We start from the raw sequence: 57,671 nt of genomic DNA, 5'->3' as shown, positions 1-57,671 counted from the left end.
TCTCTTCGAGATTTAGGGCGTGAATAGGTTCGTCAAGTGTGCCGAATACGTGGAAGTTTTGAATGTTCATTTGTTCTAGTTTAGATCCGACTAATGGGCCAAGTGCGTCACCGGTTGAGCGATCTGTTCCAATGCAAATTATGCTGAGGGGTATATTTTCATGAGTAGGTATGTGTGAGAGAAGAAAATCACTGATTATTGTACAAGCTTCTAAATCATGATGCATGACATTTTGCGATTTTTTTTCAAAAAAAGGTAAGCGAAAACTTCCGATATTCATGAAGCATCCATCCTTTTGATAAATTTTATAATTCGTTGTAAAAGTTTTTGGCTTTAGAATTTATTTTATAAAGCTTTAGTAATTGGGAGGTTAATTCTCAGGAATTCAAGAAAAATTAATATGGAAAATTATAAGTTCTTTATTTTTGTAAGCCGTTTATAAAATCGGAAATAATAGTACTAGTATATATATATCACTACCATTTTATACCTGGATAGAAGTAAACAAGCACAAATAAGATAATAAATTTTTTTCAGAAATAGGGAAAACTTCTGATACAATAAAGGGGATAGAAACAGAAATTTTTGTTGGAGAGGTAGAGGTATATGGATTTATTAGAGAAATGGTTTCATGCTATAAATTGGGCTCATATAGGAATGGGCGCACTAAAAATAATAATTATTTTAGTACTTGGTGCAATAGTTGTTCGTCTTGCTAGAGCGATTGTTCGAAAGGCATTTCATATGGGAAGCCGCTCACCGATTCAAATTTCGGAGCGTCGTACAGTTACTGTAGCTAAATTACTTGAAAATATTGTAGCATACGTTGTTATATTTATTATGTTAATTGCGATTTTAGGGGTATTTGGGATTAATGCAGCAGGTTTATTGGCCGGTGCTGGGGTCATTGGTTTAGCAATCGGTTTTGGTGCTCAAAGTTTAGTGAAAGATGTTATTACAGGATTATTTATTTTGTTAGAAGATCAATTTTCAGTTGGTGATTATGTTCGCATCGGCCAATTTGAAGGTGTCGTTTTAGAAATTGGATTACGTACAACGAAGATGAAAAGTTGGACAGGGGAAATCCATATTCTTCCTAATGGGAGCATTATACAGGTAACAAACTTTTCCATTAGTAATAGTGTAGCATTTGTTGATGTATCGATTTCCTATGATAGTGATATCGTGCGTGCAGAGCAGATAATTGAAGAGTTACTAGAAGAATTACCAGAAAAATATGAGCAAATGGTAGCAACACCTCAATTATTAGGTATTCAAACACTTGGTGCATCTGACGTTGTGCTCCGTGTAATTGCTGAAGTGGAACCGATGCAGCATGCACCTACTGCTAGAGCGCTTCGTAAAGAAATTAAAAATCGTCTTGATTTACACGGCATTGAGATTCCATATCCACATATGGTTTTATATAATCGTAAAGAGATGGTTAATCAAAAAGCAAATTAATGACGAGGGGAGTTTAGAGGGTGGAACAAAAGCAATATAACTTGTACGATGTTGTGGAAATGAAGAAGGCCCATCCGTGTGGTGCAAATCGTTGGAAAATTATTCGTATGGGAATGGATATCCGCATTAAGTGCGAGGGGTGTGGCCATTCGGTAATGATTCCTCGAAGAGAGTTTGATCGTAAGGTGAAAAAAATTCTTGTAAAGCACGAAGAATAGAGAAAAAGTAACAGTTGCTTTAAGCGGCTGTTACTTTTTTTGGCTTTTAGGGAACTTGTCATTTTATTCGTTACTATCTATAATGATGGAAGATTGAGACATAGGAGTGAAAAATATGGGATTAACGGCTGGGATTGTTGGTTTACCTAACGTAGGGAAATCAACATTATTTAATGCAATTACACAAGCGGGAGCAGAATCTGCAAACTATCCGTTTTGTACAATTGATCCGAACGTAGGGATTGTAGAGGTACCGGATGATCGCTTAAATAAACTAACGGAACTAGTAGAACCTAAGAAAACTGTTCCAACTGTATTTGAATTTACTGATATCGCAGGTATCGTAAAAGGCGCAAGTAAAGGTGAAGGACTAGGAAATAAATTTTTATCTCATATCCGTCAAGTAGATGCGATTTGCCAAGTTGTTCGTTGTTTTGAGGATGAAAATATTACACACGTTTCAGGAAAAGTAGATCCAATTGATGATATTGAAACGATTAACTTAGAGTTAATCTTAGCTGATTTAGAATCTGTTGATAAGCGTATTGAACGTGTAGCAAAATTAGCAAGACAAAAGGATAAAGAAGCCGTATATGAACATGAAATTTTAGTTCGTTTAAAAGAGGCGTTTGAAGAGGGAAAACCAGCTCGTACTGTTGAATTTACAGAAGAACAAATGAAAATTGTTAAAGGTCTTCATTTGCTTACAACGAAAGAAATGTTATATGTAGCGAACGTGAGTGAAGATGATATTATGGATCCATCTGAGAATAAATATGTGCAGATGGTAAAAGAATTTGCAGCGAATGAAAATTCACAAGTAATCGTTGTTTGTGCAAAAATTGAATCGGAAATTGCTGAGCTAGACGAGGAAGAGAAAAAGGTATTCCTCGAGGAGTTAGGTATTGAAGAATCAGGCCTAGACCAGTTAATTCGTGCCGCATACGATTTATTAGGATTAGCTACTTATTTCACAGCTGGTGTACAAGAAGTGCGTGCGTGGACATTCAAAAAAGGTATGAAGGCACCTCAATGTGCTGGTGTTATTCATACAGACTTTGAACGTGGATTTATTCGTGCTGAAACAGTTTCTTATGCTGATTTAATGGAGAACGGCTCTATGACAGCGGCTAAGGAAGCTGGAAAAGTACGTTTAGAAGGAAAAGAGTATATCGTAAAAGATGGAGATGTTATGCACTTCCGCTTTAACGTGTAATTCTATATTTCCTAGGAAAAATAGGGATATAAACTTGGTGAACATATCATATGTTTGCCAAGTTTTTTATTTATTGGTGAGTTGATTCATCTAACTTACTATGATATAATCTAAACTCGTGAGTAATTACTATATAATTAATTGCTCCTTGCCCATTATGGGCCGTTTAGACCAAAAGGAGGTGAAAGTGTAATGAAAAAGTACGAAATCATGTACATCATCCGTCCAAACATGGAGGAAGAAGCTCAAAAAGCTTTAGTTGAGCGCTTTGCAGGCGTTTTAACTAACAATGGTGCAGAAATCATTAACACGAAAGAGTGGGGTAAGCGTCGTTTAGCTTACGAAATCAACGACTTACGTGACGGTTTCTACATGATCTTAAACGTAAATTCTAACGCAGAAGCTGTTAAAGAATTCGATCGTTTAGCTAAGATCAACGAAGATATCCTTCGTCACATCGTTGTTAAAGAAGAAGAAAAATAATTAAGATATATAGGGAGAGTGGTTCGATTGATGAATCGTGTTATCCTCGTTGGTCGTTTAACTAAGGACCCTGACTTACGTTACACGCCCAATGGTGTTGCGGTAGCTACTTTCACGTTAGCTGTAAATCGCGCATTTGCGAATCAACAAGGTGAGCGTGAAGCTGACTTTATTAATTGTGTAATATGGCGTAAACAAGCAGAAAACGTGGCGAATTATTTGAAAAAAGGTAGCTTAGCAGGCGTAGATGGACGTCTTCAAACTCGTAATTATGAGGGACAAGATGGTAAACGTGTATATGTAACAGAGGTTCTTGCGGAGAGCGTACAATTTTTAGAGCCGCGTAATAGCGGCGGGGAGCAACGTGGTTCATTCAATCAGCAACCATCAGGAGCTGGTTACGGTAACCAAGGCTCTAACCCATTTGGTCAATCTAGTAATTCAGGTAACTCTGGATTTACGAAGAATGACGATCCATTTTCAAATGTAGGTCAACCGATTGATATTTCGGACGACGATTTACCATTTTAATGGTATGAATCGGTTATTTTTAACAAAGAATGGAGGGAAATAGACATGGCAGGACGCAAAGGTGGACGTGCGAAACGTCGTAAGGTGTGTTTCTTCACATCTAACGGTATTACTCGCATTGACTATAAAGATGTTGATTTATTAAAACGTTTCGTTTCTGAGCGTGGTAAAATTTTACCTCGTCGTGTAACAGGAACAAGCGCAAAATACCAACGCAAACTTACAGTTGCAATTAAACGTGCTCGTCAAATGGCACTTTTACCATATGTTGGTGAATAATAGCGTATGAAATGCACAGTAGAGTCGGACTCTACTGTGCATTTTGCTATGCTTTTCTTTTTAGAAAGAGGAGGTAAAAGATGAAACGTACAAGGCTTATTACAGAAGGGGCAGTTTTGTTAGCTGTATATGCAGTTTTACTTTTAACGTTCTTGTATGTACCCGTTATAAGTATGGTTGCAATATTTGCACTGCCATTACCTTTTTTATTGTTTATGGTAAGATACCCGTTTTCTAATACATGCATGCTTCTTGGGGCGGCAATTCTTATTACTATTATTGTTAGTTCACCACTTAGTCTTGTGAATACATTTATGTCAGGCATAATAGGCATCTCTTTAGGATATATGTATAAGAAGAAAAAAGAGCCAGCGGAGATATTATTGGTAGGGACGCTTGTATATTTGCTTAATTTTGTACTAGTCTATGTAGCGAGTATACAATTTTTTAACATAGATTTTCTTAAGGAAATGCAAGATATGTTCAAACAAGGAATGGAACAAAGTGAAGAAATAATGAAGGCAGCGGGTGTGCCAATTAGCCAAGAGCAAAAAGATTTGTTAGGGCAATTCAGTGATATGCTACGAATTCTTTTGCCAAGTTTGTTTGTAATGGTTTCTTTAATATATTCTTGGATTACAGTATTAATAGCAGGTAATGTTTTAAAGAGATTGAAGTATACTGTAGCACCGTGGCCTAAGTTTAAGGATATGCAATTGCCAAAAAGCATTGTTTGGTATTATGTTGTATTCATTTTACTTTCAACATTTATGAAGGTTGAATCAGATTCATATGTATATATGGCATTTTCTAATCTATATGCCATCTTTTCATTGCTACTTTTATTCCAAGGTTTTTCATTTATAGCCTTCTTCGCGCATGCAAAAGGTTATGCAAAAGCTATTCCTATTCTCAGCTTTATCGTATGTATGATTATTCCAATGTTGTTTCCTCTAGTCACAATCTTAGGTATAATTGATTTAGGCTTTTCGTTACGTTTTAAAATACAATCAAAATAAGCGAGAACGAGAAATGAAACCAGCTCGGTGAAACTCTCATTACCAATCGTGCTTTTCGTTTTTTTGCATATAAATCACTGCAATGAAATGAAAGGAGACCCGCACTGATTTTCTCACTCTGTTTTCACTTGGCATGGGTGGGAAGAGAATCTGACCGTTTCTATGCATAGTTGGAGGCTTTCTCATACCTAAAAAGTAAGGTTTTATATCGGTTTTTCAATTTGTATTTATATAAAGTTTATTATGTGACGTAAGCTTTTAGTGGAAGTTTAACTTAGGGCGTTTAATTTGTTCAACTAGCTACTGATGGAAATTGAATAATTTCCTATTTGTGTTAGTTTTACTTTATAGGAGTTGGGTACATGCCTGAATTTTATAAGAGCCAGCGGTTTTTATATCCTGTTTATGTATTGGCATTTTTTATGTTTGTGCTTATTACCATTCTAGGTTATTTTCACTGGATAATGGGAATGGCCGCTTTTTTTATTTTTTGTATTGTTCTCTTTTTGGTAATTCGATTTGAGTTGGCCTTTCAGAGGAGTTTCGAAAAGTACACAACAGAAATGATTACAAGAGTAAAGAAAGTGAGCAATGAAGCGTTTAATCAAATGCCAATTGGTATTTTGTTATACAATAAGGATTATGGAATTGATTGGGCAAATCCTTATTTGTCTTCTTGTTTGGGGCAACACTCTTTAGCAGGATGGCATTTGTATGATGTGTCAGAAACGTTACTTCTCTTTATTAAAGGAGAAACAGCTGATGATATTGTATCTTTAAATAAACGTAAGTTTCGTGTGTTTGTAAGAAAAGAAGAAAAGTTAATTTACTTCTTTGATGTAACAGAGCAAACGGAAATTGAAAAAATGTACGAGGATCAACGTACAGTTCTCGCGATTATTTATTTAGACAACTATGATGAAGTTACACAAGGATTGGATGATCAATTACGTACGAACATCACGAGCTTGGTGACATCACGCCTAAATGAGTGGGCTCTCAAATACGGCGCATATTTAAAACGAGCTTCTTCGGAGCGCTTCTTCGTTGTGTTAAATGAAAGTATTTTGGCACAAATGGAGAAAGGAAAGTTTGATATTTTAGATCAAGTACGTGAGGAAACATCAAAACGAAATATTTCACTTACACTAAGTGTTGGTGTAGGATCGGGCGACTTATCTTTATCAGAGCTTGGGGCTATGGCTCAATCTGGCTTAGATCTTGCTTTAGGACGAGGTGGAGATCAAGTTGTGATTAAACAGGCAACAGGAAAAGTGAAATTTTACGGTGGTAAAACAAATCCGGTTGAAAAACGCACACGTGTACGTGCGAGAGTTATCTCGCATGCGTTAAAAGATTTAGTGTTAGAGAGCAGTAATGTTATTATAATGGGTCATCGGGCTCCTGATATGGATGCAATTGGAGCAGCCATCGGAATTTTAAAAGTAGCACAGTTAAATGAGCGTGAAGGATACATTGTATTAGACGAGAATGATTCTGATAAAGGTATTAAACGCTTAATGGATAAAGTGAAGCAAAATGAGGAATTATGGTCTCATTTTATTACGCCACAGCAGGCTATGGAATTTGCAACGGATGATTCATTACTTGTTGTTGTTGACACTCACAAACCTTCAATGGTGATGGAGGAAAAACTTTTGCATAAGATTGAAAACGTAGTTGTAATCGACCATCATCGCCGTGGTGAAGAATTTATTGAGGGTCCTCTTCTTGTGTACATGGAGCCATATGCGTCTTCGACAGCTGAACTTGTAACTGAGCTTCTTGAATATCAGCCAAAACGTTTGAAAATGACGATGTTAGAAGCAACAGCATTACTTGCAGGGATTATAGTGGATACGAAAAGCTTTACATTCCGGACAGGTGCCCGTACATTTGATGCAGCTTCTTATCTACGTTCGCACGGAGCGGATACAGTTCTTGTACAAGAATTATTAAAAGAAGACATGCAGCAGTATTTACGAGTTGCAAAAACGATTCAAAATGCTTACATTTATAAAAATGGAATTGCAATTGCAAAAGCAGAAGGCGATGAATATTATGATCAAATATTAATCGCACAATCAGCCGATACTTTGCTAACAATGACAGGAGTAATTGCTTCTTTTGTCATTGCGAAACGTGGGGAAACCTTCATTGGAATTAGTGGGCGTTCTTTAGGTGAAGTGAATGTGCAACTAATTATGGAAAACCTAGGTGGTGGCGGACATTTAACAAATGCTGCTACACAAATGCAAAATATAAAGGTCGATGAAGCTGAAGAAAAACTTCAAAGTGTTATTGATGATTATTTACAGGGAGGCACACAATCATGAAAGTAATTTTTCTAAAAGACGTAAAAGGTAAAGGTAAAAAAGGAGAAGTAAAAAACGTACCAGACGGTTATGCAAATAACTTCTTATTAAAACAAGGATTAGCTGCAGAAGCAACAAATAGTAGCATGAAAACATTAGAGGCGCAAAAGCGTAAAGAAGAAAAAGATGCAGCAGCTGAGCTTGAAAACGCGAAAAAACAAAAAGAAACTTTAGAAAAATTAACAGTAGAATTAAAAGCAAAATCAGGCGAAGGTGGCCGTTTGTTTGGTTCTATTACAAGTAAACAAATTGTAGATGCGTTGCAAAAGGCACACAATATTAAACTTGATAAACGCAAGTTCGAAATGGATGATGCAATTCGTGCATTAGGATATACAAATGTAACTGTGAAATTACATCCACAAGTAACAGCAACAGTAAAAGTTCATGTTCGTGAACAATAAAAATAAGTTAGGCAAGGAGGATTGCGTATGAGTGACGTGCTTGCTGATCGTACCCCTCCGCATAATATAGAGGCCGAGCAAGCGGTTTTAGGGGCGATTTTCCTCGATCAAGATGCGTTAACGTCGGCTTCAGAACTGCTGCTATCTGAATCTTTTTATCGGACAGCACACCAAAAGATTTTTGGAGTTATGCTTGAACTATCTGATAAAGGAGAACCAATTGATTTAGTTACTGCAACAGCAGCACTTGCTGACCAAGGTTTGCTAGAAGAGGTTGGTGGTGTTTCCTATTTAGCTGAATTAGCAGAGGCTGTTCCGACAGCTGCTAACGTAGAGTATTATGCACGTATTATTGCAGAAAAAGCACTTTTGCGTCGTTTGATTCGAACAGCAACTCACATTGTATCAGATGGTTATGAACGTGAAGATGATGTAGAGGGCTTGCTAAATGAAGCGGAGAAAAAAATATTAGAAGTATCACATCAAACAAATGCAAAAGCATTCCAAAATATTAAGGATGTTCTTGTAGATGCTTATGATAAAATTGAACTTTTGCATAATCAAAAAGGTGAAGTTACAGGGATACCAACTGGGTTTACTGAATTAGATAAGATGACAGCAGGATTTCAGCGTAACGATTTAATCATTGTGGCAGCCCGCCCTTCGGTGGGAAAAACGGCATTTTCACTGAATATCGCACAGAATGTGGCAACTAAAACAGATGAAAATGTAGCAATTTTTAGTTTAGAGATGGGTGCTGATCAACTTGTTATGCGTATGCTTTGTGCAGAAGGAAATATTGATGCGCAAAGACTTCGTACTGGCTCGTTAACTTCGGATGATTGGGCAAAGTTGACAATGGCAATGGGAAGTCTTTCGAATGCTGGGATATATATTGATGATACGCCAGGAATTCGAGTTAGTGAAATTCGTGCGAAATGCCGCAGATTAAAGCAAGAACAGGGACTTGGAATGATTTTAATCGATTACTTACAGCTTATTCAAGGTAGTGGGAAATCTGGTGAAAACCGTCAGCAGGAAGTGTCTGAAATTTCCCGTACATTAAAAGGAATTGCGCGTGAGCTACAAGTTCCTGTTATTGCCTTATCTCAGCTTTCTCGTGGTGTTGAATCTCGTCAAGATAAACGTCCGATGATGTCTGATATTCGTGAATCAGGAAGTATTGAGCAGGATGCCGATATTGTGGCCTTCTTGTATCGTGAGGATTACTATGATCGTGAAACGGAAAATAAAAACACGATTGAAATTATTATTGCCAAGCAACGTAATGGTCCGGTAGGATCTGTAGAGCTTGCATTCGTGAAGGAATTTAACAAATTCGTAAACTTAGAGCGACGTTTCGATGATGGACATGCGCCACCGGCATAGTAGAAGTATAAAAAAGAAACGCATTTCTTATAATAAGATGTGTTTCTTTTTTTTTTTATATAAGATAGGGCTTTTATCGTGCGAATAAAGAATTCTTACGAACGAAACCGATAAAAGGTAAAAAAATGTTCGTTTTTAAATTGACTTCTTTTTTCATTTTGGTACAATTATATTGTTTGAAAAGTTCGTTTGAAAATTGCGGAGGTGCTTTAATAATGTCTTCAGTAGTAGTTGTAGGAACACAGTGGGGCGATGAAGGAAAAGGTAAAATTACTGATTTTCTTTCTGAGCATGCGGAAGTAGTTGCAAGATATCAAGGTGGAAATAACGCTGGGCATACAATTGTTTTTGGCGGAGTTAAATATAAATTACACTTAATTCCATCTGGTATTTTCTATAAAGAAAAAATTTGTGTAATCGGAAACGGTATGGTAGTAGATCCGAAAGCATTACTTGTAGAGTTAAAATACTTACACGATCGTGGTGTAAGCACTGATAACTTACGTATTAGTAACCGTGCACACGTTATCTTACCTTATCACTTAAAACAAGATGAGTTAGAAGAAGAGAGTAAAGGCGATAACAAAATCGGTACTACGAAAAAAGGTATCGGTCCTGCATATATGGATAAAGCTGCTCGTATTGGTATCCGTATGGCTGATTTATTAGATCGTGAAGCATTTAAAGAAAAGCTTGAACGCAGTTTAGCAGAGAAAAATCGTTTATTTGAAAAAATGTACGATACAGAAGGTTTCAGTGTAGAAGAAATCTTTGAGGAGTACTTCGAATATGGACAACAAATCGCACAATATGTATGCGATACATCTGTCGTATTAAATGATGCATTAGATGACAACCGTCGCGTATTATTTGAAGGTGCACAAGGTGTTATGCTTGATATTGACCATGGTACGTACCCATTCGTTACATCTTCTAACCCAGTTGCTGGTGGTGTGACAATCGGATCTGGTGTTGGTCCTTCAAAAGTTAATCGTGTAGTAGGTGTGTGTAAAGCATATACAAGCCGTGTTGGTGACGGTCCATTCCCTACTGAACTTCATGATGAAATTGGTCATCAAATTCGTGAAGTTGGTCGTGAATATGGTACAACAACAGGTCGTCCACGCCGCGTAGGTTGGTTTGATAGTGTTGTTGTAAGACATGCACGTCGTGTTAGTGGTTTAACGGATTTATCATTAAACTCTATCGATGTATTAACGGGTATTCCAACTGTTAAAATCTGTGTTGCTTACAAATACAACGGAGAAGTTTTAGATGAAGTTCCAGCAAACTTAAACATTTTAGCAAAATGTGAGCCTGTTTACGAAGAGCTTCCAGGTTGGACGGAAGATATTACTGGTGTAAGATCATTAGATGAGCTTCCTGAAAATGCAAGAAAATATGTAGAGCGTGTTTCTGAATTAACAGGAATTCAATTATCTATGTTCTCAGTTGGTCCAGATCGTAATCAAACAAACATCGTTCGTAACGTATACGGTGGTTAATTAAGATAAAATGGATTTATTTAAGAAAAAACTCATGCTTACATGAGTTTTTTCTTATCTTTTGTAAAAAAAATATAAAAAAGTATTGCAAACATAAAAGTTCTTATGGTAAGATAACTCTTGTCGTCACGAAAATATGACGTTGGTGAGTACGAGCCATTAGCTCAGTTGGTAGAGCATCTGACTTTTAATCAGAGGGTCGAAGGTTCGAGTCCTTCATGGCTCACCATTTTATTTTTCGTGGCCCGTTGGTCAAGTGGTTAAGACACCGCCCTTTCACGGCGGTAACACGGGTTCGAATCCCGTACGGGTCATGTTATATATATATGTTTTGTGGTCCCGTGGTGTAGTGGTTAACATGCCTGCCTGTCACGCAGGAGATCGCCGGTTCGACCCCGGTCGGGACCGCCACTTTTGTTTATACCACCATTAGTGGTTTTATATATATGTTTTGGCTCGGTAGCTCAGTCGGTAGAGCAGAGGACTGAAAATCCTCGTGTCGGCGGTTCGATTCCGTCCCGAGCCACTCTCAGGATATTAAGTGGGCCCACTTAATATCCTTTTTATATTGTTCAATTTTACAAATGAGAGTAGTTATTTTACAATAGAATGAGAAGCCTCTAGCAGTTGAAGCTAGAGGTTTTTCTATAGATTATACAGCGTTCCATATGTAAGGGAACCATACATGATTCTATGAGAATAGAGGATAAAATACTCAAACAAGGGATAAAGTTGTATAGATATATACTATGTAAAGAATTGTGCATGTTTGAGGATGAATGACCATATTTTTATTAGGAGGAACTACACAATGATGGGAAAGAAAATCTTAGTCGTTGATGATGAGAAACCGATTGCGGATATTTTAAAATTCAATTTAGAAAAAGAAGGTTTTGAAATTGTCATGGCACATGATGGTGACGAAGCTATTGAAAAGGCAAACGAAGAACAACCAGATATGGTTTTACTGGATATTATGTTACCGGGGAAAGATGGATTAGAAGTTTGTCGTGAAATACGAAAAAGTTCTGAAATGCCAATTATTATGTTAACTGCAAAAGACTCTGAAATCGATAAAGTGTTGGGATTAGAGCTTGGTGCAGATGATTATGTAACAAAACCATTTAGTACACGTGAATTATTGGCACGTGTAAAAGCAAACTTGCGTCGTCATCAACAAGGTGGCTCAGCCGAAAAAGAAGAAAATACAGAAATGGTTATTGGACCAATTATAATTAATCCAAATGCGTACAGCGTAACAAAAAGAGATGAAAGCATCGAACTTACGCATCGTGAATTTGAATTACTTCACTATTTGGCGAAGCATTTAGGACAAGTTATGACACGTGAACATTTATTACAAACAGTTTGGGGATACGATTATTTTGGAGATGTACGTACAGTAGATGTAACAGTACGTCGTTTACGTGAAAAAATCGAAGATAACCCAAGTCATCCAACTTTAATTGTAACAAGACGTGGAGTAGGGTATTACTTGCGTGATCCAGAGCAGGAATAGTATATGAAGAAAGTTGGTTTTTTTCAATCGATTCATTTAAAGTTTGTGCTCATATATATGCTATTAATTTTGATAGCAATGCAGGTTATTGGTGTATATTTTGTTCGTGAACTGGAGAAAAGTCTCGTACAAAGTTTTAAGGATTCATTAACGCAGCAAACCAACTTACTGTCTTATAATTTGAAGCAAGAGTTTGCAAAAGAGCGTGAAAAAACAGATCCAACTTTAGAAGAGGCGCTTAAAACATCAATCACTGAATTTACTGCAGACCGTAAAAAAGATATCCAAGAAGTACGTGTTATTGATCCAAATAGGCGTCTATTAGCAATATCTAATCAATCTAAGCAAGGTATGGTAGGTAAAACAATAACAGACATAACAGTGCAAAGGGCTATTGTACAAAAAAAGGCTGAAGGTAAGATTGAGAAAGATGGAAATACGGGCCATCGTGTTCAAGTTATGGCTACCCCAATTGAAAACGATAAGGGGAAAATAATTGGTGTCATTCATATCGTTGCTTCGATGGAAGATGTCTATAAACAGATGAAGGATATCAATCAAATTTTTGCGACTGGGACAGTGATTGCTTTATTAGTAACGGCGGTTCTAGGTATTTTATTAGCCCAAACAATTACACGACCAATTTCAGATATGCGAAGACAAGCAATTGAAATGGCGAAGGGAAATTATTCCCGTAAAGTAAAGGTAAATAGTCATGATGAAATTGGTCAATTAGCATTAGCATTTAATAATTTATCTAAAAAATTACAACAAGCACGTTCTTCAACTGAAAGTGAGAGACGTAAACTTTCGTCCGTTTTATCTCATATGACAGATGGTGTAATTGCTACTGATCGAAAAGGGGATATTATCTTACTAAATGACCCTGCAGAGAAGATGCTAAATGTTTCGCGTGAGACGGCGTTAGATCAGTCAGTTTTAGACGTATTAGGTATTCAAGAGGAATTTACGCTCGATCATCTATATGAAGAGCCAGATTCTGTTTTATTAGATTTTAGTACACGAAATGAACCATACATCTTGCGAGCTAGTTTTTCCGTTATTCAAAAGGAGACGGGTAAACCAAATGGTTTAATCGCTGTATTATATGATGTGACCGAACAAGAGCGTATTGACCGTGAGCGCCGTGAGTTTGTGGCGAATGTATCACATGAACTGCGGACACCATTAACAACGATGCGGAGCTATTTAGAGGCACTTAGTGATGGTGCATGGCAAGATCCGAATATTGCACCGCAATTTTTAACAGTTACACAAGAAGAAACAGAAAGAATGATTCGACTTGTGAATGCCTTGTTGCAATTATCAAAGTTAGATAGTACAGAACATCGTTTAATGAAAGAGTGGGTAGACTTTACGGATTTCTTTAATAATGTTATTGATCGTTTTGAAATGTCAAAAGAACAAAATGTAATCTTTAAACGTTCATTCTCTAAGAAATCTAGATTTATTGATATGGATGCTGATAAAATTACACAAGTTTTATATAACATTATTTCGAATGCTTTAAAATATTCTCCTGAAGGTGGAACAGTAACGTATCGCCTGCGTGATCGAGAGGATATGTTAGAAATTAGTGTAAGTGACCAAGGAATGGGTATTCCAAAAGAAAATGTAGAGAAGATTTTCGAACGTTTTTATCGTGTAGATAAGGCTCGTTCAAGACAGATGGGTGGAACAGGCTTAGGTTTAGCTATTGCTAAGGAAATGATTGAGGCGCATGGTGGATCTATTTGGGCAAAAAGTGAGGAAGGAAAAGGGACAACGATTTACTTCACACTTCCAATGGCGAAGGAAGAAGAGGACGATTGGGAATGAATATGGAAAACTTTAAAACTATTGTCCTTATTAACTTAGTTGTCATTAGTCTGTTTCTTACTTTTAATTTATGGACGTATGTACCTGATTCTAATTCGATGCAAAGCACAAAGTTTGTCCAAGGAAATGCAGATGCATTAAAACAAGATGTTTCAAATGTAATTGTGCCATCTTCTATAATTGTTCATAAGGATAAGAAGCATTTTGTAAGTGAAAAGAAAGATAATATCGACTTGTTATATACAATTATCGAGAGAGGGGAATTGCACGATTTTAAGGATATTACGAACTCTATCCCTAAAGGTGATTTCCTCTCTTATGTGCACGAGGAAGGCAAGATTGAAATTGTCTTTCCAACAGAAGTTCCGTTTGATGCGATTAGGGGCGTATTAACAATTAAAGATAAGAAATTAGATATGTTTAATTTTGATCGTATTATTGTTGATCCTTCTAAAAGTCGTGATCAAAATATTGATGTGAATTTTGTTTCTTATAACAATCATAAAGTGTATAAAATGACATTAACAGGTGTGAATCTAAGAGACGTTATAAATGCACAAAATCAATTTTTAGCTTTGGCAAGACCATATTTTGCGTATGACATAAGTGATACGAAAAGAATATTCTTACCAGATGGTTCAACAGAAATGCAAGATTTAATGTATTTTGCGACAGACATGGGAGTAGAATCATTCAAAAATGCACTATTTAGTGATCCGCGTTATGTAACCCCTATGTCTAATGAATTAGAGGAAACTTATACGGATGGTATTCGCCTTATGCAAGTGAATAAGCAGAACCGAATGCTAACGTATACGAATCCATCTGTGGCTAGCGGTGCGCGCATGTATGGAAATCTCCTTATGCAAAAAAGTTTCGAATTTGTTAATAGTCATAGCGGCTTAACAGATGCATATAGATTTGATTATCTAAATTCCAAGGGGAAAACAAAGTTCCGTTTATATGAAGAAGATTTACCCGTATTTAATAGCGAAGGAATGACTACATTAACACAAGTATGGGGATCGGAAGAATTAATTAGCTATAAGCGACCATTATTTAATTTGTTAATCGATAAGGGTGAGGATAAAAAGACGGTACTTCCATCTGGATGGACTGTTATAGAATCATTACAAAAAAAATCGAATCTAGATAAAAAGTTAATTCAAGATATAGGAATTGGTTATAAATTAGTAACAGAAAATGGACCAAATGGGCCAAATGGACAAGTTGCCAGTGGAAACTTAAAGCCGATTTGGTATGTCGTTTATGGTGAAAATCATCAAGTGTTTGAGTGGAGTGAAGAAAAGGAGGGAGAGCTAAATGGACTGGAATCGGATTAAAACAATATTTATTGTTACCTTTTTTATTTTAGACCTCTTCCTCGTTTTTCAATTCATTTCAAAGCAGGATAGTAATCAATTAGACTTAATGGCAGAAACAAGGGTAGATCAACAATTAAAAGATGATAACATTACAGTTGGTGATTTGCCAAAAGAACCAAAGAAAGATTCTTTTATTACAGCGAAAAATAAGGAATTTAAAGAAGAGGATATACGTTCCTTAAAAAATCAAACAGTTACTTTACAAGATGCCAACACAATTGTAAGTAAATTAAAGGAACCATTGTTAAATGCAAAAACACTGTCTAAAGATAAATATAGTGAGTTTTTGAAAAGCTATGTATTAGATGGTCAGAAATATGAGTTTGGTAAAGCAGAAGCAACGAAAATCTATTTCTTTCAAAAGTATAAAGATAAGCCTATTTTCTATAATGATCATGGGATGATTGTTGTGGATATAAATGAGAAAGGTGAATTTGTTTCATATACACAAACAATGCTAACTGATTTGAAAGAGATGGGTGAGAATGAGAAAGCAAAAGAGCAAGAGATTATTACAGCTCAAACAGCTTTAGAAAATTTATTCTTTAAGAATGAAATAAAACAAAATACGCATTTTAAAGAAGCGCAGATTGGATATGCGACTCTCGTTACATCTTCTGCTTCTAATATGCAAGTGCTTGCTCCGACATGGAATTTAAAAACAGATCGAAAAGTAGATTATTTTGTGAATGCTATTGAAGGACAAGTTATTAAGTTAGGGAAAGAAAAGGAAAATGAAAAAATAATGGAGTGAGCAGAAATGAGTTTGCATTTTAGTGTGCTTGCAAGCGGCAGTACAGGAAATGCGCTATATGTAGGGACCGAGAAACAAAAATTGCTCATTGACGCAGGCTTGAGTGGAAAAGCGACAGAAGCTTTATTTAGGCAAGCTGAACTAGACATACAAGATATATCGGGTATTCTTGTCACGCATGAGCATAGTGACCATATTAAAGGTCTCGGCGTTTTAGCACGTAAATATCAGTTACCTGTGTATGCAAATGAAAAAACGTGGAGTGCTATGGAGCATTTAATTGGTAACATTCCAACCGATCAAAAATTTGTTTTCTCAATTGGTGATGTAAAAACATTTGGAGATATTGAAGTGGAATCATTTGGCGTTTCTCATGACGCTGCAGAGCCAATGTTTTATGCATTTCATCATAATGGTAGAAAACTGGCTCTTATTACAGATACGGGTTATGTGAGTGATCGTATGAAAGGTATCATTAAAGGAGCAAATGCATTTGTGTTTGAAAGTAATCATGATGTGGAAATGCTTCGTATGGGACGTTATCCATGGAGTATAAAACGACGCATTTTAAGCGATGTGGGTCACGTTTCTAATGAAGATGCCGCGCTTGCAATGACGGATGTTATCACAGATGAAACGAAACACATTTATTTAGCCCATTTGAGTTTAGATAATAATATGAAAGAATTAGCACGTATGTCTGTTGCGCAGGTGTTAGAGGAAAAAGGTTTCGCAGTTGGAGAAGCATTTGAGATACATGATACAGATCCAAAGGCACCAACGAAAATTCAATACGTATAATTCTTGGTTTTAGTAAACAATAAAGGAGAATATAGTTGTTTTCGGAAGGATTGGTGAACAAGTATGTCCTTTATTGATGAAGAAGAATTCCGTATGAAACGAACAGGGAAAAAGAAGCGCAAAAGTATCGTTATTTCTAGTATAGCGGGAACAATTGTAGGGGCTTCATTGTTTGCATTTGGAGCCCCTTTATTTTCTGAATCTGAAACCGGTCCCTTAGAGCAAGCTGAGGCCAGTGAAGGGAACATGGTAGGAAAGCAATCACAAACAGTGAGCCACTCTGGTTTTGTAGATGCTGTTGATCGTGCATCGGAAGCTGTTGTTGGTGTTATTAATATACAACGTGATAATTTTTCAGAAGCAGATGCGGAAGCTGGGACAGGATCAGGTGTAATTTATAAGAAAACAAATGGTCATGCTTACATTGTGACAAATCATCATGTTGTCGCAGGGGCGAATCGTATTGAAGTGAGCTTAAGCGATGGTAGAAAGGTTCCTGGTAAAGTATTAGGTAGTGATGTAGTTACAGATTTAGCGGTTTTAGAGATAGATGCAAAACCTGTAAAGAAAGTTATTGAAATAGGGGATTCTAATACGGTTCGTCGTGGAGAAGCAGTAATTGCAATTGGAAACCCACTTGGATTACAGTTTTCTGGAACAGTAACGCAAGGGATTATTTCTGCAAATGAGCGAATTGTTCCTGTAGACTTAGATCAAGATGGGCATTATGATTGGCAAGTAGAAGTATTGCAAACAGATGCAGCTATCAACCCAGGGAATAGTGGTGGTGCACTTGTAAATGCGGCAGGGCAACTAATTGGAATCAACTCGATGAAAATTGCAGCAAAAGAAGTAGAAGGGATCGGACTTGCCATCCCAGTTACAAGAGCAGTTCCTGTTATGAATGAGCTTGAAAAGCATGGGAAAGTAAGGAGACCTTATGTTGGGGTTGAACTTAGATCTTTAAATGAAATTCCGAATTATTACTGGTCTGAAACATTGCATTTACCAAGTAGTGTAACGGAGGGTGTTTGTATTTTGGATGTGAAAAGCCCATCGCCTGGTGCAAATGCAGGACTCAGGGAACATGATGTAATTGTGGCTGTTGATGGAAAGACAATACATGATATTATCGGTTTCCGAACGGTATTATATAATAAAAAGATTGACGATAAGATGACTCTGACGTTTTATCGTGGTACAAAACGAGCAACAACAACGGTTAAATTAGGCAGTCAAAACTATTAAGAAAACAGGAGGGCGTCCTCCTGTTTTCTATTGTGAAATAGTGAGGTGAAAAATATGAAGCTACCTTGTTGTTTAGAACATGTAGAATTAGCGTTAGATATCATTGTGGATGAATGTGAAGTAGCGCCAATTATCAACAGTGTGGATAACTCAGAAAAAGATCAAAAAACATGTGAATTTTGTCAAAACAAGGCGACATATGTTGTATCGAACACAGATTCTCACACAATATGTGGGTAACGGGTGTGGATATGTGGATAAGTTTTGTGGATAACGTGTTTGTAAGGTGGGGAATACGTGTGAATATCTCGATTATTTCAATCGGAAAATTAAAAGAAAAATATTTAAAACAAGGTATTGCAGAATACCTAAAACGACTCTCTGCGTACGCAAAAGTAGAAGTTATTGAATTGCCGGATGAAAAAGCGCCAGAAAACTTAAGTGAAGCAGAAATGTTAATTGTAAAAGAAAAAGAAGGGATACGTATACTAGATAAAATTTCAGATGATACACATGTTATTGCATTAGCAATTGAAGGAAAACAAAAGTCATCAGAAGAATTTGCAGCGAATCTAGATCGTCTTGCTACATATGGAAAAAGTAAAGTAGCATTTGTCATTGGGGGATCACTTGGACTTAGTTCAGAAGTGATGAAGCGTTCTAATGAATCACTTTCATTTTCGAAAATGACATTGCCGCATCAGCTGATGAGATTGGTGCTTTTAGAGCAAGTGTATCGGGCATTTCGGATTAATCGTGGAGAACCGTATCATAAATAAGCACATAGTTATTTGAGGAAGAAGTATCAAAGAATAAAACAATATCTTCGGTGCTTCTTTTTTCTATTTTGTCAGAATGATATACGAATGTATGTGTGAAATATTTGTGTTTTTCTACAGGCAGTGTAGGTGGAAATTTTGAAAAAGCAGAAAGAGTATCAAAAACTTTATTAAACAAAACTTCTTTAATAGCAGGTTCTTGTAATTTTTGTTCTATATATTGTTTTCTATCGTTTATTTAAAGTATTTGGGTTGCTTTATAAATCCTTAAAAATTCCAATGTTTTATCTACGTGTGATACCAGCGAAGAATGTTCGTAAGTGAACAGTACATTCTCAATCTCGTTGAATGACCTTTCATTGTGACTATACTTTTTATATTTTTGTTGGATTATATTGTGCGGCTTATGAAGACTCTGTCACGCCCCCCGCATAAACCTCCTTGCTTACAAATTTGTAAGCTTTTTGTCATGTTTTTAAATAGTACTAACTGTATGTGAAGATTATAATTCTAACCATAAAGTACTTATTTTATATCAAACAATTCTTACCCAAGGAGGTTTCACAATGAAAAAATATATTGTAACTTTAATACCACTGATCTTAGGAATGGGATGTTTAATTAGTTATAACATTCTTAGTGCTGAATCTACAGTTGCAGCAAATGGTGTTCTTGTAGAACCGTTTTATTTACTACCAATGGGTTATGCATTTTTAACTATCAGTATCATTAGTTTTGTTATATCTAAATTTAAAAAAGTTAAACAATAGTTTAAAAAAGAGCCTGAATCCAGACTCTTTTTTTGTGCCCATTATATTTCGTGCTCACATCGTAAATGTTCAACAAATAAAAGCTAGATTCCCCAAAGGAACCTTCCTAATTAAAAATCCCAGATGGCCTTTTTAATATTTTATAATAATTAGAAGAATTATTTGTTTAAATTATAGTAAGATAAGTAAAATCATATGCTTTCAAACAGAGAAAATGGTAAAATTAGTTTCCTTGAATAAGTATGTTTCTATTTATAAAAAATTGTGCTGTAATATTGATAGAACAATATTTTATTTTGTTCTAAGTAGTTAAAGAAGTGGGGAATTGAGGTTGAAAAAGTTTAAGAAGTTTTACTTAGAGATTACAAGTGTATGTAATCTTGCATGTAGCTTTTGTCCGCCAACAGAACGGCAGAAGCAATTTCTTTCTGTGGAGGATTTTTCTAAGAGATTAGACCAAATTAAACCTCACACAGACTACATTTATTTACATGTAAAGGGAGAGCCATTGCTCCATCCTAAAATAGACCAATTGCTGGACTTAAGTCATGAAAAAGGGTTTAAAGTTAATATTACAACAAATGGAACGTTAATTCATAAAAAGAGACATAAATTATTAAATAAACCTGCATTAAGACAAATGAATTTTTCACTTCATAGTTTTGATGGGCATCCAGGATCTGAAGATAAAGAAGGATATGTAAGAAGCATCCTTTCCTTTATTAAAGAAGCAACGAGTCAATCAGAATTAATTGTTTCGCTGAGACTATGGAACCTGACACAAGACAATAAGACGAATCTTGAAATACAAAGAAACAGACAATTGTTGGAAATTATTGAGAAAGAATTTGATTTACCATACAAAATTGAAGAGAAGATCACACCAGGAAGTGGCGTGAAAATTGCAGATCGCATTTTTATTAATCAAGATTACGAATTTCAATGGCCGGCCTTGCATGAAGAAGAGGATGATGGAAAGGGCTTCTGTCATGGTCTTCGAAATCAAGCTGGTATTTTAGCAAACGGAACTGTCATTCCTTGTTGCTTAGATGGTGAGGGAATCATTAATCTTGGAAATATTAATGAGGCCTCATTCTCTGAGATTATCGAAGGGGATAGAGCAAAAAATATTGTAGATGGATTTTCGCGTAGAGTGGCTGTAGAGGAATTATGTAGAAAATGTGGATATCGTAAAAGGTTTGGAAAATAAGAAATGAGATCGCATAAGAAAAATGAGCAAGTACGAAATAAGGTACTTGCTCATTTTTTTCTATAATAATCAATATTTATTCCCCTTAAAGGGCAAATAGAGCTTAATATACTTTATCACCATTAAAGATTGAGTTTTTTACGACAACATAATCTACAGTACGGATTGCATCTAATTTCGTTCCACCAGCATAAGAAATAGACGACTGAAGATCTTGTTCCATTTCAATCAATGTAGCTTCTAAAGATCCTTTATGCTCGACAAACATTTTTTTACCTTCTACGTTTTTCTTTTCACCTTTTTGGAATTCTGAAGCTGAACCAAAGTATTCTTTGTAGAGCTTCCCATCCTTTTCAATTGTTTCCCCTGGAGATTCTTCATGTCCAGCAAATAATGAACCAATCATAACCATAGTTGCACCAAATTTAATTGATTTAGCTATATCACCATGGGTACGAATACCGCCGTCAGCAATAATTGGTTTGCTAGCTGCTTTTGCACACCAGCGAAGTGCAGCCAATTGCCAGCCACCAGTTCCAAAGCCTGTTTTAATTTTTGTAATACATACTTTACCAGGTCCGATTCCTACTTTTGTTGCATCAGCACCAGCGTTTTCTAGTGCTCTTACTGCTTCTGGAGTCCCCACATTTCCTGCGATAACAAAGCTCTCAGGTAAATGTGTTTTAATGTGTTGAATCATTTTTATTACCGCATTGGAATGCCCATGTGCGATATCGATTGTAATATATTCAGGAGAAAGCTGTTCAGTTGCTAATTGTTGTACAAATTCGTACTCTTCTTCCTTAACGCCAACACTAATAGATGCGATTAATCCACGAGAGTGCATATCTTTAATGAAAGAGATACGCTTCTCTGGCTCAAAACGATGCATGATATAGAAATATCTATTTTTCGCTAAATATACAGCGATTTTTTCATCTATAATTGTTTGCATATTTGCAGGTACGACAGGTAATTTAAATGTATGTTTTCCTAAAGTCACACTTGTATCACACTCAGAACGGCTATTTACTATGCATTTTGCAGGAATTAATTGAATATCTTCATAGTCGAATACTTTTTCCATAGATTACACCCCTAAATACGAATATTTTATTCCTTAGTAAAAGAAAATGTTCGTCCAAAAAATAATGTACATTATTTTTTTTATTAAGTCAAAGATTTTAGTGTTTATTTATCAAATATAGGGGTGGAATTTTAAAATATCATAAATAATACCGAATTAATCTGTTGTTTTATCTTTATATTGTTCGTTTTTGAAAGATATATGACTAAAGTTTAATTGATAATGTCAAATAATATTTTGAAATATAATAATGGAATAACAAAAAAAGAAAGGTGCTTAAAATCTCCTTCTTTTTTTGTTATTTATTATCTTCAAGGACTTGATATTTCTCTTTTAATTCTTTTAAATCATTTACCAATTGCTCTCCAATTGTAGGAGTAAGATCTTCGTATATAGGAGATAATGCTTCTTCCCATTCTTTTCTTTCTACATCAGTTAGTGTATGAATTTGGATGGATGAGTTTTGTTTAATAAGTTCAAGTTGTTTTTCATTCATTCGGATGGATTGATGGTTGTTCCATTCGGTTGTTTCTCTCATTGCTTCAAGTAATATTTGCTTCGTTTTTTCCGTTTGTTGATTCCACGTTTTTTGATCCATCATTACAACATAGCCTAAATAACCATGATTACTAATTGTCAAATAGTTTTGAACGTTATAAAATTTTTTAGAGTAGATATTTGAAATTGTATTTTCTTCACCATCAACTTTACCAGTTTCAATTAATTTATATGTAGAATTAAATGAATCTTGATGTGCATCAACTTTTAATAAATCAAATTGAGATTGGATAACATCACTTTGCATAATGCGAAAGGATTGTCCTTGTATATCTTTAGGGGTATAAATAGGTCCTTTATTTGAAGTAATTTGTTTAAAGCCATTCGACCAATGGGCAAGCCCCTTAATCTTATCTTTTTGTAAGGATTGAAGTAATTGCTCTCCAATTTTTCCGTTTAAGCCTTCTTGAATGGCCTCATAACTTGGAAAGGCAAATGGCAAGTCTAGCACGCCCCATTCGTGAGATAACATTCCAAGTTTTGAGGTAGAAGGGGCAATAAAATGAACTTGTCCAGCTTTTAAAGCGCGAATTTCTTCTATATCAGAATAGAGACTCCCGTTTGGAAAAATTTCTATTTTTATATTACCATTTGATTTTTCGTTAACAAGCTCAGCAAATTTACTAGCTGCAAGTCCTTTAGGTGTATTTTCTGCTACAACATGACTAAATTTGAAAACAATTTGTTTGTTTAGTCCTTCTTGGTCATCATCATATGCAAGTTTCCCTTGGGAAAAAGGACTTTGAAACTTTACAAATAACGCGCTAGTAATTAAAACAATAAAAAGGAGTATAAAAGTAGCTATTTTTTTCATTTTAAACCTCCTCGTGGGTCGTTATTGTAAGCATACCGAGAAGATTTTTATTCGTAAAGGTGCTTTTAGGGGAAAGGGGAACGAACAGTGAAACAATTGCCTATCCGCTGGAAAATTACAATTTTATCCTATGCAGTAGTTATTTTTTCATTACTCATTGGTGGAATTGTTATCATCGCAAATATTCAACAAAAGGAAGAGAAAGAATTAAGAATTAGATCAATGAATACGGCGCGGACAGTGGCGGAATTATCAGATGTAAAGAAATCACTTCAGGAAGCAACGGGGTGGTTTACACTGAACCCGGCTATTGAAAATATACGAGTAATTAATGAAACAGACTATATAGTAGTAATGAATATGGAGCGAATTCGATATTCGCATCCTGTAAAAGAAATGATTGGAAGGCCATCAAAAGGGACGGATGAAGAAGCGGCATTTGCGGAGCATATTTACTTTTCAAAAGCAAAAGGAGAGATAGGTACTGTAATTCGTGCTTTTATGCCTATTAAGGATCAAAATTTAAATCAAATTGGTGTTGTTGTTGTTGGAAATAAAATACCGAATTTCTGGGAGATTATGCTGGGATTAGCAGAAGAAATTACTTTTATTGTCATATTAACTTTAATATTTGGATTGATGGGTTCATTGATGCTTGCTAATCATATTAAAAAACAGATGTTTCAGTTAGAGCCTTATGAAATTAAACGGATGTTAGAAGAACGAACAGCAACCTTTCATTCGATTAATGAGGGTGTGATTGCAATTGATAATCAAGAGATTATTACTATTTTTAATGAAAAAGCAAAGCAGGTTTTTCATGTAGATGGAAATGTTGTAGGGAAGCCCATTCGTACAGTCTTAAAGGATACAAGACTTCCAGAAATCGTTGAGAGGAATCAGGCAGTATACAATGAAGAGATAAAAGTAAGTGGAAAGGTAATTCTAAGTAATCGCATACCAATCAAGAAAGATAATGAACTGATTGGAGCTGTGGCAATCTTTCAAGATCGCACTGAAGTTACGAAGCTTGCAGAGGAATTAACAGGAGTGAAAACCTTTGTTGAGGCACTTCGAGTACAAAGTCATGAGCATATGAATAAGCTTCATACAATAGCAGGTTTAATTCAACTTGGCAAAGCCGATAAGGCATTGCAACTTGCTTTCCACACTTCAGAAGAACAAGGAAGTGTAACAAACTTTTTAAATGAAACGATTAAAAATGATGCTATTGCTGGTCTCCTCTTGAGCAAAGTAAGTCGGGGAAAGGAATTAGGGATACAGGTCGTAATTGACCAAAATAGTTATTTAGAAGTATTTCCTTATCAACTGGATCAACATGATTTCGTTGTATTACTAGGTAACTTAATTGAAAATGCCTTTGGATCATTTGAGCAAACTGAGGTAGAGAATAAAAGAATTGATATTAGTATTGAGCAGTCTGAAGATGTATGTGCAATATTAATTGAGGACAATGGATGTGGAATAAAAGAGGAGCATTTACCAAAAGTGTATGAGAAAGGATTTACTGTGAATAAGATTGGTGGAACAGGCTATGGACTTTTTCTAGTAAAGCAAATTGTTGAAAAGGGAAGAGGAGAGATTAACATTTCATCTTTTCAAGGTGAAGGAACTTCTTTTATCATTACTTTTCCAATGGAGATGGGGGCGGAATTGTATGAAATATAAAGAGGAAATCAAAGTACTATTGGTTGAAGACGATCCGATGGTTCAGGAAGTAAATAAAGAATTTATTAGAAGTGTAAAGGGGTTTCAAGTGGTGGCTGTTGCTAATAATGGCGAGGAGGGGATTAACATCGTTCAAAAAGTGAATCCAGATCTCGTTATTTTAGATATTTTTATGCCGAAAAAGGATGGTATTAAGGTATTACAGGAATTTAGAAAACTTGAGTTAGAAACAGATGTAATCGTTGTTTCTGCTGCAAAAGATAGGGAAACGATTAAACTTATGCTTCAAAATGGGGCAATGGATTATATTATTAAGCCTTTTAAGCTATACCGAATTCAACAAGCATTAGAAAAATATCGACGATATAGAATGAGTTTGAAGGAAACTGGGGCGATTTCGCAGGAACAGCTGGATTTATTATTATATTCTGGACGTTCTAAGAAAACAGCAAGTAATTTGCCAAAGGGATTAAACGAGTTTACATTGAATGAAATCGAAGAATATGTAAAAAAACAAGATGAACCTCGTTCTGCAGAGGAGGTAGCAAGTGCAATTGGAATAGCTAGAGTTACTGCTCGGCGCTACTTGGATTATTTAGAAAAAAGAGGTTTGATTCATTTAGCAGTTCAATATGGAGGGATTGGGAGACCAGTCAATCGTTATGTGTATCGTGATGTAGAAAAGTGAGACCAAAATGACCAAAATATTCGTTATGACCATAAACTTCTCACCTTTTATTGGAAACGCTATCATTATGTAAAACATAAGGATGGGAAAGTTTTTAAACGTGAAGAAGGGGAGGAGAGTTAAAGGTGAAACGACTATTTAAAAATTTAACATTTCAAGTATTAACAGCGATTGCACTCGGTGTATTAGTTGGGCTTATATGGCCAAGTGTTGGGAAAGAAATGAAGCCGATAGGCGATACGTTTATTAATGCTGTAAAAATGGTAATTGCGCCAATTATTTTCTTAACAATTGTACTTGGTATTGCCAAAATGGGAGATATGAAGAAGGTTGGTAAGGTTGGGGGAAAAGCTTTTATTTATTTTGAGGTTGTGACAACATTTGCACTTATTGTTGGATTAATCGTTGTAAATGTTATGAAGCCAGGTTCAGGTCTTAACTTTAATGAACTTGCAAAAGGAGACGTATCTAAATATACACAAGGCGGGGGACAGGGTATTAATTGGATTGATTTTATTACTCATATTGTTCCTTCGAATATGGTTGATGCGTTTGCTAAGGGTGATATTTTACAGGTATTATTCTTTTCGATTTTATTTGGTGTTGGGCTAGCTGCACTTGGAGAAAAGGGAAAATCGGTGATTGATTTCCTAGACAAGCTTTCACACGTATTTTTTAACATTATTGGCTATGTAATGAAGGCAGCACCAATTGGGGCATTTGGTGCTATGGCATATACAATCGGTCACTTTGGGCTAGCTTCGCTTGTGCCACTGGGGAAATTAATGATGTCAGTATATATAACGATGTTTCTATTCGTGTTTGTTGTCTTAAATATTATTTGTAAGATATATGGTTTTAGCTTATGGAATTATTTGAAATTTATTCGAGATGAAATATTAATTGTATTAGGAACAAGTTCTTCGGAATCTGTACTTCCTAGAATGATGAATAAGATGGAGCGATATGGCTGTTCAAAATCTGTTGTTGGCCTTGTTATTCCGACTGGTTATTCTTTTAACTTGGATGGTACGTCTATTTATTTATCCATGGCAGTTGTCTTTTTAGCACAAGTATTTGGTGTCGATTTAACAATTGGGCAGCAAATCACTATTATTTTAGTACTTATGTTAACGTCTAAAGGCGCTGCTGGTGTAACAGGAAGTGGATTTATTGTGTTAGCATCTACTTTAGCGGCACTAAAGGTTATTCCTTTAGAAGGATTGGCATTACTTCTTGGTGTCGATCGTTTTATGAGTGAGGGAAGAGCGATTGTAAACCTAATTGGGAATGGAATTGCTACAATCGTTGTTGCAAAAAGTGAAAATGAATTCGATGAAACAAGGCATGCAGAGGCAATTTCTGATATGAAAGTATTGAAGGAGACGAAGGAAGCTGTATAGGATAGGAAGGCAGACTTAATGATAAGTCTGCTTTTTATTTTGAAATATATTAATCCCGATTTGAGGGCGGATTCAAGTATAATGAAATAATGCATATGATATTTACACAATGGTGAAAAATACATAAAAGAATATACTATATAACAAAATGAGGTTAGTACATGAGTAAAAGAAGTTTTAAAGATTACCCATTAAGTAAGGAAATTGTAAGAGCACTTACTAGCTTGAAATATGAGCAACCAACAGAAGTTCAAGGGAAAGTCATCCCAGTTGCACTAGAAAAGAAAGATCTTGTTGTGAAATCACAAACGGGAAGCGGAAAGACAGCTTCTTTTGGTATCCCACTTTGTGAAATGGTCAAATGGGAAGAAAATAAGCCGCAAGCATTAATACTTACACCAACGAGGGAACTTGCTGTGCAAGTAAAAGAGGATATAACGAATATAGGAAGGTTTAAAAGGATTAAGGCAACAGCTGTTTATGGAAAATCACCTTTTGCACGTCAAAAATTAGAATTAAAGCAGAAAACACATATTGTTGTTGGAACTCCTGGACGTGTGTTAGATCATATTGAAAAGGGAACTTTTTCTTTAGAGCGTCTGAAATATTTAGTGATTGATGAGGCAGATGAGATGCTAAATATGGGATTTATCGATCAAGTAGAAGCAATCATTGATGAATTACCTATAAATCGAATGACAATGCTATTTTCTGCTACATTACCAGAAGACGTTGAAAATTTATCTCGTACATATATGAAGTCGCCAATTAACATTGAGATTAAAGCATCTGGTATTACGACAGATAAAATTGAACATAGTCTTTTGAATGTGAGAGAGGAAGAAAAGTTTTCACTTTTAAAAGATATAACTACAGTTGAAAATCCAGATAGCTGTATTATTTTCTGTCGTACACAAGAAAATGTAGACCATGTATTTAGACAGTTAAAACGCTCTGGATACCCTTGTGATAAGATTCATGGCGGCATGGTACAAGAAGATCGCTTTGCAGTAATGGATGATTTTAAAAGAGGGAAATTCCGTTATTTAGTTGCGACAGATGTAGCGGCGCGAGGAATTGATATTGAGAATATTACTCATGTTATTAATTATGATATTCCATTAGAAAAAGAAAGTTATGTACACCGGACAGGGAGAACAGGACGTGCTGGTAATAGTGGAAAAGCAATTACATTCGTAACGCCTTATGAAGATAGATTCTTGACTGAAATTGAAGAATATATTGGTTTTGAGATTCTACAAATAGATGCTCCATCAAAAGAGGATGTTACAAAAGGAAAGATAGCTTTTGAAGAAAAAATAAACGCTAAACCAATTATGAAAAAAGAGAAAAATGTAGGGTTAAATAAAGATATTATGAAGCTGTACTTTAACGGTGGGAAGAAAAAGAAGATTCGAGCGGTAGATTTTGTCGGTACAATTGCTAAAATCCCAGGTGTCACAGCAGATGATATAGGAATTATTACAATACAAGATAATGTTTCTTATGTTGATATATTAAATGGTAAAGGTCCTCTTGTCTTAAAAGTGATGAAGAATACGACGATAAAAGGTAAGCAGTTAAAAGTTCACGAGGCGATTAAGTAAATGGAACTACCCATCTAACAGGTGGGTAGTTTTTTTATGAAAAATAAGGAAATCATGTAAGAATATATTTATTACATTCGTATATATAAGTGAAGGGGGAGCGAATATGGATGATAGGGAATTAGTAGATGAAATAAAAAAACAAAATACAGAAGCATTGGATCAATTGATTCTTCAATATAGTAAGTTGATTTATGGAGTAATTGGAAGTGTATTAGGGGAGCGCCATGAAAGAGTAGAAATTGAAGAGTGTTATAACGATGTTCTCCTCATACTTTGGTATAAAATAGACAGCTTTCAAATTAAAAAAGGACAGCTTAAGAACTGGATTATTTCTATTGCAAAGTTTAAGGCGCTAGATTATAAAAGGAAACTTAAGCAAAAGCATATTGAACAAACAATAGAGCAACTGATTCTACAAGATGATGGAGATGTAGAAAAAGTATTACTCAAAGAAGAGGAAAAAGAGTTTGTTTTACAAGCAATTCATCAGCTAGATGATGTAGACCATAATATTTTTTATCGAAGGTATATTGCTGATGAGAGTATAGAGGATATTTCAAAAGGACTACATATGAGTACAAGTGCAGTGTATACAAGATTATCAAGGGGAAAGCAAAAATTAAAAAGAGTAATGGAGGGGTATTATGAATTGTGAAAACTATAGTATCGATCAAATTGTTTTCGAGCAGTGGGATGAACAAGAAATATCCCAATTTGAAGCAATAGGGGAGCGCCTTATTGGGAATTTGGAGAATAAGAAAAAAGATATTAGAAAACGAATTGCTAGAGAAAATTTTAAAGAGATAGAAGAAAAGGCAAATAATGAATTAGAAGAAAACGAATTTATCGAATTACAATTTCAAGCACAAGCTACAGGCGGCCATCATTTGGGCGCAATTATGTGTTCAGCAGACTATGCTGTAATGCCATTAGCGCTTATAGATGTAGGAAGTCGATTCGTCGTTTTTGGAACAAGACATAAAATTATGATTTATGAAGTAAAGGAGCTTTATCAAATTCAAAGGGCATATATTATTGATTATGATGATATCTTTAAATACTATTACAAAATAAGAAAAGACTATACGGTATTATGTTTTAAAGCTAAAAAGGACAAGTATAATCAATTAAGAGAGTGTTCGAGCTGGATGTTGTATGGGTATTTACAAGGAAGAATTAATATGGTTATTAATAACTCAGATAGAGATGTTATAGCTAAGTATTTTGATAGGGAGATCCATTCGAAAAGAGACCATTAAAAAGGATTTACAAAGAAAGAAAATGAAATGTATGTGCATCGTCGTATATCTGAATTTTTAGATCGCTATCAGTAAAAACTCTATGAAGAAGAGCCATCGAAATAGATGGCTCTTTTTTATGTTTAAGAGTTCTTTAAATCATCAACTAATTTCTCTGCTAAGCGTCTATACATATTGCTCATTGTTACAAATGAGGTTAGCAGTAAGAATTTTTCCAACTCTTTATCTTCAAATGGAGTAGTAGCTTTTAACTCAGCCAATCGGTTATCTACGTCTTTTTTAAAGTTTTCAACATTTATTTTTGTGAGTTCAAGATAATCTTTATAGAGGGTGTCTAGTTCAAAAGTATCTTCGTTTATTATTTTCTCGTTGAGATTTGCCAAAGCACTTTTAATATCATTAATTGAGAGGGCGCCTTTTAATTGATAAATTAAACTAATTAAAATCATATGTTCTTTTGAGTATTTTTTATTTTTTATGGGGATAAACAATTTTCCTTTTGCGTAGTTATTAATCATCGTTTTTGTAAGCACTTTTTCATCTTCTGTTCGTGTTGTATTACCGTAGCTGTTTTCAAATAGTTGAACCACTTGATCTACATATAAATCCACATTAGGGATATCTTCAAGCGTAATGTTTTTTTCTAAATGTAATGTTTCGAGTAAGTTCTTTATGTTTTCCATATAAACCCTCACCTTTGTAGGAATAATGTACACTTTATCTTTTAATATGGTATTACGAAACAAATGAATTGTAAATGTTGACCTTTATATGTATTGTGTATATAATTACACGTAGTTATCAAAACTACATGTAATTATATGAGGAGTTGTTAATGTGAATGCTTATGTGAGGGAGCCGATTAATGCGTTTACCCATCTAGGGGGTGCCGTTTTATCATTTGTTGCTTTACTAGCTATGCTTGTAAAAGTCTCTGTAAAAATGCCATCTGTTTCTACAATTTCAGCGGTGATTCTATTTGGAGTAGGGATGATGATTCTTTACGCAGCTTCGACCGTGTATCACAGTGTTGTAGCAAGTGAACGTGTTATTTATTTCTTTAGAAAACTGGATCATTCTATGATTTTCATCTTAATTGCAGGCACATATGCACCTTTTTGTTTAATTACATTAGAAACTGCAAATGGTTTGTTATTATTCGTCTTAGTTTATGTAACCGCTGTGTGTGGTATCGTTTTTAAAATGTTTTGGTTTAATTGTCCAAGGTGGTTATCAACAGCAATTTATCTTATGATGGGATGGTTAATCGTTTTATTCTTTGCACCGCTATCGGAAAATCTAAGTATAGAGGGTATGTTGTTTTTAGTAATTGGTGGCGTTTTTTATACGATTGGTGGATTTATTTACGGAGCAAAACCAAAATGGCTAGAATTTAAATATATGGGGCATCATGAAATTTTTCATGTTTTTGTGCTATTAGGTAGTCTTGCCCACTTTATATGTGTATATTGTTATGTTATTTAGTTGAATTAATAAATTTTATTTATGTAAAGGTTACATATCGAGAGGTATGTGGCCTTTTTAGTAGGAAGGGTATGGGGGACGGCAAACTTAGAATCAACCGAAGATAAGGTGATGCTAAGTTTGCTCAATTAAGTGCGCGTTCATTACAGGATTTGATGAGGAATATATCCTTGATGAACTCGAACGAGTTGCTTATGATATACTTTATCACCTTCTTGAGCTGTAGATGAAGATGAGCTGCGTCCGAAGCAATTTGTAATAATATTGGAATGATCGAAGTGAGTGATACGAATTTCATAAAGATTAATTTTATCATCTAAATCTGCATATAAAACTGCTAAATTTCCACTATCCAAGTAGTATGGGAAAGTTACCACTTTATTTTCTCCAACTAGAATTGGTAGTTGTACTGGATTAGAATGGTTGGACCAATCTAATATCTCTACATTAATAGAATGTGCATAATTTCTATCCAAGTTTACAATATTTATTTGGATAGAAGCTGTTTGGGGTTCACGTGTTAATACACCTGTTGAGTGGACTACTTGTTTAGGCATATGATCTCCCCTTTCATAAAACATAAATTTTTAGCTTACGATATTTTATGATAGAGATGTTAGTTTGCTATAAGGAAAATGATTGATTCTACTTATTTCTAAAAGAAATGGGCGGAGAATAATATAGGTTTTTGAATTTTATTCCAGTGTCTTTGACATTTATTTTTAGAGGTAATGCTGTTATGATGATGTTATTGTTTTCAGAGTGTGTTATATGAAATGGATTTTATTTATTATTAGAAAGAAATATACTATTTTGAAAACGTTTTAATTATATGATACAGTGATTGCATTCCTTGGCTTTCTTTCTGTTCTAAGGTAGGAAGTCTGACTTATTTTTAGATAAAAAATGTTAGTACACATGAAATAATAGTTGTGCCTTGTGTATGCAATTTGAAATGGGTAGGACAATATCACTAGTAGGATTTTACGTTATAAGGAGGTTAAGGTGTGGAAAAATATGATTTTCACACGAATATATATGGGGTACGTTGGATTATTACTTTCAGGTGCGGTGTTGTTTTTAAATAGTCTCGTTATATTAGGAAAAGCAGAGGAAAAAAGTGCAGGGGTTTTTAATTTATTTGTAGGAGTGCTACAAATTGTAATTCCGTTTTATCTTATTATGATCTCTGATCAAAGTAATTGGACTGTGTATTCATATGCAGCCACTTTCTTATTTGGATTGACTTATTTATATGTAGGTATCACATTTATTACAGGTATGAGTGGTAATGGGCTAGGATGGTTTTCCTTATGGGTAGCAATTGTTGCATTATTCTATATGGTTGTATCGTTTGTTCAATTTCAAGACATCGTTAATGCACTAACTTGGTTTATGTGGGCACTTCTTTGGTATTTATTTTTTGTATTAAACGTACAAAAAAAGAATATAAATCAATACCTTGGAAGAATAGCATTTGTACAATCTTGGGTAACACTTACGTTTCCGTCTCTTCTTTATTTTATGGGAGTATGGGGAACGCAACTTGTATATCAGGTATGGATTTATGTTTCAGTGCTTTCCATTTTATATTTTTGTTATTGCATTTTTAAATATCGAGTACAATAATTGTTTTACACTAAGAGGAGAATTTATACGGATTCTCTTCTTTTTTTATGTGGTAATAAATTTAAGTATAATCATTTATTCAGTCGCCATAGAAATGAAAATAACTGGGGAATGATGAATGTGAAAAAGATATTAGTATTAGGCGAAACAAGGATTTTTGGAAAAGATTAGTAGAAACCCTCTTGCGAGCTGGATATGATGTGACAATTGTAACGCGGGGACTTACGAAAGATTCATTTAATAGTGCTGTTAAATCTTCTAGAGGTGTAGCTTGATTTGGTTTGTTACTACACTTCTTTTTGCTTATACTGTAAAGTAATAGTGTCTTGTTGAAATAGAAGGAGATTGCTTATGAATAAAGTGAAAGAATTAATAGATGAGGCAAGGAAGTTTATTACGACTTGTTATGAAGAGTTAGGGAGAGAGTGGCAAATAGAAGAACGTCTCACTCAAATTGCATCGGAAGTAGAAGCGACAGGAACGTATGAGCATACTTTTGAGGAACTTGTCCATGGTGCACGTATGGCATGGAGAAATAGTAATCGATGTATTGGAAGATTGTTTTGGAATAAAATGCATATATTAGATGCCCGTGAAGTGAATGATGAGGAAGGTGTATATAATGCACTTATTCATCATATTCGATATGCAACGAATAACGGGAAAATTAAACCAACGATTACAATTTTTAAGCAGTATAATGGCGAACAAAATAATATTCGAATTTATAATCATCAGTTGATTCGTTATGCGGGATATGAAACAGAAATGGGAGTGATTGGTGATTCCCATTCAGTTCCATTTACTGCGTTTTGTCAGGAGCTGGGTTGGCATGGGGAAGATACAGGTTTTGATGTATTGCCACTCGTATTTTCTATTGATGGACGAGAACCTGTATATAGAGGAATTCCTAAAGAAGAGGTCAAAGAGGTTGAGATTGAGCATCCGGAATATCCATTTGCATCTTTAGGGGCAAAATGGTATGGAGTACCAATGATTTCAGATATGCGTCTAGAGATTGGAGGTATTTCTTATACCGCTGCTCCTTTTAATGGCTGGTATATGGGAACAGAAATTGGTGCACGTAATTTAGCAGATCATGATCGTTATAATTTACTACCTGCTGTTGCAGAAATGATGAACCTGGATACATCTAGAAACGGTACACTATGGAAAGATAAAGCGTTAGTAGAGTTAAATATAGCTGTTTTACATTCGTTCAAGAAACAGGGAGTAAGTATTGTTGATCACCATACAGCAGCGCAGCAATTTGCACAATTTGAAAAGCAAGAAGCTGCTTGTGGACGCGTTGTGACGGGAAACTGGGTCTGGCTCATTCCACCATTATCGCCGGCTACAACTCATATTTATCACAAACCTTATCCCAATGATATTCTAACTCCAAATTTTTTTCATAAATAATAAAAAAGCATTGAAATGAAGAATTTCAATGCTTTTTTGATTAGGTTTAGTCTAGTACTTTTCCTTTTGTCTCCGGTACACATACTAGCATTGTGATAAGCCCAATTGAATAAATGACATAATAATGAGCCCGAATGTTGTCATTGTTACTTTGTTATTTAAAAATAATTTGCAAAGTGGGAACTTTTTTATATGCTTCAGTGTTTCAAATTCAGCAACTGTTAAAGTGCCCTTTCGTTCCTTTTGGAGTAGTTCTTTCTTATATTCCGATTTCCTTCTCAACCTCACGGGGCTGTGTTAAAGGACTGTAATTATATTGCTTTAGTTTTAGTATTCTTGAGTTTTGTTGTCAGATAAATAATATGTGTTATTTTAAATGCCTTATATTATAAAATCACATGAAATATACGGTGTTCTCCTTGACGGTACCTTCACTATTTTCCGATAATAAAACTAACTAAACAAACAGAGGATGAATCACGGATGCTAGATTTAGTACTTATGATGATTGAGCGCGTTGGATTAATTGTTATATTGGGTTTTTTACTTTCACATATTAAAACATTTCGGCGCATTCTTCATAAACAGGATGGATATAAAGACAAGCTGATGCTTATTTGTATTTTTTCGTTATTTGCAATTCTAAGCAATTACACGGGAATTGAGATTGCAGGAAATACAATTATGAATGAAAATTGGCTGCAAGGTGTTTCTTCATCAAGTACGATTGCCAATACGCGTATTATGGGTGTTGGAATTAGTGGATTATTAGGTGGCCCGATTATCGGAATAGGCGTCGGATTTATTGCTGGTATTCATCGTTATATGCTTGGGGGAACGACAGCTCTTAGCTGTGCAATTTCATCTATTTTGGCAGGAATTATTACTGGCTATATTGGGTATATTTTCCGAAAGTATAATCGTGTCATTACACCTAAAATGTCAGCTATTTTAAGTGTTTTTATTGTTACTTTAGAAATGGTTATGATTTTGTTTATTGTAGAAGATGGTTTTAATGTTGTGAAAACGATCGCATTACCTATGATTCTTGTAAACAGTTTCGGTAGTTATATTTTACTTTCGATGGTACAAGCTATTTTGCGCCAAGAAGAAAATGCGAGAGCGTTGCAAACACATAAAGTACTACGTATCGCAGATAAGACCCTTCCTTATTTTCGGCAAGGCTTAACGGAGGAATCGTGTAAACATGTGGCACAAATTATCCATCGCTTTACAGGGACAGATGCGGTATCTTTAACCGATACTGAAAAAATATTAGCGCATATTGGGCTAGCATCCGATCATCATATTCCTTCTCATAGCCTAATTACAGGACTATCAAAAGAAGTGTTAAACACAGGGAAAATAATGAAAGCGAAATCGAGGGTGGCTATTAAGTGTCAGCATGAAGGTTGCCCATTACAAGCAGCGGTGGTTATTCCGTTAACGTCACATGGGAATACAATTGGGACATTAAAGCTGTATTTTAAAAACCCGAACCGATTAAGTCGTGTAGAAGAGGAATTAGCAGAAGGATTAGCAAAGATTTTCTCTACACAGCTTGAGTTAGGCGAGGCAGAACTACAAAGTAAATTACTTCAAGATGCAGAAATAAAGGCATTGCAAGCACAAATCAATCCGCACTTTTTATTTAATGCGATTAATACAGTATCAGCTTTATGCCGCACAGATGTAGAAAAGGCAAGGAAGCTGTTATTACAACTTAGCGTTTATTTTCGCTGTAATTTACAGGGAGCACGTCAGTTACTTATTCCATTAGAGCAAGAGCTGAATCATGTACATGCATATTTATCATTAGAACAAGCACGGTTCCCAAATAAATATGAGGTGAAAACGTATATTGAAGAAGGATTACAGACAGTTTTATTGCCACCATTTGTATTACAGTTATTAGTGGAAAATGCACTTCGTCACGCCTTTCCGAAAAAACAACCTATTTGTCAGGTAGAGATTTATGCTCATGCTAAAGGGAACATGGTTCACTTTAAAGTGAAAGATAATGGTCAGGGAATTGAACAAGAGCGCTTAGAGCAATTAGGAAGAGCTGTTGTACCATCAAAAAAAGGAACGGGAACAGCTTTATATAACATCAATGAGCGATTAATAGGGTTATTTGGGAAGGGAACAATACTTCATATTAAGAGTGAACTAGAAAAAGGAACAGAGATCTTCTTTGCAATTCCGATTCAAAGTGTAAGGGAGGAAGGAAGTAGTGTTAAAGGTATTAGTAGTAGATGATGAGATGTTAGCAAGAGATGAGTTGAAGTATCTATTACAACGAACAAAGGAAGTTGACGTAATTGAGGAAGCAGATTGTGTAGAAGATGCATTAGAACAGCTGATGGGTAGTAAACCGGATCTTGTTTTTTTAGATATTCAGCTTTCAGATGATAATGGATTTGAGATTGCAAATATATTAAAGAAAATGAAGAACCCGCCGGCCATTGTTTTTGCAACAGCGTATGATCAATATGCGCTGCAAGCATTCGAAGTGGATGCGTTAGACTATATTTTAAAACCATTTGATGAAGAGCGAATTGCACAGACGCTGAAAAAATATAAGAAACGAAAGCAAAGTGAAACAGAGAAAAAGCAAGACGTGAAGGTACCAGACGTAACTGCTGAGATGCATAAGCTTGCGTTGCCAATAGAGGAATCTATTGTACTTGTGAATATTGAAGACATCGTTTATGTAGGGCTCGTTGATGGGAAAGTAACTGTAAAGACGATTCGAGAAACATATGTAACACATGATACACTTGTTATTTTAGAAAAAAAATTACCACAAACAAGTTTTATGCGCGTTCATCGTAGTTTTATTGCGAATATCAATCATATTTCAGAAATACAGCCTTGGTTTAATTCCACTTATAATTTGATTATGAAAGATACTTCCAAAGTACCGGTAAGTCGGACATATGCAAAGGAACTCAAAAAGCTGCTTCGTATTTAAGAAGCAGTGATGGCAAGCATTGCTGTAACAGTAGTTGTTATTCCGATAGTTATGCCATTTATCGGTTAACGGAATATAATTTATAAAAAGTATAAAAGCGAGCTGTTAGTAGAACAGATTTCTATTGATAGCTCGCTTTTTGTGTTACAGTAATGGTAAGACCTATTTTTATACGAGAAAAAAAGAATTTTCCTTAAATCTTCATTAATACTTTATAGAATGCGTTCTGAAAAGGATGATTGTATTGTAAAATAGAAAGTAACAGGATTTATTACACGTTAACAGGCAGTAATATCTAGAGCTTAAATCTAGCGTCAGCAAAAAATTTAAGTAGAGAATAAGTTGCCTGGGAAAGCCCGATTTATGAGGGAGGATAATAGGGGGAAGATAGAGAAAACCCACTTTTTAAAGTTTCACTTTATAGGACAGGAGAGATCACTCGTCGATTATGCAAATGAAAAACCTGTTTCAAAGCAAAGGATTTCAGAGGTTACTTGTATTACTCTTACTAGCCCTTATGTTATACGGGCTAAAAAGTATGTTTAATTTAATTTTAATTACGTTCATTTTTACGTATTTAATGGATCGATTCCAAAAGTTTATTTCTCGGAAATTAAATAACTTTATGCCGATTAATCGGAAAATTATTATAGCATTCTTATATGTACTGTTAGTTGGTGGGATCTCCATTACATTATTTAAATATCTACCGGTATTAACGGTACAAATTTCACAATTGATCTACCAGTTCAATGTGTTCCTTAAAAATCCACCTGATAATGAGATTATAAAGGCTTCAATTAATGCTATTAACCATATGGAGCTTTCCAAATATGTGGGGCAAGGTGTAGATATTCTTTATAAGTCTATTGCCAATGTCGGGAAATTTGGTTTGCAATTTTTACTTTCACTCATTTTAAGTTTGTTCTTCTTACTTGAAAAAGCTCGTATTGTAGCTTTTACTGCGAAATTTAAAGAGAGTAGACTTGCAATTTTTTATAACGAAATTGAATATTTTGGAAAGAAGTTTGCTCGTTCATTTGGAAAAGTAATTGAAGCGCAATTTCTAATTGCAATTGTTAATTGTATCTTATCAGTGATTGCGTTATGGATTTTAGGATTTCCACAATTACTCGGATTAGCGCTAATGATTTTCTTACTTGGTTTAATTCCGGTAGCTGGTGTAATCATTTCGCTCGTTCCACTTTGTATGATTGCTTATAATATTGGTAGCATTACTTATGTAGTGTATATTTTAATAATTGTTGGTGTTATTCATGCACTTGAAAGTTATGTCTTAAATCCTAAATTTATGTCGCAAAAAACTAATTTACCGATTTTCTATACATTTATGGTATTAATTTTCTCAGAACACTTTTTAGGTGTATGGGGACTGATTATCGGTATCCCAATCTTTATGTTTTTATTAGATGTGTTGGATGTAACGAGTGATGAAAAAGAAATGGATCTTGCTGAATAATAAAGTAGAAAAAGCATCGGGCGCCGATGCTTTTTCTTTCATATTGTCTATCTTTATATGCCATACTGTAGAAAGAATAAAGTGAAACTTTAATCAGTGGGGATTTTCTTCATCCCCCACTGATTATTAGTTGAACCAATCAGACTTTTACGGGCAGTTGATCAGCCACCTACCTTCCTTATTTCTATCTGAACCTTGAGGTGGGGGCTTACTGCCCGTTAAGGCGGAATAAATAGTGAGGTGATGCAAATTGACTATAAATAAAAAAGTAGAGCTTGCTACATTTGCTGGAGGGTGTTTCTGGTGTATGGTTTCACCATTTGAAGAGATGGAAGGAATCATTAAGGTTGTTTCAGGTTATACGGGCGGGCATAAAGAGAATCCAACATATAAAGAAGTATGCTCAGAAACGACAGGGCACTATGAAGCGGTACAAATTACATTCGATGCAAATAAAATGCCATATGAAAAATTACTAGACATATATTGGAGACAGATTGATCCAACAGATGTTGGCGGTCAATTTCATGATCGCGGACATTCTTATGAAACTGTAATTTTTTATCATAGTGAGAAGCAACGTGAACAAGCAGAAGATTCAAAAACGGCACTTGCTGAGAGCGGTCGTTTTTCTAAACCAATTGTTACAAAAATTCTTCCGGCTACTACGTTCTTCTCAGCTGAAGAGTATCATCAAGATTATCACAAGAAGAATGCTTTCCGTTATGAATTATACCGTCAAGGATCAGGTCGGGATGCTTTTATTAAAAAACATTGGCCAAAAGATAATGCGCACTTAAAAGAACGATTAACAGATATGCAATTTTATGTAACGCAAGAAAATGGTACAGAACCGCCTTTTCAAAATGAATATTGGGATCATAAAGAGGAAGGCATTTATGTAGATATTGTTTCCGGTGAACCACTATTTACTTCTTTAGATAAATTTGATAGCGGATGCGGATGGCCAAGTTTTACAAAGCCGGTTATGTCAGCTAGTGTAAAAGAGAAACTGGATGTTAGTCACAATATGACGCGTACGGAAGTAAGAAGTAAGGAAGGAGATTCTCATCTTGGTCATGTATTCCCAGATGGACCAGGTCCAAATGGTCTCCGTTATTGTATTAATTCAGCGGCAATTCGCTTTATTTCGAAAGAGGAATTAGAAAAAGAAGGCTATGGAGATTTTCTCATTTTGTTTGGAAATAAAAAATAACCTCGCTGCGCGCGAGGTTATTTTTTTATTCTACAGTTTTCTTTTTAAATTTGCTGAGTACTTCATACACAATTGGAACGATAAGGAGTGTTAATAATGTTGAACTTGTTAATCCACCAATTACCGTTACTCCAAGGCCTTTAGAAATTAATCCACTGCCCTCAAATCCTAGTGCAAGTGGGATAAGAGCGCCAATTGTTGCGATTGCAGTCATTAGAATTGGACGTAAGCGTGTTGCGCCAGCTTCTAATAATGCTTCGCGCGTTGATAGGCCTTCGCGCTCTTTATGAATAACACGGTCGATAAGCACGATAGCATTCGTTACAACGATACCGATTAACATAAGGGCACCAATCATCGCTGATACGCTTAATGTCTCACCAGAGATTAAGAGTGCAACAAGGGCACCGATAATTGTAAATGGTAGCGAGAATAGAATTGCGAGTGGTGCAAGGGCACCGCCAAATGTAACGACAAGGACGAAGTATACAATGGCAATCGCAGCTAACATCGCTAAACCAAGTTGCTGGAATGATTCTTGGATATCCTTTGTAACGCCGCCCATGGTAACATCTACACCAGAGGGAAGATCCATTTTATCGACTTCTTTCTGAATGGCAGCAGATGCTTTTGAAACGTCATCGGATGTTAATTTTGCACTTACTTCAGCATAAACACGTCCATCGCGATGTTTTACTGTATTGGAAGTTTCACCTTCTTTTACAGTCATAACATCTTTAACGGCTACTTCGTTGCCAAGTGGTGTTGTAATTTTGCGGTCTGTTAAATCATTAATTGTTTCATAATCATGTTTTTCTGCTTCTACATAAACGTTAATATCTTTACCATCTTTTTTAATTGTTGTAAGAATAGGGCGATCATGTTGATTAGAAAGTCCCATTCCAATTTGGGCAGCGGTTAGCCCCATTTTACTTAGTTTTTCTTGATCTGCGACTAATGTGTATTCTGCGTATGTTTTTGCAATACTAGAGTCGACATCTTTCAAGTCTTTTTCTTTCTTCATGATACTTTGAATATCTTTAACGACAGGTTTGATGTCTTCTGAACTATCTCCGTATACGTATAGCTTAATTTCATTGCTACCGCCACTAGTCCCGAAGTCTTGGCTTTTCCATTCACCTTTTCCTGTCATCTTTTTCAAGTCTTTAATGACTTGTTCTTTCTCTTTTTCAAAGTTCTTCGTGTCATTATCATACTGGACGAAGAACATAGCTTGATTTGTTTTACCAGGACTCATTGGGTTTTCTCCGCCTAATGAGAATTGAATTGTTTTTACATCCTTTTTATCTTGGAAGTGTTTTTCAGCTTTTGTTGCTATCTTTTCAACGTCTTCTAATGTTTGTCCTGGTTCAGGATTATACGTTGCAATAATCATTTTTTCTTCTTCAGATGGTAAGAAACTTACACCGATAATTGGTACAAGTGCAAGGCTACCTACTAATAAAAGAACAGCGATGCTAGATGTAATGATTTTATGGTTTAATGCCCAACCAAGCACACGTTTATAGCCGTTTGCTAATTTGCTTGGTTTTTCTTCATGATGTGCTTGTTTTTCTTTCATGCTTTCCTTTTTAAATAAGGAATGAGCTAACATCGGCACAATTGTAATCGCTACAAGTAATGAAGCTAACAAGGCAAACACAATTGTTAAAGCGAATGGTAGGAACATTTCACCGATCATACCTTTTACAAGTCCAAGTGGTAAGAAGACAGCAATTGTTACAATTGTTGAAGACATAATTGGAACAAACATCTCTTTTGTTGCTTCACGAATTAAGTCTTTTCCTCGTAATTTCTCCTCTGATAGGGACATACGTCGGTAAATATTTTCAATAACAACGATTGAATCATCGACAACGCGTCCAATGGCAACGGTCATTGCTCCAAGCGTCATCATATTAAGTGTAATATCCAGCTGTTTTAGTACTAAAATAGCCATTAATAAAGAAAGTGGTATAGAAATGACAGAAATCAATGTTGTTCGGATGTTTCGTAAGAACAACATAATAATGACAATAGCAAAGATGGCACCAAAGATTGCTTTGCTCAGCATTGTATCAACTGATTTCTCAATCGGTGCACCTTGGTCAAATGTTGAGATAATTTCTAAGTCTTTATATTTTTTTTCAAAGTCTTTTACTTTGTCTTTTACGGCATTTACGACATCAACTGTATTTGCATCAGCTGCTTTGACAATTTGAATGCTGATGGCTTCCTTACCATTTGTACGCGAAATAGATTCGGCTTTTCCGACTTCCTTAATATCAGCAATTTCTTCTAATGCAACAGTAGGGATCCCATTAGCTGCAGCTGGATTCATCTGTGGTGCTTGAGATCTAGCCCCTGGATTACCCTGACCACTTGCCGCTGAAGGGACGGCAGGAATCTTCATTTCTTTTAAAGCTTTAATTGTTGTAATATTACCATCTACAACAACGGATTTCTCCGTATCTTTAAATGTATAGAGTCCAAGTGGTAGAGATACATCAGAGCCTTTAATGATATTCTTAACAGTATCTTCACTTAACCCTAATTCTTTCATTTTATCTGTTTTAAAGACAAGTTGTACTTCATTTACTTGTTGTCCCGAAGTTTGAACAGATGCAACGCCATCAAGTCCTTTTAATCCTGGAACAATATTTTTTTCAACCTTTTCAGTTAAGGAAGCTAAAGATTCATCTTTACTTGCTACGCTTAATGAAATAACAGGAAAGGCATTAAAGTTTACTCGGGAAACTTTTGGATCTTGCACGCCTTCTGGTAATTTTATATTCGCAAGTGCTTCTTTAATTTCGGTTTCAGCTTTCTCCATATTCTTATCAAAGTCATATTCTACTTGAATAGAAGAGGCATTTTGATAAGAGGAAGAACTGACAACATTGACGCCGCTTAAATTCTGCAGTTGCTGTTCCATCGGTTTTGATACCTTATCGGCTACTTCCGCTGGTGTAGCACCAGGATAAACCGTTGTTACTGTTACAACAGGTGTTGTAATGTCAGGGATTGTTTCTAGTTTCATATTAAGTCCAGAATAAATCCCTGTCACGGTAACGAGAATGGTTAATAGCCAAACTGCGAACTTGTTTTTTAACGAAAAGTTAATAATTTTGTTCATGTTTGCACTCCTTTTTATAATTAACATTGACCAACTGGTCAGTCTAATACATAATATAACTGACTGCGCGGTCAGTAGTCAATAGAAAAGCATGGTATGGTAAAATGAAAAAAATTGTAATGTTATGATAGAATTTTATAATGTGGGTATAAGCGTTTTTGAATAAATAGGAGAGAGAAAAAATGAAAGAAAAAGAACGTTTAATTATCGAAATGGCAATAAAGTTATTTGCAACTAAGGGTATGAATGCAACGTCAGTGCAAGAAATCGTAACAGCGTGTGGAATATCGAAGGGAGCATTTTATTTATACTTCAAATCAAAAGATGAATTGTTATTAGCGACAATTCAATATTATTATGACAAAATCTACAACAAGACGATGGCTATTGATGAAGAATCTTTGCTACCACGTGAAAAGTTTGAAAAGCAATTGTATTGCCAGTTTAATGATGTCCAAGAACATAAGGAATTTCTTATTATACTTGCGAGAGAAAATGCAATCCCGTTTAATAAAGAAGTAGAAGCTTTTATGATGAAAATGAAGTTAGAGTCGCATGCCTTTTATCGAAATAGCTTATTATCTATTTATGGTGAAAAGGTTATTCCATATGTATTAGACCTTGTGTTTATGGTAGAGGGGATATGCCGAAGTTATTTAGAATTAATTATTTTTAATGTAGCTGAAATTGATATACCTCACGTCTCTACATTTATTTTAAAGAGAATAGATGATCTTGTAGAGGGGCTTGTATATTCTGAGGACATACCCGTTTTGCAGGAAGAGCAAATGAACCAATTATTTGGTAGTTCAGAGCTTATTAAAGAGCAAGCAAAGGAACATTTTTTACAGGAAATTATTATGTTTAAACGCACATTGGCAGATCAGTTAGAAAATGATGAATTGTTAGTTACACTAGATGTTTTGGAAGCCGAAATGAGGTTGCCAAATCCAAGAATACCAGTGATTCAAGGAATGCTAGCGAACTTGAAATCATATGCTAATTTCAAAGATTTTCGATTGAGGTTAGCAGGGTATTATCATATAAAAATCACATGAAATGGATAAATCCATCCATAGTAATAAAAAGGTGAACCACTGTGGTTCACCTTTTTATTAATTACTAGCTTGCGCCCATTCTTCTACGTTCCAAACTTTCGTTATCCAATCTTGGTAAAAGTCTGGTTCGTGGCATACAAGAAGGATTGTTCCTTTGTATGCTTTCATTGCTTTTTTCAATTCTTCTTTCGCTGTAACATCAAGGTGGTTTGTCGGCTCATCAAATAATAACCAGTTACTTTCTTCACCCATTAATTTACATAAACGAACTTTGGCTTGTTCTCCACCACTTAATTGGTTTAGTGGACGAGTAATATGTTCATTTTTTAAACCACATTTCGCTAACATAGCACGAATTTGATGTTGGTCTAAACTTGGAAATGTATTCCATACGGCGTCAATAGGCGTTATGTTATCAGCTTTTACTTCCTGTTCGAAGTAGGCTGGTGTTAAGAAGTCACCAAGGCTTGTTTTCCCACTTAATGGATTAATTTTACCTAAGATTGTTTTTAGTAATGTTGATTTACCAACACCATTACATCCAACAATTGCAATTTTCTCACCACGTTCAATTGTCATTGTTAATTTTGGTAATAACGGATGTGTGTAACCAATTTCTACGTTCTCTCCTTCAAAGACAAAGCGGCTGCTTGCACGAGATTCTTTGAAAGAGAACTCTGGTTTAATCGCTGTTTCTGGGCGATCAATACGCTCCATACGATCAAGCTGTTTTTGACGGCTTTTTGCGCGGCCTGTCGTAGAATAACGAGCTTTGTTTTTCGCAATGAAATCTTCTTGCTTTTTGATGAATTCTTGTTGTTTTTGATAAGCGTTTAAATGTTGATTTTTATTGATTTCTGCAAGCTCTAAAAACTTCTCATACGTCGCTGTATAACGCGTCATTTTTGAGAATTCTAGATGGAAAATAACATCAACACATTTGTTCATAAATTCCGTATCATGAGAAATTAAAAGGAACGCATGTGGATATTCTTTTAAATAATTTGTTAACCATTGAATGTGTTCAACGTCTAAATAGTTAGTCGGCTCATCCAGTAATAATACTTCTGGCTGCTCAAGTAAAAGTTTTGCAAGCAATACCTTTGTACGTTGTCCACCACTTAGTGCAGAAACATCACGATCTAAACCAATTGCATCAATTCCAAGGCCTCGTGCTGCTTCTTCGATTTTAATATCTAGTAAATAAAAACCGCCTGCTTCAAGTGCATCTTGAATTTCTGCCATTTGATCAAGAAGTTCTTCTAATTCTTCTGGTGTAGCTGTCCCCATTTTTTCTGTAACGATATTGAGTTCTTTTTCTTTCTCAAATAAAGGTAGGAATGCATCTGTTAAAACATCACGAATTGTTCTGCCAGGTGTTAAGATTGTATGCTGGTCTAAATATCCGTAATCTGTACCAGGTGTCCACTCTACGCGTCCTTGGTCATGGATAAGTTGTCCAGTAATAATATTCATAAATGTTGATTTACCAACGCCATTTGCGCCAACTAATCCAACATGTTCACCTGCTAATAAACGCATTGATACGTCTTTAAATAGTGTGCGATCACCAAATGTATGACCTAAATTTTCAACTGTTAATAAGCTCATATTGTCCCCCGTCCATTTCAAAATAGTATCTTGAATCATGATACTAAATTCTTGTATATAATGCTATCCTTTCGAAATGTATATTTTTACAAGAATAGGGTTGCATATTTTTAAAAAAGGAATATAATGTAATTGAACAGTGGTTAATTAAAGTGTGAGGTATAAAAAATGTCACCAAGAAGAGCGGTTAAACAAGAGTTAACAAGAGAAATGATTATAAATGCAGCGAGAGATTTATTTATAAAACAAGGGTATCAGCATACTTCAATGCGTAAGATTGCGGGAGAACTAGGGTATAGCCATGGTTCAATTTATTATCATTTTAAAAATAAAGCAGAACTTTTTTATGCGATGGTTGAGCAAGATTTTCAATTATTGGATCAAAAATTGGATGAAACGATTGCTCAAAATTTACAGAGAGAAGAGCAATTAAAAGCCGTTTTATTGGGTTTTATTGAATTTGGTCTACGAAATCAAAGTCATTATGAAATTATGTTTTTGATTAAAGATGAAGAATTAAAAGAATGTCTAGCAAATGAGCCAAATGCCAGTTATAACAAGTTTGCTAATGTTGTATCTTCCTTATGTAATGAGAAGGTAAGTATAATGACTATATGGTCTGTTTTTTTATCATTACATGGGTTTGTTTCACATTATTGTAGAAATGTTCAAACGTTTGAAGATGTACGAAATTTGGCTAATGCACATGTGGACTTCATTGTAAAATCGCTTCTTATGTAAGTGATTTTCTTTTTAACATTAATTGAACAGTGGTTAATTAAAAGGAGGATATGATGATGAAAAAGGCGCTAGTATTGGGGGCATCTGGAGCAATGGGGTATGCAATTACAAAGGAGTTATGTAGGAGAGGGATTGATGTAGTTGCTTTTGCGAGAAATAAGGAGAAACTAGAAAAGTTATTTTACGATGAGGAAAGAGTACACATAATAGCGGGAGATGTATTTAAGCGAGCAAATATAATGGAAGCTGCAAAAGGTGTAAATGTTATATTTCATGCTGTAAATATTCCATATTCAGACTGGGAGACCAAACAACCGGAGTTACTAAAGAATATATTAGAAACAACGAAATATTACGGTGCTAAATTAGCGATGGTAGATAACATTTATGGGTATGGAAGGCAGGGGCGAGAGAAGGTAACGGAAGAGGATGAAAAGAATCCACATACAAAGAAGGGGAAAATTCGTTTGCAACTTGAATTGATGGCGAAACAGGCTGGGGTACCAGTACTTATTGCTCATTTTCCAGATTTTTATGGCCCGAATGCGGAAAGTACACTTGTTCATCATACACTACAAGGTGTTCTTAAAAATAAAATATCTAGCTTTGTTGGGGATAAAGGGATTGCAAGGGAATATATTTATACGCCAGATGGAGCTAATGCTATTGTTGAACTAGCATTATGTGATGATGCATACGGACAAAACTGGAATATACCAGGATGTGGCGTAATTACAGGAGAAGAGATGATTGGGTATATAAGAGAATTAACTGGATACACAAAGCCTATAATGACTGTAAAAAAACGTATGATTAGAATGCTTGGCCTATTTGATAAACAAATGAAGGAGTTTGTAGAAATGCTGTATTTGATAGAAGAGCCAGTTATATTGAGTGGAGAAAAATATGAGAACTATATTGGTAAAATACCAATGACACCTTATTGCGATGGATTAAAGGAGACTATTTCGTTTTTGAAGAGGGAAACTAGATAAAAAAAAGAAGAGTAAACTGTTCTAATATTGAACGGCGCTCTTCTTTTTTTCTATTTAAAATATCCTCGAACGATTCCTTTTAAGCGATTTGCATGGAATTTACGTTTATCGTTTGAAATGTTTTGTGTTATACGGAATGCAGCAGCTGCAACTGCACGTAAAAAGTAAGGGAAGCCATAATGTAAACGAATAACTCTCCCGAAACCGCCGGCATAGGAAATGGCTCTTTTTAATGATTGCTCATTAATCACTTCTTCTTTTACGGGATGGTATACGAATAAGTCTTTTCTAAATAGTCCGGTATATCCATTTTTCATACCGCGCAGTACGAAGTCGGTTTCTTCACCAGCTCCATAAATTGTTCCAGATCCAACACCTAAGTCTTCATCAAATGTACCAACATCTTGTACAAATTGTTTCGTAAAGAATAGTGCAAAAGAAGGACCTATGAATCCATATTTATTATTTAACATAATATTTGTTTTTGGAGCATGTATTAATGATCCGGTTTTTTCAACATTTGTAGTGTTTGTCGAGACAAACTGAATATTTTTATTAGCATCAAATGTTTCGAGTATACTTTCTAACACGTTTGTTTCATAAACACAGTCATCATCTGGAAAAGCAATAATATCGCCATCAGTCACTTTTAACCCTGTATTACGGGCACGAGATAATCCTTTAATAGGCGTGTAAATATAATTGATTGCGAACTTTTCCTTATAATCTTCAAAGAGATCAGAAATTGGTGTATCGTTTTGGTCAACTACAATGAGCTCGAAGTTTTTATAAGTTTGTTTTTCTAACGATTTTAGTAAGTCAAGAATATCATCACGTCTGCCACAAGTGGCCATGATTAAAGAGAATTTCAATTATAACAGCTCCTTCAAGAAGGTTCATTTGTTCATATGAAGAAAAATAGTTTGTTTTCTTATTTCATCTACATTAAGCTCTTTTAAATCTTGTCTTCATTTTGTTTAATAGCATATAGAGAATTTCATCTTTCACTATGAATAGGATAAGTGCATAAGCTAATGCACATCCTAATATTGTAATGATAACTTGTAGAATTTGTTCCGAAATTACCGTATCAACTAAGAACGCTATTGGTAAAAATGTCAGTGAATAGAACATGTATTTTAGTTTCTGTATATCGAACAATGTGTAATTGACTTTTAATTTCTTTTTCACATAAATATACTCAAGTGTAATTAACAAACAGTTAGCGATTGTTGTTGTGAAAATTGCTGTTGCTGGTGTGAGTACGTGGAAATATATAAGTGCGATATTGGATGCAAGGTTTATGAACCCGCAAATGAATAAAAAGCGCACTAAAATGCTTTCTTTCTTTTTTACGTAAATAATTTGGTTTGATAAAATTGATTCGATCCCTACTGAAATCATATAAAATGCAAAAATAATTAATGTGTTACCAGCTCCAGCATATTCCTTTCCACCGTAAATGACAACAGCTTCATGAGCAATAAGCATTAATCCAATTGCTGCAGGAAATAGCGTAATAAAATATACTTTTGAAATTTTATTTAGTAGCGATTCATATGCTTCTTCAGTTGCGTTTCCTGACAAATAAGAAAGTCTTGGAATTGTAACTTGTACAACACTTAACATAAGTGTATTAATAATGGTCATAATTTGAAAGGCCATTACATAGAAAGCCACTTCAGCTTTTCCAGCATATTCTCCTAAAACAAAGCGGTCTAGTTGTGTGTATAGAATATTAGCATTTGAAAAAATGACAACTAAAAATAAAGGCTTTAAATGTGGAATAATTGTTAAATTGGAAAAATCAAACTTAACTTGGCGCTTCACATATATAAAACTAATAGTATGGTTTAAAAATGTTGATAGAACTAATAAACCGGCAAATTGCTTATAGTCATCTGCTCCATGAATAAAAATAAAAAGAAGCACAACATAAATCAAACGAACAACAACGGTTTTCTTCGTAATGAAATCATAATTTTCATGTGCTTCATTAAACCATTCTACATAAAATAAATTTGAGATAAAGTTGAATCCGAAAATGAGAAGTACAGGGAATAAATCCTGGTTCCCGTATCCAATATAACTAAATAATAAAAAGGCTGTTAAAGCCAGGATACTGGTTGTAAAGTTAATCACATATAGACTCGTGAACAATTGTGAAACTTTCTTCTTATCGTTTTTCACTAAACTGATTTCACGTAGTCCATATTGATATACACCAAATACAGCAAAAATGAAAAAGTAATTAAAAATAGTTTCAGAGAAATTAACGGTTCCCATAGAATCGACTCCGAGCGTTCGATATGCGTATGGACCAACTAAAATGGGAAGTATGATATTAAAGGTATTGAGCAATATTTTATAGAAAATATTTGAGACAAGTGACTTTTGCATGATTTCACCTTTCTACATACATGAAAGTTACGTCAGTATCTTTCATAATAAATTATATTAGTTATTAAAATAGATTCCTTTTGCATGTTCTATTGGAAGTAATTCAATGTTGGAAGCAGAGTTAGAAGAATCCCAATTTGCATTTTTAATCATATAATTTGGACCATAGTTGTCTATTAAATATTCTTCATAATTACTAGGAACAGTAAACGTTTCACCTTTGAACGGAATTGTTCTCATGCCTGTAAATGTAGAGATGGCTTTTTTTGTTTTCCAACCAGTTGAAATACGAGTGGTTCCTGAATTTCCAAACTTTACATTTTTACCACCTTCAAAGAAATAACACCATATTTTATGGCTTTCTTCTTTAAAGTAATAGAAGATATCAATGTATACGCCGTTATAGACATATGTTTCCTCTACGGTCTTGTCGTCGATTACAAATGCTCTTTCTTTTATAAAACCTCTTTTTTTCATTTGATCCTCAATAGCTTGTTTCATTTGTTCATCTACGTAAAAAGTTCCAACATCAATATCATCGTCGTGTCCAATAAAGTCTTTTTCACGTACAGCACCTAGTAAAGTCCCATAATCTAACCAAAATGTATGCCCTGCCGATTTAAATGCTTCTTGCATTAGAATGAGTGATTTTAATCCATGCTGCTCCATGTTTGCTCTTCTAATACGAAGTGTTTTATTCTGAGAATAATTTTGAATAACAGGGATTGATTTTACTTTTCTATAAAGTGAATGATTTTTAATACATTGTATAAGTTTCAAGAAATGTCCCCCATATTGAATAAATTAATATTGGTAATTCATAACGTCGGATATAAGTGTACCGCACATAAACTTTGTAAATCAACTATTGGCTAGGAAGATATATGATGTAGATTAGGGAGAATTATATGTTTTTTTGTAAGACAGAACGTTTATAGATATAGTTAAAAAAAATAGCGAATATAGTGGAACTATATTCGCTAAGAGAGTCATGGTCTTTTGGGAAGAAGTTTTATACATTCCAAGGTTTATTCAATGTTAATACGGCAGCCATTTCCTTACTTTTTAAACGATTATTTTTTCTGTTTTGTGCACGTTCTTTGCCTGTTTTATATAACCAATGTTCTTCTTCTGTTTCTGGTAGCACTTGAGGAACAGAAGAGGGTTTTTCATTTTCTAGTGCTACGAATGTGATGAAGCAAGTTGCAGCAATACGACGCTCTCCTTCTAATAAATTTTCTGCAACGACTTTCACAAACACTTCCATAGAGGATTTTCCAGTATAGCAAACGAATGCCTCATAACAAACGGAATCCGTTTGATGGATTGGAGTTAAAAAGTCAACAGAATCAATGGAAGCTGTTACGCAATGTTTTCTGCTATGTCTTGCTGCTGCAATAGATGCAATGCTATCAATTTCTGCTAATAATTTTCCGCCAAATAAGGTGTGATGATTGTTTAAATCATTTGGGAAAACACGCGTTGTTTTAATTGCTTTTGATTCTCTCATAAATTTCTTATCCATATAATCTACTCCTATTTACGTTTTCAATCAGAGTGGTACGCTCATTTCCTGTATAAAAAAGATTGATCTCTTCTATTGAATACTATTTGTTATTTAGACAATCGATATTCGATAAGAAGTTGATCTTATTAAAATAGAATAATGTTGCATTTCTATGCGGGTAACTGAAAGAAAATTTGTTTTGTATAGATTGTAGTGTAAAAGAGGTTTCGCTTACATTGCAAGTAAAAAAAAGAGTGTGCTATTTTTGTCATATATAGTGAAATTTTAATCAGTGAGGATTTTTTCATTCTCAATTGATTATGAATCCTTTTCAATTGGGTTTTTAAGGACAGTTTATCTCTCATTTAATCCCTCTATTTCCATTTAAATTTTAGGGAGGGGGTATTACTGCCCGCGAATAGAGAGATAAATTTTCTAACTGTCATGTGTCTATTCGTGATAGAATCGTTGTGTTATAAATGGAAATAGAGGTGCAATATACATATGAATCACATACAAACAGGATTTAGTAAAATGATTATTGGAACTATGCTTGCCTTTTTTGCTTATTCTTGCTGGAACGCTTTTGAGGGGAGCAAGCAATTATTAGGAGGAAGTGCCACGAGCGTAACGATTGTACTATCCATTTTCGTTATACTCTTTTTACTTCTCGCTTCTATTTTGCAATATCGATTTACGGATAAACAGTTTCTCATTTTTCTAATGAGTATGACAGTACTCGTTAGACTTGGGGCAGTTCTCTTTTTGGATACCCCAGTTATAGGTGATGTGAGAGCCATGTATGAGACTGCAAAACAAGTTGCGCTAGGAAGCAGTAATATAACGGTGATTAGTCAATTACCTTTCATTATATATGAGTCAATATTGATTCGTGTGTTTGGCGATGCTACATTTGTTTTACGATTATGTAATATTTTATATTGCATGGGTACGGCGTTTTTCATTTATCGAATTGCTACCATTTTATTTCAAGAGGAATGTGGTCGGATTGCTGCATTATTTTACGCGTTATATTTGCCTAATATTCTCTCTTGCTCATTGTTAACAGGAGAATCACTCTCTGTATTTTTATTTTACTGTGCGAGTTATATATTACTACATAAAGGATTGAGTCATTCTTACATATGGGTGTGTGCTGCGGTATTATTTGCTTTTAGTAATATAATTAATCCAGTAGGAGTATTTATACTTATTTTAGTACTTACGTATATTTTACTAGTAGAAATATTCCAAAGTGCAGATAAACAAAATATATTGTTAAAGGCAATAGGGATTTTAGTTGTATTTTATGCGACACATTTTAGTGTGAATTATGGGATTCAAGCAATGGGAATAAAACAGTATACGATTTCTAACAATGCATATGTGCAATCGGTTTTAATTGGGGAACAGCACAATAAACAAGAAACGGTTCAAACGCAAAGTTGGAAAGAACGTATGGATCAAACATTAAAGGCGTTTGAAACAGAAAGGTTAGCTTCTCTTAAGTTAAACATAGATCAACTATCATCAGAAGGAATGAATGGAGCACTGTTAAAGGGTGAAAATCTTCTCTTTATGGTTGTAACTTTATTTATGATAATTGCACTTTTACATTTCCTTATTCAAAAACAAAAGAGCGAAGGCTATATGTTATTCCTATTACTTATAACAGGATACATTGGAATGAAACTTTTGAATAAGGATATTGTATACGGTAGTTTAATCATACCGAGCATTTTTATTTTACAAAGTTTAGGTGTTTATATGCTGTCTTTCTATTGTCAAAAGCTATTTTTCAAAAAATAAAGCCATTCGTAACAGGATGGTTTTATCCTATATCTTCCGGGAGCATACTGAGGTATATATGAAAAGAAAACTCATCATAAAAATGGTGAGTTTTTTTATTTAGGCAATGAGTATAAAATAAAGAGAATTCGCTTTGAATTCTCTTAATGACTTTTATTAGCATTTGCCTTTGAATGTGTTTTAAAGAAAACTGGAAAATGTACATTATATATAACAGTGACTACACGTATGGTGAACGTTACTAGTAAACAAATATAAAAGGCTAATACGTGTGCACCCATTTCATGCGTAATAAGAAAACTAATTGCACCCAAAATAGAAGCAATGGCATAAATTTCTTTACGGAATACGTAGGGAATATCTTGAGCGCAAATATCACGCAAAATTCCTCCGCCAATACCTGTAATAACACCCATTGAAACAACTAAAAATGAAGCATCAACGTGATGCGACATTGCTGCGTTTGCACCAATAGCAGTAAAAACGCCTAAACCGACAGCATCTGAAAGCATAATTACAACTTGAAGTTTGTTAATACGTTCAAAAAACATACAAGTAAAAAGAGCAGCTAATACGCTGACAAAAAAGTAAATTGGTTGTACAAATGCAACGGGAGGGAGGTTACCAATCATAACATCACGAATAATTCCGCCACCGAGTGCAGTAGCTACAGCTAAACAAAGGACACCAAATAAATCTAAATCTTTCTTTAAACCCACTAATGTACCAGAAATGGCAGCGGCAACAATGCCAAGAAACGTAAATATTTCGATTAATAACATAGCTCTAATTCCTTCCCTTTAAAGATGTTCCAGAGCAAAATATACACTAAAGTTTTAGAAATAACAATTACTTTTCGTTACATGTAGAAAAAAAGAAAAAATGGGGAAAGAAAGCGTTTGAAGATACGAAATATCTGACATATAAGAAGGGGATTTATTATCTTTTCTCTATATAAATTGAAAGAGCTTAACTCAAAAATTATGTTATAATGAATATTTGAGATGAGTTAGAGTTTCATTGTAAATTGTATAAAGTGAGATAAGGTAATGATAGTTATTTATGGGGGTTTGAGATGGTAAAAAATAATAGTTTAAGTAATAAATTTGAAAACTTTTTATTGATTTTCATTATGTTACAGCCGATTTTAGACTTACTCACATCATTCTGTATTATGGTTTTAAAAATTGATACAACAATTGGAGTTATTACGCGTTTATTTGTAATGGCTCTTGGTGGAATCTATATTTTGCTGCAAGCAAAAGAAAAAGGAAATCGTAAATATATCATATATTTAATAGTAGTCGGGATTGTTTGTGCGGCAGGTTTTGTAAATAATAAATTCGTTAAAAGTCCTATCATGTTGGGAGAAGAAATTAAATTTATAGCAAAATCTTTATACCCAATCATTATGCTGACTTGTTACATCTTTGTATTTAAATCATTAAAAAATAAAGTAAATACATATTCAAAAATGCGTAATTATATCGTATATTCAACATTAATTATAAATGCCATCATGGTTATTTCGATTGCGACAGGAACGGATTATAATAGTTATACGTCTATAAAAACCGGTTCACGTGGTTGGTTCTATGCAGGAAATGAATTAGGTTCCATTTTAGCAGTGATATGTCCAATTGTTTTTCTATATTCAATTGAAAAAACAACAAGTATAGCAAAGAGTTATTTTTGGATTCCTTCTCTTTTAATGATTTTTTCATTATTTGCTATTGGTACAAAGGTAGGATTTGGAGCCATTGTTGGTACAATGATTGTTGCTGTGTTTATGTGTTATGTTCAAGCATTTTTACAGCGTAAAGATAGAAAAAAGAAAGCATATTTACTGAACGGTATCATTGCAACGGTTGTTTTTGCTGGAGTAGTGGCGTATACACCGTTTTCTCCATTCCTCAAAAATATAGGATTTCATTTCCAATTTCTTGAGAATAAACAAGAGATGAAAGAGGCAGAGGAAAAGAAAGAAGATAAACCACAACATAAACCTCCTGTGACACAAGAGGAAAAAGAAGTAAAGAAACAAGAGGAAACACAAGCGCTTATTTTCAGCGGACGTGAGCTGTTTGAGAAAGTGTATAAAGATTACTATGCAGAAGCTCCAACATCTCAAAAATTATTGGGTATGGGATATTCTGGGAATTTCAAAGAGGATCCGAAGCTAATTGAAAGAGATTTCCATGATTGGTTCTATGCATTTGGAATTATCGGTTTTGCTTTGCTTTTAATTCCATTTTTATACTTTGGTATAAAGATTCTCCTCATACTAATAACTAGGTTTAGAGAGGTATTTACAGTAAAATACGGATTATTAGCAACCTCGCTAGCATTAGGTTTAGGTATTGCGTTTATAGCAGGTCATGTATTAACTGCTCCTGGAGTAAGTATTTATTTTGCTGTAATTTTTGCATATTTAATTGTGGATTTAGAAATTGAATGATAGAAAAATAAAAGCTAGCGCCACGTTAGCTTTTATTTTTTGCTATAGTAAACGATAAGAGAACATAAAGATGGAGGAGGAAAGAGATGAAAGTGTTGCATATGAATGCTGGAGCAGAAGAAGGTGGCGGGAAAACTCACATTATTTCACTTTTGTCACAATTTCCAAAAGATGAAGTTGAACTAGCTGTATTTGAAGAAGGTGCGATCGCTAGAGAAGCAAGAGAGCTCGGAATTAAGGTCCATGTTTTTTCCCAATCATCTCGTTATGACATATCGATTCTTTCCAAAATACGTACGTTTATTAATGAAGGATACTTTGATATTGTACATACACATGGTGCACGCGCAAACTTTTATCTATCTCTTCTAAAAAGGAAAATACGTGCAAAATGGGTTACAACGGTTCATAGTGATCCAACCCTTGATTTTATGAAGCGTGGATTAAAAGGTTGGGTTTTTACAAAATTAAATTTACATTCTTATAAGAAAGTGGATTTGTTTTTTGCGATTACAGAACGTTTTAAGAAAAATACTGTAGCACTCGGGGTGCCAGAAGATAAAATTTGTACTGTTTATAACGGGATTGAGTATGATGGTATCCCAGCGAAACCTTATAATTTGAAAGATAAATTTGGTATACAAGAAGAGTCATTTATAGCTATTCAAGTGGCTCGTCTTCACCCTGTAAAGGGACATAATATTTTATTTGATGCCTTGCAAAAAATAACGATCCCAAATATAAAAGTGTTGTTAGTTGGCGATGGTCCAATTGAAGCAGAGTTGAAAGAGGTAGTAAGGAAGAAAAATTTAGAAGATAAAGTACTATTTTTAGGACATCGTTCGGATGTAAAAGAATTATATGCATCCGCTCATATAAATTTATTAACTTCTTATAGTGAAAGTTTCCCACTTGTACTATTAGAAGCCGCAAATCAGCGTTTAACGTCTATTGCAACAAATGTTGGTGATATGGAACAGTTGATTGTTAATCCTACATATGGATGGATTGTACCGACTGGTGACACACATGCATTAGTAAGTGCACTAGAGGAAGGATATAAGAAATGGGAGAATGGTGAATTAGCATCGATGGGTGAACGCTTGTATGAGCATGCTTCTTCGCGTTTCTCATTACGAAATCTATATGAAGATACTCATAAAGCATATAAAAAACTTTTATTGAAATAGAGAGGATTATCATTATGGCAGTGCAAACAGTTGATATTTTAGGTGTCCCTTTTTCTACGATGACAATGGAAGAGACAATTCAATATATCATGAAGCAGTTAGAGGCGGAACGAACTCATACATTCCAAGTTGTAACAGCAAATCCGGAAATCGTAATGTGTGCGAAAAAAGACCCAAGTTTTTATCAAACACTTTTGAAAACAGATTTAATTACACCAGATGGTATCGGTGTTGTAAAAGCAAGTGGTATGCTAGGAACACCAT

General features: G+C 34.7%; 53 protein-coding genes, 4 tRNA genes and 2 pseudogenes (2 of these 59 cut by a window edge). 46 read left to right on the top strand and 13 right to left on the bottom strand.

Annotation, left to right across the window (positions count from 1 at the left end; genetic code table 11):
- Positions 1-280, bottom strand: partial view of a spore protease YyaC gene (gene yyaC / locus M014_RS0113175; RefSeq protein ID WP_026592161.1) — the start only. 317 nt of this gene lie to the left of the window's left edge; 280 of the gene's 597 nt are visible here — the first part of the coding sequence; the start codon lies at positions 278-280; its stop codon lies beyond the left edge, outside the window.
- A gap of 326 nt (positions 281-606) precedes the next feature.
- Here yyaC and M014_RS0113170 point away from each other — a divergent pair, with 326 nt between their 5' ends.
- The 25 genes from M014_RS0113170 to M014_RS0113050 all read left to right on the top strand — a co-directional run bounded on the left by M014_RS0113170 (position 607) and on the right by M014_RS0113050 (position 21,188).
- Positions 607-1,464 carry a mechanosensitive ion channel family protein gene (locus M014_RS0113170; RefSeq protein ID WP_026592160.1) on the top strand — a complete coding sequence of 286 codons (858 nt, stop codon included), beginning with the start codon at positions 607-609 and terminating at the stop codon, positions 1,462-1,464.
- Positions 1,465-1,484: 20 nt separating this feature from the next.
- Positions 1,485-1,682 carry a DUF951 domain-containing protein gene (locus M014_RS0113165; protein WP_016112820.1) on the top strand — a complete coding sequence of 66 codons (198 nt, stop codon included), beginning with the start codon at positions 1,485-1,487 and terminating at the stop codon, positions 1,680-1,682.
- A gap of 115 nt (positions 1,683-1,797) precedes the next feature.
- Complete coding sequence (ychF, locus tag M014_RS0113160) at positions 1,798-2,898, top strand: redox-regulated ATPase YchF (protein WP_026592159.1); 1,101 nt, start codon at positions 1,798-1,800, stop codon at positions 2,896-2,898.
- Positions 2,899-3,090: 192 nt separating this feature from the next.
- Positions 3,091-3,381, top strand: coding sequence for a 30S ribosomal protein S6 (rpsF, locus tag M014_RS0113155; RefSeq protein ID WP_026592158.1), 291 nt, complete (start codon positions 3,091-3,093; stop codon positions 3,379-3,381).
- A 27-nt stretch (positions 3,382-3,408) separates the two neighbouring features.
- Positions 3,409-3,912 (top strand): single-stranded DNA-binding protein, encoded by a 504-nt coding sequence (ssb, locus tag M014_RS0113150; protein ID WP_026592157.1) that lies wholly within the window; start codon positions 3,409-3,411, stop codon positions 3,910-3,912.
- A 45-nt stretch (positions 3,913-3,957) separates the two neighbouring features.
- Positions 3,958-4,191, top strand: coding sequence for a 30S ribosomal protein S18 (gene rpsR / locus M014_RS0113145; RefSeq protein ID WP_000918874.1), 234 nt, complete (start codon positions 3,958-3,960; stop codon positions 4,189-4,191).
- 80 nt (positions 4,192-4,271) lie between these two features.
- The gene (locus M014_RS0113140; RefSeq protein WP_026592156.1) at positions 4,272-5,210 is read left to right on the top strand and encodes a YybS family protein; all 939 of its coding nucleotides are present in this window, start codon (positions 4,272-4,274) and stop codon (positions 5,208-5,210) included.
- Positions 5,211-5,572: 362 nt separating this feature from the next.
- Positions 5,573-7,546, top strand: coding sequence for a DHH family phosphoesterase (locus tag M014_RS0113135; RefSeq protein WP_026592155.1), 1,974 nt, complete (start codon positions 5,573-5,575; stop codon positions 7,544-7,546).
- Positions 7,543-7,989, top strand: a complete 447-nt coding sequence (rplI, locus tag M014_RS0113130) for a 50S ribosomal protein L9 (protein WP_026592154.1) — start codon at positions 7,543-7,545, stop codon at positions 7,987-7,989. Before M014_RS0113135 ends, rplI begins: the two co-directional genes overlap by 4 nt.
- Positions 7,990-8,016: 27 nt before the next feature.
- Positions 8,017-9,378, top strand: coding sequence for a replicative DNA helicase (gene dnaB, locus M014_RS0113125; protein ID WP_026592153.1), 1,362 nt, complete (start codon positions 8,017-8,019; stop codon positions 9,376-9,378).
- Between the two features lie 215 nt (positions 9,379-9,593).
- The gene (locus M014_RS0113120; protein WP_026592152.1) at positions 9,594-10,883 is read left to right on the top strand and encodes an adenylosuccinate synthase; all 1,290 of its coding nucleotides are present in this window, start codon (positions 9,594-9,596) and stop codon (positions 10,881-10,883) included.
- A gap of 153 nt (positions 10,884-11,036) precedes the next feature.
- Positions 11,037-11,112, top strand: a tRNA-Lys gene (locus M014_RS0113115).
- A gap of 13 nt (positions 11,113-11,125) precedes the next feature.
- A tRNA-Glu gene (locus tag M014_RS0113110) sits at positions 11,126-11,197 on the top strand.
- 21 nt (positions 11,198-11,218) lie between these two features.
- Positions 11,219-11,294: transfer RNA gene (locus tag M014_RS0113105), tRNA-Asp, on the top strand.
- Between the two features lie 42 nt (positions 11,295-11,336).
- Positions 11,337-11,409 (top strand) — tRNA-Phe (locus M014_RS0113100).
- Positions 11,410-11,694: 285 nt separating this feature from the next.
- Positions 11,695-12,402, top strand: a complete 708-nt coding sequence (gene walR, locus M014_RS0113095) for a cell wall metabolism DNA-binding response regulator WalR (RefSeq protein ID WP_026592151.1) — start codon at positions 11,695-11,697, stop codon at positions 12,400-12,402.
- Positions 12,403-12,405: 3 nt separating this feature from the next.
- Complete coding sequence (gene walK / locus M014_RS0113090) at positions 12,406-14,241, top strand: cell wall metabolism sensor histidine kinase WalK (RefSeq protein ID WP_026592150.1); 1,836 nt, start codon at positions 12,406-12,408, stop codon at positions 14,239-14,241.
- The gene (locus tag M014_RS0113085; RefSeq protein WP_026592149.1) at positions 14,238-15,584 is read left to right on the top strand and encodes a YycH family regulatory protein; all 1,347 of its coding nucleotides are present in this window, start codon (positions 14,238-14,240) and stop codon (positions 15,582-15,584) included. The genes walK and M014_RS0113085 overlap by 4 nt, the downstream gene beginning before the upstream one ends.
- Positions 15,565-16,380 carry a two-component system regulatory protein YycI gene (locus tag M014_RS0113080; protein ID WP_026592148.1) on the top strand — a complete coding sequence of 272 codons (816 nt, stop codon included), beginning with the start codon at positions 15,565-15,567 and terminating at the stop codon, positions 16,378-16,380. Before M014_RS0113085 ends, M014_RS0113080 begins: the two co-directional genes overlap by 20 nt.
- Before the next feature lie 6 nt (positions 16,381-16,386).
- Positions 16,387-17,181, top strand: coding sequence for an MBL fold metallo-hydrolase (locus M014_RS0113075; protein WP_026592147.1), 795 nt, complete (start codon positions 16,387-16,389; stop codon positions 17,179-17,181).
- Positions 17,182-17,244: 63 nt separating this feature from the next.
- A complete protein-coding gene (locus M014_RS0113070; RefSeq protein WP_026592146.1) occupies positions 17,245-18,429 on the top strand; it encodes a S1C family serine protease in 1,185 nt (394 codons plus the stop codon).
- 54 nt (positions 18,430-18,483) lie between these two features.
- A complete protein-coding gene (locus M014_RS0113065; RefSeq protein WP_026592145.1) occupies positions 18,484-18,669 on the top strand; it encodes a CxxH/CxxC protein in 186 nt (61 codons plus the stop codon).
- 59 nt (positions 18,670-18,728) lie between these two features.
- The gene (gene rlmH / locus M014_RS0113060) at positions 18,729-19,208 is read left to right on the top strand and encodes a 23S rRNA (pseudouridine(1915)-N(3))-methyltransferase RlmH (RefSeq protein ID WP_001026999.1); all 480 of its coding nucleotides are present in this window, start codon (positions 18,729-18,731) and stop codon (positions 19,206-19,208) included.
- Between the two features lie 566 nt (positions 19,209-19,774).
- Positions 19,775-19,978, top strand: coding sequence for a DUF3955 domain-containing protein (locus tag M014_RS0113055; RefSeq protein WP_026592143.1), 204 nt, complete (start codon positions 19,775-19,777; stop codon positions 19,976-19,978).
- A 331-nt stretch (positions 19,979-20,309) separates the two neighbouring features.
- Positions 20,310-21,188, top strand: coding sequence for a radical SAM/SPASM domain-containing protein (locus tag M014_RS0113050; RefSeq protein ID WP_026592142.1), 879 nt, complete (start codon positions 20,310-20,312; stop codon positions 21,186-21,188).
- Positions 21,189-21,291: 103 nt separating this feature from the next.
- Here the strand turns inward: M014_RS0113050 and guaC are convergent, their stop codons facing one another.
- Together guaC and M014_RS0113040 are read right to left on the bottom strand one after the other, a co-directional pair.
- On the bottom strand, positions 21,292-22,275 hold the full coding sequence (gene guaC / locus M014_RS0113045; protein ID WP_026592141.1) for a GMP reductase: 984 nt from the start codon (positions 22,273-22,275) through the stop codon (positions 21,292-21,294).
- A 298-nt stretch (positions 22,276-22,573) separates the two neighbouring features.
- Complete coding sequence (locus M014_RS0113040; protein WP_026592140.1) at positions 22,574-23,647, bottom strand: DctP family TRAP transporter solute-binding subunit; 1,074 nt, start codon at positions 23,645-23,647, stop codon at positions 22,574-22,576.
- A gap of 87 nt (positions 23,648-23,734) precedes the next feature.
- Here M014_RS0113040 and M014_RS0113035 point away from each other — a divergent pair, with 87 nt between their 5' ends.
- The 6 genes from M014_RS0113035 (at position 23,735) to M014_RS0113010 (ending at position 30,296) form a co-directional block, all read left to right on the top strand.
- Positions 23,735-25,336: an ATP-binding protein gene (locus M014_RS0113035; protein WP_026592139.1), complete on the top strand. Its 1,602-nt coding sequence runs from the start codon at positions 23,735-23,737 to the stop codon at positions 25,334-25,336.
- A complete protein-coding gene (locus tag M014_RS0113030; protein ID WP_026592138.1) occupies positions 25,326-26,024 on the top strand; it encodes a response regulator in 699 nt (232 codons plus the stop codon). Before M014_RS0113035 ends, M014_RS0113030 begins: the two co-directional genes overlap by 11 nt.
- Before the next feature lie 125 nt (positions 26,025-26,149).
- Complete coding sequence (gene dctP, locus M014_RS0113025; RefSeq protein ID WP_026592137.1) at positions 26,150-27,427, top strand: C4-dicarboxylate transporter DctP; 1,278 nt, start codon at positions 26,150-26,152, stop codon at positions 27,425-27,427.
- Positions 27,428-27,588: 161 nt separating this feature from the next.
- On the top strand, positions 27,589-29,034 hold the full coding sequence (locus M014_RS0113020; RefSeq protein WP_026592136.1) for a DEAD/DEAH box helicase: 1,446 nt from the start codon (positions 27,589-27,591) through the stop codon (positions 29,032-29,034).
- Positions 29,035-29,140: 106 nt separating this feature from the next.
- Positions 29,141-29,692: a sigma-70 family RNA polymerase sigma factor gene (locus M014_RS0113015; protein ID WP_026592135.1), complete on the top strand. Its 552-nt coding sequence runs from the start codon at positions 29,141-29,143 to the stop codon at positions 29,690-29,692.
- Positions 29,682-30,296 carry a hypothetical protein gene (locus M014_RS0113010; RefSeq protein WP_026592134.1) on the top strand — a complete coding sequence of 205 codons (615 nt, stop codon included), beginning with the start codon at positions 29,682-29,684 and terminating at the stop codon, positions 30,294-30,296. The genes M014_RS0113015 and M014_RS0113010 overlap by 11 nt, the downstream gene beginning before the upstream one ends.
- 122 nt (positions 30,297-30,418) lie before the next feature.
- Here the strand turns inward: M014_RS0113010 and M014_RS0113005 are convergent, their stop codons facing one another.
- On the bottom strand, positions 30,419-30,979 hold the full coding sequence (locus tag M014_RS0113005) for a DUF1836 domain-containing protein (RefSeq protein ID WP_026592133.1): 561 nt from the start codon (positions 30,977-30,979) through the stop codon (positions 30,419-30,421).
- 154 nt (positions 30,980-31,133) lie between these two features.
- Between M014_RS0113005 and trhA the strand changes: the two genes are divergently transcribed.
- The gene (gene trhA, locus M014_RS0113000; protein ID WP_026592132.1) at positions 31,134-31,781 is read left to right on the top strand and encodes a PAQR family membrane homeostasis protein TrhA; all 648 of its coding nucleotides are present in this window, start codon (positions 31,134-31,136) and stop codon (positions 31,779-31,781) included.
- A 143-nt stretch (positions 31,782-31,924) separates the two neighbouring features.
- Here trhA and M014_RS0112995 read toward each other — a convergent pair whose 3' ends face one another.
- Positions 31,925-32,338, bottom strand: a complete 414-nt coding sequence (locus tag M014_RS0112995) for a hypothetical protein (protein ID WP_026592131.1) — start codon at positions 32,336-32,338, stop codon at positions 31,925-31,927.
- A 481-nt stretch (positions 32,339-32,819) separates the two neighbouring features.
- Here M014_RS0112995 and M014_RS0112990 point away from each other — a divergent pair, with 481 nt between their 5' ends.
- Together M014_RS0112990 and M014_RS0112985 are read left to right on the top strand one after the other, a co-directional pair.
- On the top strand, positions 32,820-33,410 hold the full coding sequence (locus M014_RS0112990; RefSeq protein ID WP_026592130.1) for an AmiS/UreI family transporter: 591 nt from the start codon (positions 32,820-32,822) through the stop codon (positions 33,408-33,410).
- 351 nt (positions 33,411-33,761) lie between these two features.
- Positions 33,762-34,832 carry a nitric oxide synthase oxygenase gene (locus M014_RS0112985; RefSeq protein ID WP_026592129.1) on the top strand — a complete coding sequence of 357 codons (1,071 nt, stop codon included), beginning with the start codon at positions 33,762-33,764 and terminating at the stop codon, positions 34,830-34,832.
- 105 nt (positions 34,833-34,937) lie between these two features.
- Here the strand turns inward: M014_RS0112985 and M014_RS29635 are convergent.
- A pseudogene (locus M014_RS29635) lies at positions 34,938-35,108 on the bottom strand (MFS transporter); the annotation flags it as partial.
- Between the two features lie 207 nt (positions 35,109-35,315).
- On the opposite strand from M014_RS29635, the gene M014_RS0112980 reads away from it, so the two are divergent.
- From M014_RS0112980 to msrB, 5 genes and pseudogenes are all read left to right on the top strand, one after another.
- A complete protein-coding gene (locus M014_RS0112980; RefSeq protein ID WP_026592128.1) occupies positions 35,316-37,091 on the top strand; it encodes a sensor histidine kinase in 1,776 nt (591 codons plus the stop codon).
- Positions 37,066-37,806 (top strand): LytR/AlgR family response regulator transcription factor, encoded by a 741-nt coding sequence (locus tag M014_RS0112975; protein ID WP_026592127.1) that lies wholly within the window; start codon positions 37,066-37,068, stop codon positions 37,804-37,806. The genes M014_RS0112980 and M014_RS0112975 overlap by 26 nt, the downstream gene beginning before the upstream one ends.
- Positions 37,807-38,254: 448 nt before the next feature.
- On the top strand, positions 38,255-39,286 hold the full coding sequence (locus M014_RS0112970; RefSeq protein ID WP_026592126.1) for an AI-2E family transporter: 1,032 nt from the start codon (positions 38,255-38,257) through the stop codon (positions 39,284-39,286).
- A 250-nt stretch (positions 39,287-39,536) separates the two neighbouring features.
- Positions 39,537-40,004, top strand: a pseudogene (gene msrA / locus M014_RS30630) (peptide-methionine (S)-S-oxide reductase MsrA); the annotation flags it as partial.
- A 45-nt stretch (positions 40,005-40,049) separates the two neighbouring features.
- On the top strand, positions 40,050-40,502 hold the full coding sequence (gene msrB / locus M014_RS30625) for a peptide-methionine (R)-S-oxide reductase MsrB (RefSeq protein WP_372440484.1): 453 nt from the start codon (positions 40,050-40,052) through the stop codon (positions 40,500-40,502).
- 25 nt (positions 40,503-40,527) lie between these two features.
- Here msrB and M014_RS0112960 read toward each other — a convergent pair whose 3' ends face one another.
- The gene (locus M014_RS0112960) at positions 40,528-43,638 is read right to left on the bottom strand and encodes an efflux RND transporter permease subunit (RefSeq protein WP_026592124.1); all 3,111 of its coding nucleotides are present in this window, start codon (positions 43,636-43,638) and stop codon (positions 40,528-40,530) included.
- Positions 43,639-43,820: 182 nt separating this feature from the next.
- On the opposite strand from M014_RS0112960, the gene M014_RS0112955 reads away from it, so the two are divergent.
- The gene (locus tag M014_RS0112955) at positions 43,821-44,696 is read left to right on the top strand and encodes a TetR/AcrR family transcriptional regulator (RefSeq protein WP_026592123.1); all 876 of its coding nucleotides are present in this window, start codon (positions 43,821-43,823) and stop codon (positions 44,694-44,696) included.
- Positions 44,697-44,753: 57 nt separating this feature from the next.
- On the opposite strand, the gene abc-f is transcribed toward M014_RS0112955, so the two are convergent.
- Positions 44,754-46,346, bottom strand: a complete 1,593-nt coding sequence (abc-f, locus tag M014_RS0112950) for a ribosomal protection-like ABC-F family protein (RefSeq protein ID WP_081811029.1) — start codon at positions 46,344-46,346, stop codon at positions 44,754-44,756.
- A 129-nt stretch (positions 46,347-46,475) separates the two neighbouring features.
- Between abc-f and M014_RS0112945 the strand changes: the two genes are divergently transcribed.
- Both M014_RS0112945 and M014_RS0112940 read left to right on the top strand, forming a co-directional pair.
- A complete protein-coding gene (locus M014_RS0112945; protein ID WP_026592121.1) occupies positions 46,476-47,048 on the top strand; it encodes a TetR/AcrR family transcriptional regulator in 573 nt (190 codons plus the stop codon).
- Between the two features lie 56 nt (positions 47,049-47,104).
- Positions 47,105-48,043 (top strand): SDR family NAD(P)-dependent oxidoreductase, encoded by a 939-nt coding sequence (locus M014_RS0112940; protein ID WP_026592120.1) that lies wholly within the window; start codon positions 47,105-47,107, stop codon positions 48,041-48,043.
- A 50-nt stretch (positions 48,044-48,093) separates the two neighbouring features.
- Here the strand turns inward: M014_RS0112940 and M014_RS0112935 are convergent, their stop codons facing one another.
- From M014_RS0112935 to M014_RS0112920, 4 genes are all read right to left on the bottom strand, one after another.
- Positions 48,094-48,915 carry a glycosyltransferase family 2 protein gene (locus M014_RS0112935; protein WP_026592119.1) on the bottom strand — a complete coding sequence of 274 codons (822 nt, stop codon included), beginning with the start codon at positions 48,913-48,915 and terminating at the stop codon, positions 48,094-48,096.
- A 73-nt stretch (positions 48,916-48,988) separates the two neighbouring features.
- Entirely contained in the window at positions 48,989-50,443 is a 1,455-nt protein-coding gene (locus tag M014_RS0112930; protein ID WP_026592118.1) for an oligosaccharide flippase family protein, read from the bottom strand.
- Positions 50,444-50,500: 57 nt separating this feature from the next.
- On the bottom strand, positions 50,501-51,223 hold the full coding sequence (locus tag M014_RS0112925; protein ID WP_035415015.1) for a LicD family protein: 723 nt from the start codon (positions 51,221-51,223) through the stop codon (positions 50,501-50,503).
- A 232-nt stretch (positions 51,224-51,455) separates the two neighbouring features.
- The gene (locus M014_RS0112920) at positions 51,456-51,968 is read right to left on the bottom strand and encodes an acyl-CoA thioesterase (protein ID WP_026592116.1); all 513 of its coding nucleotides are present in this window, start codon (positions 51,966-51,968) and stop codon (positions 51,456-51,458) included.
- A 486-nt stretch (positions 51,969-52,454) separates the two neighbouring features.
- Here M014_RS0112920 and M014_RS0112915 point away from each other — a divergent pair, with 486 nt between their 5' ends.
- Positions 52,455-53,759: a glycosyltransferase family 39 protein gene (locus M014_RS0112915; RefSeq protein WP_026592115.1), complete on the top strand. Its 1,305-nt coding sequence runs from the start codon at positions 52,455-52,457 to the stop codon at positions 53,757-53,759.
- Positions 53,760-53,902: 143 nt separating this feature from the next.
- Here the strand turns inward: M014_RS0112915 and M014_RS0112910 are convergent, their stop codons facing one another.
- Entirely contained in the window at positions 53,903-54,541 is a 639-nt protein-coding gene (locus M014_RS0112910; protein ID WP_026592114.1) for a trimeric intracellular cation channel family protein, read from the bottom strand.
- A gap of 293 nt (positions 54,542-54,834) precedes the next feature.
- On the opposite strand from M014_RS0112910, the gene M014_RS0112905 reads away from it, so the two are divergent.
- From M014_RS0112905 to M014_RS0112895, 3 genes are all read left to right on the top strand, one after another.
- On the top strand, positions 54,835-56,217 hold the full coding sequence (locus M014_RS0112905; RefSeq protein ID WP_026592113.1) for an O-antigen ligase family protein: 1,383 nt from the start codon (positions 54,835-54,837) through the stop codon (positions 56,215-56,217).
- An 86-nt stretch (positions 56,218-56,303) separates the two neighbouring features.
- The gene (locus tag M014_RS0112900) at positions 56,304-57,407 is read left to right on the top strand and encodes a glycosyltransferase (protein ID WP_026592112.1); all 1,104 of its coding nucleotides are present in this window, start codon (positions 56,304-56,306) and stop codon (positions 57,405-57,407) included.
- 14 nt (positions 57,408-57,421) lie between these two features.
- Positions 57,422-57,671, top strand: the 5' end (the start) of a protein-coding gene (locus M014_RS0112895; RefSeq protein ID WP_026592111.1) for a WecB/TagA/CpsF family glycosyltransferase. The gene runs 491 nt beyond the window's last position; the window shows 250 of its 741 coding nt (coding positions 1-250); it begins with the start codon at positions 57,422-57,424; its stop codon lies beyond the right edge, outside the window.

Origin of the sequence: Bacillus sp. UNC437CL72CviS29 (assembly GCF_000482345.1) — a bacterium.
Classification (GTDB): Bacteria; Bacillota; Bacilli; order Bacillales; family Bacillaceae_G; genus Bacillus_A; species Bacillus_A arachidis.
The sequence above is the reverse complement of the archived record's forward strand: the minus strand, read 5'-3'. Positions and strand labels throughout refer to the sequence as shown.

Bases quoted from the DNA above. Each gene is read 5' to 3' on its own strand.
- M014_RS0113170 (WP_026592160.1), top strand. From the start codon at position 607: ATGGATTTATTAGAGAAATGGTTTCATGCTATAAATTGGGCTCATATA.
- ychF (WP_026592159.1), top strand. From the start codon at position 1,798: ATGGGATTAACGGCTGGGATTGTTGGTTTACCTAACGTAGGGAAATCA.
- rpsF (WP_026592158.1), top strand. From the start codon at position 3,091: ATGAAAAAGTACGAAATCATGTACATCATCCGTCCAAACATGGAGGAA.
- rpsR (WP_000918874.1), top strand. From the start codon at position 3,958: ATGGCAGGACGCAAAGGTGGACGTGCGAAACGTCGTAAGGTGTGTTTC.
- M014_RS0113140 (WP_026592156.1), top strand. From the start codon at position 4,272: ATGAAACGTACAAGGCTTATTACAGAAGGGGCAGTTTTGTTAGCTGTA.
- M014_RS0113135 (WP_026592155.1), top strand. From the start codon at position 5,573: ATGCCTGAATTTTATAAGAGCCAGCGGTTTTTATATCCTGTTTATGTA.
- rplI (WP_026592154.1), top strand. From the start codon at position 7,543: ATGAAAGTAATTTTTCTAAAAGACGTAAAAGGTAAAGGTAAAAAAGGA.
- dnaB (WP_026592153.1), top strand. From the start codon at position 8,017: ATGAGTGACGTGCTTGCTGATCGTACCCCTCCGCATAATATAGAGGCC.
- M014_RS0113120 (WP_026592152.1), top strand. From the start codon at position 9,594: ATGTCTTCAGTAGTAGTTGTAGGAACACAGTGGGGCGATGAAGGAAAA.
- walR (WP_026592151.1), top strand. From the start codon at position 11,695: ATGATGGGAAAGAAAATCTTAGTCGTTGATGATGAGAAACCGATTGCG.
- walK (WP_026592150.1), top strand. From the start codon at position 12,406: ATGAAGAAAGTTGGTTTTTTTCAATCGATTCATTTAAAGTTTGTGCTC.
- M014_RS0113085 (WP_026592149.1), top strand. From the start codon at position 14,238: ATGAATATGGAAAACTTTAAAACTATTGTCCTTATTAACTTAGTTGTC.
- M014_RS0113080 (WP_026592148.1), top strand. From the start codon at position 15,565: ATGGACTGGAATCGGATTAAAACAATATTTATTGTTACCTTTTTTATT.
- M014_RS0113075 (WP_026592147.1), top strand. From the start codon at position 16,387: ATGAGTTTGCATTTTAGTGTGCTTGCAAGCGGCAGTACAGGAAATGCG.
- M014_RS0113070 (WP_026592146.1), top strand. From the start codon at position 17,245: ATGTCCTTTATTGATGAAGAAGAATTCCGTATGAAACGAACAGGGAAA.
- M014_RS0113065 (WP_026592145.1), top strand. From the start codon at position 18,484: ATGAAGCTACCTTGTTGTTTAGAACATGTAGAATTAGCGTTAGATATC.
- M014_RS0113055 (WP_026592143.1), top strand. From the start codon at position 19,775: ATGAAAAAATATATTGTAACTTTAATACCACTGATCTTAGGAATGGGA.
- guaC (WP_026592141.1), bottom strand. From the start codon at position 22,275: ATGGAAAAAGTATTCGACTATGAAGATATTCAATTAATTCCTGCAAAA.
- M014_RS0113040 (WP_026592140.1), bottom strand. From the start codon at position 23,647: ATGAAAAAAATAGCTACTTTTATACTCCTTTTTATTGTTTTAATTACT.
- M014_RS0113030 (WP_026592138.1), top strand. From the start codon at position 25,326: ATGAAATATAAAGAGGAAATCAAAGTACTATTGGTTGAAGACGATCCG.
- M014_RS0113020 (WP_026592136.1), top strand. From the start codon at position 27,589: ATGAGTAAAAGAAGTTTTAAAGATTACCCATTAAGTAAGGAAATTGTA.
- M014_RS0113015 (WP_026592135.1), top strand. From the start codon at position 29,141: ATGGATGATAGGGAATTAGTAGATGAAATAAAAAAACAAAATACAGAA.
- M014_RS0113010 (WP_026592134.1), top strand. From the start codon at position 29,682: ATGAATTGTGAAAACTATAGTATCGATCAAATTGTTTTCGAGCAGTGG.
- M014_RS0113005 (WP_026592133.1), bottom strand. From the start codon at position 30,979: ATGGAAAACATAAAGAACTTACTCGAAACATTACATTTAGAAAAAAAC.
- M014_RS0112995 (WP_026592131.1), bottom strand. From the start codon at position 32,338: ATGCCTAAACAAGTAGTCCACTCAACAGGTGTATTAACACGTGAACCC.
- M014_RS0112990 (WP_026592130.1), top strand. From the start codon at position 32,820: ATGGGGTACGTTGGATTATTACTTTCAGGTGCGGTGTTGTTTTTAAAT.
- M014_RS0112985 (WP_026592129.1), top strand. From the start codon at position 33,762: ATGAATAAAGTGAAAGAATTAATAGATGAGGCAAGGAAGTTTATTACG.
- M014_RS0112980 (WP_026592128.1), top strand. From the start codon at position 35,316: ATGCTAGATTTAGTACTTATGATGATTGAGCGCGTTGGATTAATTGTT.
- M014_RS0112970 (WP_026592126.1), top strand. From the start codon at position 38,255: ATGCAAATGAAAAACCTGTTTCAAAGCAAAGGATTTCAGAGGTTACTT.
- M014_RS0112960 (WP_026592124.1), bottom strand. From the start codon at position 43,638: ATGAACAAAATTATTAACTTTTCGTTAAAAAACAAGTTCGCAGTTTGG.
- M014_RS0112955 (WP_026592123.1), top strand. From the start codon at position 43,821: ATGAAAGAAAAAGAACGTTTAATTATCGAAATGGCAATAAAGTTATTT.
- abc-f (WP_081811029.1), bottom strand. From the start codon at position 46,346: ATGATTCAAGATACTATTTTGAAATGGACGGGGGACAATATGAGCTTA.
- M014_RS0112945 (WP_026592121.1), top strand. From the start codon at position 46,476: ATGTCACCAAGAAGAGCGGTTAAACAAGAGTTAACAAGAGAAATGATT.
- M014_RS0112940 (WP_026592120.1), top strand. From the start codon at position 47,105: ATGAAAAAGGCGCTAGTATTGGGGGCATCTGGAGCAATGGGGTATGCA.
- M014_RS0112930 (WP_026592118.1), bottom strand. From the start codon at position 50,443: ATGCAAAAGTCACTTGTCTCAAATATTTTCTATAAAATATTGCTCAAT.
- M014_RS0112920 (WP_026592116.1), bottom strand. From the start codon at position 51,968: ATGGATAAGAAATTTATGAGAGAATCAAAAGCAATTAAAACAACGCGT.
- M014_RS0112915 (WP_026592115.1), top strand. From the start codon at position 52,455: ATGAATCACATACAAACAGGATTTAGTAAAATGATTATTGGAACTATG.
- M014_RS0112910 (WP_026592114.1), bottom strand. From the start codon at position 54,541: ATGTTATTAATCGAAATATTTACGTTTCTTGGCATTGTTGCCGCTGCC.
- M014_RS0112905 (WP_026592113.1), top strand. From the start codon at position 54,835: ATGGTAAAAAATAATAGTTTAAGTAATAAATTTGAAAACTTTTTATTG.
- M014_RS0112900 (WP_026592112.1), top strand. From the start codon at position 56,304: ATGAAAGTGTTGCATATGAATGCTGGAGCAGAAGAAGGTGGCGGGAAA.